The sequence below is a fragment of the Streptomyces kronopolitis genome (genome assembly GCF_014646275.1).
GTDB lineage: Bacteria > Actinomycetota > Actinomycetes > Streptomycetales > Streptomycetaceae > Streptomyces > Streptomyces kronopolitis.
Window position 1 is genome coordinate 57,231 of sequence record NZ_BMND01000024.1, and the last position, 56,606, is coordinate 113,836.

Here is a 56,606-nt window from a genome sequence, read left to right on the forward strand (position 1 = left end):
TCGCGCACCCTGCTGATGAACCTGCACGGCCTGCGCTGGGACGAGAAGATCCTCGCCTCGATGGACATCCCGGCCGCCGTGCTGCCGGAGATCAAGTCCTCCGCCGAGGTCTACGGCCACACCGTCGGCGGCGTGCTGGCCGGCGTCCCGGTCGCCTCGGCGCTCGGCGACCAGCAGGCCGCGCTGTTCGGCCAGACCTGCTTCGAGCAGGGCGAGGCCAAGTCCACGTACGGCACCGGCACCTTCATGCTGATGAACACCGGCCACGAGCCGGTCAACTCCTACAACGGGCTGCTGACCACCGTCGGCTACCGCATCGGCGACCAGCAGCCGGTCTACGCCCTGGAAGGCTCCATCGCCGTCACCGGCTCGCTCGTCCAGTGGATGCGCGACCAGATGGGCCTGATCAACAGCGCGGCCGAGATCGAGACCCTGGCCAGCACGGTCGAGGACAACGGCGGCGCGTACTTCGTGCCGGCCTTCTCCGGCCTGTTCGCCCCCTACTGGCGCTCGGACGCGCGCGGCGTCATCGCGGGCCTGACCCGCTACGTCACCAAGGCGCACATCGCGCGCGCCGTGCTCGAGGCCACCGCCTGGCAGACCCGCGAGATCACCGATGCCATGACCAAGGACTCCGGCGTCGAGCTGACCGCGCTCAAGGTCGACGGCGGCATGACCTCCAACAACCTGCTGATGCAGACCATCTCGGACTTCCTGGACGCGCCCGTGGTGCGCCCGATGGTCGCCGAGACGACCTGCCTCGGCGCCGCCTACGCGGCCGGACTGGCCGTCGGCTTCTGGTCCAGCACCGACGAACTGCGCGCCAACTGGCGCCGGGCCGCCGAGTGGACCCCCCGCATGGATGCGGCCACCCGTGACCGCGAGTACAAGAGCTGGCTCAAGGCTGTGGAACGGTCCATGGGCTGGCTCGATGACAGCACTGTCGAGGAGTAAAAATGAGCACCCTGCAGAGCGCCCCGGCACTCGGGACGCACCCGGCCACCGGTTCGCACGCGAGCCGCGCCGAGACTCGGGAGCAGCTTTCCAAGGCGACGTACGACCTCCTGGTGATCGGCGGCGGCATCCTGGGCATCTCCACCGCCTGGCACGCCGCTCAGGCCGGACTGCGGGTTGCCCTGGTGGACGCCGGTGACTTCGCCGGCGCCACCTCCTCCGCCTCCTCCAAGCTGCTCCACGGCGGTCTGCGCTACCTGCAGACCGGCGCGGTCAAGCTGGTGGCGGAGAACCACTTCGAGCGTCGTGCGGTGTCCCGCCAGGTGGCACCGCACCTCGCCAACCCCCTGACCTTCTACCTGCCCGTCTACAAGGGCGGCCCGCACGGCGCGGCCAAGCTGGGCGCGGGCGTCTTCGCCTACTCGGCGCTGTCCGCGTTCGGCGACGGCGTCGGCCACGTCATATCCCCGGCCAAGGCGCAGCGCGACGTGCCCGAGCTGCGGACGGACAACCTCAAGGCCGTGGCCGTGTACGGCGACGACCAGATGAACGACTCCCGGATGGCCCTGATGACCGTCCGCGCGGCGGTCGCGGCCGGCGCCACGGTCCTCAACCACGCCGAGGTCACCGGGCTGCGCTTCACCCAGGGCCGGGTCACCGGCGCGGAGCTCAAGGACCGCATGGAGGGCGAGGAGTTCGGCGTCAACGCCCGCCTGGTCCTCAACGCCACCGGCCCGTGGGTGGACCACCTGCGCAAGATGGAGGACGCGAACGCGGCCCCCTCCATCCGGCTGTCGAAGGGCGCGCACCTGGTCCTCAAGCGCACCGCCCCCTGGAAGGCCGCGCTGGCCACCCCGATCGACAAGTACCGCATCACCTTCGCCCTCCCCTGGGAGGACATGCTGCTGCTGGGCACCACGGACGAGGAGTTCGAGGGCGACCCGGCGGATGTCGCGGTCACCGAGAAGGACACCGCCCAGATCCTGGACGAGGCGGCCTTCTCCGTCCGCGACCAGCAGCTGTCGCGCGATCTGATCACGTACTCGTTCGCGGGTCTGCGGGTGCTGCCCGGCGGCCCCGGCGACACCTCCAAGGCCAAGCGCGAGACGGTCGTGACCGAGGGCAGCGGCGGCATGCTGTCGGTGGCCGGCGGCAAGTGGACGACCTTCCGGCACATCGGCCGCACGGTCATGAACAAGCTCGCGGCGCTGCCCGGCCACCCGCTGGCCGAGGACATGGAGCCGATCGCGCACCTGCCGAAGAAGCTCCCGCTGCCCGGTATCGCCAACCCGAACGCGGTGGCGCACCGGCTGCTCATCGACGGCGGCACGCCCGGCCCGCGGATGGCCCCGGAGACCGCCCGGCACCTCGCCACCCACTACGGTTCGCTGTCCTTCGACATCGCCCGGCTGGCGAACGAGAACCCGGCGCTGGCCGAGCGCATCCACCCCGACGCGCCGGAGATCTGGGCGCAGGTCGCCTACGCCCGCGACCACGAGTGGGCCGAGACGGTCGACGACGTGCTGCGCCGCCGCACCACCCTGACGATCCGCGGCCTGGACACGGAGGACGTCCGGACCAAGGTCAAGGACATGCTGGAAGGCTGAGCCCGGGCGCCGGCGGTGCCGGCAGCCGACGGTGCGTCACGGTGACGCACGGCCTCTGACGAGGGGGCGGTCCACAGGGCCGCCCCCTCGTCATTTCCCGTGTCCGCCCCTAGGGGTCTCCCGGCCGCACCGGCCATACTGGGCTCAGACATCGGAGGTCTGAGCCGGGCGTCCGGAGGGCGAGATCCGGACCGGATCCGGGCGGGGAGGTCGGCATGGCGGTCACCGACGAGGCCATCGAGAAGATCAAGGGCATGATCGTCTCCGGCGCGCTGCGGCCGGGCGACCGGCTGCCGAAGGAGAGCGAGCTGGCGGCCGAGCTGGGCCTGTCCCGCAACTCCCTGCGGGAGGCGGTGCGCGCGCTCTCCCTGATCCGCGTCCTGGACGTGCGCCAGGGCGACGGCACGTACGTCACCAGCCTGGACCCCACGCTTCTGCTGGAGGCCATGAGCTTCGTGGTGGACTTCCACCGCGACGACACGGTGCTGGAGTTCCTCGCCGTCCGCCGGATCCTGGAACCGGCCGCCACGGCCATGGCGGCGGGACGGATCCGGGAGGAGGAACTGGACGCCCTGGAGACGCAGTTGAACGCGCTGGGCGCGTCGCCCTCCGTCGAGGACCTGGTCGCCGGCGATCTGGAGTTCCACCGCGGGATCGTCGCGGCCACCGGCAACTCCGTGCTCTGCTCCCTGCTGGAGGGGCTGTCCGGGCCGACCACCCGGGCCCGGGTCTGGCGGGGGCTGGCGCAGAAGGACGCCGTGGCGCGCATCCTCGCCGAGCACCGGGCGATCCTCGGTGCGCTGCGCGACCGGGACGCGGAGGCGGCGCGGGCCTGGGCCACGGTGCACATCGCCAGTGTGGAGCAGTGGCTGCGCTCCTCGCTGTGAGGTCCCGCGCTCCCGCCGCCCGGGCGCTATGACGCCCCGACGCCGTACACCCGCCCGGCCGTGCCGCCGAAGACGGCCGCCCGCTCCGCCCCGGTGAGCTGGCCGGTGGCCGACTCCGCGAGCGCGACCACATCCTCGTAGCCGGCGGCCAGCGTGCACACCGGCCAGTCGGAGCCGAACATCACCCGGCCGGGGCCGAAGGCGTCCAGCACATGCCGGGCGTAGGGCAGGATCTGCTGCGGCCGCCAGGCCTCCCAGTCGGCCTCGGTGACCAGGCCGGAGAGCTTGCAGCTGACGTTCGGCAGGGCGGCCAGCGCGGTGATCGCGGCCGCCCACGGCTGCCAGTCGCCCCTCGCCACGGCCGGTTTCGCGGCGTGGTCCAGGACGAAGGACAGCTGCGGCAGGGCGCGGACGGCGGCGTGCGCGGCGGGCAGTTCCCGCGGGGTGACCAGCAGGTCGTAGACGAGTCCGGCCTCGGCCAGGGTGCCCAGGCCGCGCAGGACGCCGGGGCGGGTGAGCCAGTCGGGGTCCGGTTCGTCCCGCACCTGGTGGCGGACGCCCACGAGACCGGCGGGCAGCGCCGCGAGGACCTCGTCGAGCGCCGGGTCGCACAGGTCCGCCCAGCCGACGACGCCGGCGACCGGCCCCTCCCCCGCGGCTAGGGCGAGCAGTTCGGCGGTCTCCTCGGAGGAGGCCGTGGACTGGACCACGATTGTGGCGTCGATGCGGTGCCCGGTCAGATGCGGGGTGAGGTCGGACAGCGGGTAGCTGCGGCGGATCGGATCGGCCCAGGGCCCGTCCCTCCACGGCTGACCGCGCCGGCTCAGGTCCCACAGGTGGTGATGGGCGTCGATACGCATCAGGGGTGCGCTCCGGGGCGGGCTCGGTCGTGCAGGGGCAGCGGCAGATCGGGGTCGAGCAGGCCGCGGGCGACGAGCGTATGCCACAGCGCGTCCGGGATCCGACGGGCGCACAGCGCGGCGTTCTCGGCATCTCGCCGGCCGTGGCCGCGCCGACGACCGCCGGGGCGACGGCGGGGTGCCCGAACGGGAAGCGCAGCGCCGCCGCCTTGAACGGGACGTCGAACTCCGCGCGAGTCGCGGCCAGTTGTCGGGCACGGTGCAGCAATAGGGCGGGTGCCGAGGCGTAGTTGCAGGGCGTGCCCGGTGACGGATCGGCCAGCAGGCCGGAGTTGCCGAAGCCGATCGCCCGCACCCTCCCCTGCGCGCGCAGCTCGGCCAGGGCCGGGAAGCCGGTCTCATACACCTCGCGCAGAGGTCCTCTACACCTCCCGCATAGGGTCCTCGACGTCGTGCAGGAGGACGATGCCGACCGCGTCCACCCCGAGCCGCTCCAGGGGCGCCTCCAGCGTGGCGCGGATGCCCGGCGGGCGGCCGGTGAGGTGGGGCGCGAGCGACCGGATCGCGGCGGTCATGACCTCGTTGCCGCGTCCTATGGTGAAGCGGAGGCCGTGTCCCTGCGGGCCGCCGGTGGTGCGGAGCACGACGTGGGCGGCGGAGTGGTCGGGGTCCGGGTGCATGGCGTCCGAGCCGTCGGGCCGGTCCGAGGCGGGGAAGCGGATGTCGTGGCATTCGAGGGCGGTGAGGGTATCGGAACCGGCCATGCGCATGCCCCCTGGGAGGGTGGGGAAGAACATCGGACCTTTCCGGGTCCTCCGATGTATTGCCCTCCGCGCGAGGCGAAGTCCCGCCCGCGTACGGGAGTTGGGCGGGAAGAAGCCCGGACAGGTCGGATGAATCACCACCGCTTCCCGGAAAGGGGCTGCAGAGGGGCACCACAGAAGCCGTAGTGTTGGGATCGCACGCAATGGAACTGCTGCCGGCGGCCGCCCCAGGCGGCCGGACCGGTCGGAAGGAGGCGCTGGGTGATCGAGCTCGAGGGGGTGCCCGAGCTGATCGACCCGGTCATGGTGGCCGCGTTCGAAGGCTGGAACGACGCCGGCGACGCCGCCTCCGCCGCGGTCGCGCATCTGGACCGGGAGTGGAAGGGCGAGGTCTTCGCCGCGCTCGACGCGGAGGACTACTACGACTTCCAGGTGAACCGCCCCACCGTCTTCCTGGACGGCGGCGTACGCAAGATCACGTGGCCCACGACCCGGCTCTCCGTCGTCCGTATCGGCGACGCGGACGGCAAGGGGCGCAAGCGGGACCTCGTCCTGGTCCGCGGGATCGAGCCCAGCATGCGCTGGCGCTCGTTCTGCAACGAGATCCTCGGTTTCGCCCATGAGTTGGGGGTGGAGATGCTGGTGGTGCTGGGCTCGCTGCTCGGCGACACCCCGCACACCCGCCCGGTCCCGGTCAGCGGCGTCACCTCCGACGCGGAACTCGCCGGCCGGCTGGATCTGGAGGAGTCGCGCTACGAGGGCCCGACGGGCATCGTCGGCATCCTCCAGGAGGCGTGCACCCATGCCGGCGTCCCGGCGGTGAGCCTGTGGGCCGCGGTGCCGCACTATGTGTCGCAGCCGCCCAACCCGAAGGCCAGCCTCGCCCTGCTCAACCGCCTGGAGGACCTCCTCGACGTGCGGATCCCGCTCGGCGAGCTGAGCGAGGACGCCCGGGCCTGGCAGCTGGGCGTGGACCAGCTGGCCGCCGAGGACAGCGAGGTCGCCGAGTACGTCCAGTCCCTGGAGGAGGCGCGGGACACCGCGGACCTCCCGGAGGCGTCCGGCGAGGCCATCGCCCGCGAGTTCGAGCGGTATCTGCGCCGCCGGGACCCGCAGACCGGCCCCGGCGTGGCGACCGAGGGCGGGCTCACCGACAGCTCCTTCCACCGCGACCCCGCGGCCGGCCGCACCCGCCCGCCCCGTCCGGCGCCCAAGGAGCCCCGCGAGCACCGCCCCGGCGACGACACCGGCACCCAGGACGCGGGCCCCGAGAAGGGCGCCGCGGACTCCGACGGCGCGGCCCCGGCCGGCGGCGCGGACGCCGCCGACTCCGGGAGGCCGGAGGACGGCCCCGAGGACAGCGGGAACTGACCCCGCACGCCGGGGCGCCGGACCGGCCGCCATGCCGGTCCGGCGCCCCGCGTACGTGGCGCGGCGCGCTCAGCGCGCGCAGTGGAAGCGCGCCCCCGCCCAGTCGCCGTGATCGCCGGACTTCTTGCCGTCGGTGTCGGTCACCTTCAGCCGCACGTGCCGGGCCCCGCCGAGCGGCACGTCCACCGCGACCGGCGCCGAGGCCCCGGTCAGCTTCGGTGAGGTCCACCGCACCGCGCCGTCCGCCTCCACCGAGAACGCGACCTCGCCGTAGTCGGCGATCTCGTCGTCGATGCCCACCTCCGCGGTGAGCGAGGTGCAGCGCCCGCCGGTGAAGAACTCCAGGTCGGAGTCGGCGTGCGCCCCGATGCCCTTGGCGTAGGTCTTCCCGGCGAGGGTGAGCGCGGCGCCGTCCGCCGCGCCCGACTCCCCGTTGCTGCGGTCGCGTTCGGCCGGACCGTATCCGTTGGTGGCGCTCAGCCATTCCAGGTCGCTCGCCCAGGTGTCCCCGGCGGGCGCCCGCGGCACGGCCCGCACCTCGAACCGGTGGACCGCCGTCCGCCACGCCCCGGCCGCGCGGTAGCGGACGGTCGCGGTGACGGTGACCGGATCCGCGCCGGCGGCGTCCCGCGGCGCGGTGAGCGTCTGCGTCTCCCGCCGGGTGGTGCCGGCCGCGATCCGCCGCCGGTGCACGGGCGCCGAGGCGCTCCAGCCCGCGGGGGCGGACAGCGTCACCGAGACATCCCGCGCGTCCCGGGTGCCGGCGGTCACGGCCGTCCGCACGGCCGTCGGCGCGCCCTTGGTCACCTCCTGCCCGCCGGGGGTGTCGACGACGGCCGCGGCGCCCGGCGTCCTGCCGCCCACGGCGCTCGCGCCCTTCAGCGCCAGGGCGAAGGCACGGCCGGTGGTGCGGGTGGCGGTCTTGATCTGTACGACGCCCGCGCGGTCCGCGGGGTCGTAGCGCCACCCCTCGGCGGCCGCCCGGAACGCCCGCGCGGAGCGCAGCTGCCGCAGCGGCCGGCCGCCGAGTTCGACGGCACGGGGCGCGTCGCCGGTGTGCACGGTGAAGCGGTAGGGCCGGGCCGTCTGCTTGCCGTGGTAGGCGCCGCGCAGGGCGCCCACCTCGATCCGGACGTCGCCGCCGCCGGAGCGCGGCGCCGCCACCCGCACCCGCTGGGTGGCGCTGTGGCCCCGCCGGTGCGCGCGGGTGACGCCGTCGTCCTCGTAGAGCGTGAAGGAGGAGCGGCCCTGCGGATAGATGTCCCAGGCGAGCGGGGAGTGCGCCGTGCGGTCCCGGTAGGAGCGGATGCCCGGCCACATGGGGACGGCGGCACCGGCCCGGACGAACAGCGGCAGGGTGTGCAGCGGGGCGCTGTAGCCGTTGACGGTCGTCGGCCCCTGGTAGGTGCGGCCGGACCAGTAGTCGGTCCAGGTGCCCTTGGGCAGATAGATCCCGTCGCGGGTGTCGGTGTCCCGGTAGACGGGCGCGACGAGGAAGTCCCGCCCGGAGAGGAACTCGTACTTCGCTGCGTCGGTGCCGGCTTTCGGGTCACCGGGGTATTCGAGCCACAGCGGACGCACCGGGCCGACGCCGGTGCGGGTCGCCCGGGCCGCGTGGGAATACATGTAGGGCAGCAGCGACTCCTTGAGCTTCAGGTACCTCCGGTTGATGGAGGTGTAGGGCTCGCCCTGGCGGTAGGGCTGCTTGTCGGCGGGCGCCCAGCCGTCCATCGTCATCATCGCCGGGAGGAAGGACTTCCACTGCAGGTCGCGGGCATACGTCTTGGGGCTGCCGCCGAAGATGCCGTCCACGTCGCCGGTCGTGTAGGCCAGTCCGGACATGGTGGCGCCGGCGTAGGTGGGGATCTGCCAGCGGATGTAGTCCCAGCTGCCGCTCTGGTCGCCGGACCACTGGACGCCGCAGCGCTGGGCGCCCGACCAGCTCTCCGGGGCCCAGGTGAAGCCCCGCGCGTCGCTGTTGTCCTCGATGCCGCGGTAGGCGTCCTTGCAGCCGTCCAGGGCGAACTTGTAGCCGTCGCCGACCCAGGCGACATCGAGTTTCGCGATCCGCTGGCCCGCCTTCACCTGGTCGGCGAGTTTGGCGATGCCGTCCTCGGTCCACAGCCCGAGTGTCATCTTCCGCGCGCCGAGGCCCTGTGCGGTCTCGGCGAGGTGCTCATAGCCGCAGCCGTAGCCGTCGTTGACCAGCATCCAGCCGTTGGGCAGGTCGTTGTCCCTATAGCCGTCGGCGACCTTCAGGGCGTCCAGGGTGTGCCGCTCACCGCGGTTCGCGTTGTGCAGATAGCAGTCCGAGTCCCCCATCTCCAGGCCGTACAGCGGCGGCAGGAAGGGCTTTCCGGTCAGCGAGGTGTACTGGCCGATGACGTCCTTGGCGCTCGGCCCGGCGAAGTAGTAGGCGTCGAAGCGCCGTTCGCGCGCGCTCGTCGTCACCGGGTCGTCGAAGGCGTAGGTGTTGGGCGCGTAGGTGTTGCGGAAGACGCCGTACCCGGCGGAGGAGAGGTAGAAGGGGACGGAGTTGGGGTGTCCCCCGTCGTCCCAGTGGTAGTCCACCCCGACCTCGGTGGTGTGGCCGCGGTGGGAGGTGTTGCCGCGGCCGTTCTGCATGCCGGCGCCGTAGAACTGCTCGTCGGCGCCGCGCGCGAGGGTCTGGGTGGTGGTCTTGTCGTCCCAGCTCAGCCCCTTCGTCTCGGACCAGACCAGCGAGCCGTCGGCGCGCCGCAGCTCGAAGCGCAGCGGCGCCTTGAAGGCCCGCAGGGTGACCTGGGAGGTGCTGAGTTCGTAGGCGTCGCCGGCGTCCCGCCAGTGGGTGGCGGGCGGCGCGCCCTGGGGCAGCACGATGTCCTTGCCGGTGGGGTCGGAGAAGGTGCCGTCGGGGGCGAGTTCGAGGCGGAAGGTGCGCGGGGTGACGAAGCTGACGCGCGCCTCGGCGCGGCCCGCGTGCAGCCGGTAGACGGGCCCGTCCGCCGCGAAACCGGTGATGTCGCCGACGGTCCGTTCGGGCGCCCGGCCGTCGGCCCGTACGCTGCCCGCCGGCCCCGCGGCCGCCAGCGCGAGTCCGAGCAGCGCGGCAACGACCGCCGCCCGCAGTCTGGTTGGTGTCCTCATGACCGCAAGCTCTAGCCCGCCCGCGGGGCCCGCCACCATGGACTCTTGCGGCGGACTGCTGGATTTCCGCTCCCGCCGCACACGCACGGGGGCGCCTCCACCGGCCGGTGAAGGCGCCCCCGGGAGCTGAGAACGCAGGTGTTACAGGGCCACGCCGAGGAGCGCGTCGACCGCGCGGGAGGCGAGCCCGGGGGCGCCCTCGTCGGTGCCGCCGCCGTCCTGCTGGGCCGCGGCCCAGCGGTCCACGGCCGCCAGCGCCGCCGGGGAGTCCAGGTCGTCGGCGAGCGCCGTACGGATCTCCTCGACCAGGGCGTCGGCGGACGGGCCGTCGGGACGGGAGACCGCGGCACGCCAGCGCGCCAGCCGCTCCACGGCCTGCTCCAGCACGGCGTCGGTCCACTCCCAGTCGGCCCGGTAGTGGTGGGCGAGCAGCGCCAGCCGGATCGCGGCGGGGTCGGTGCCCTCGCGCCGCACCGTCGAGACGAAGACGAGGTTGCCCTTGGACTTGGACATCTTCTCGCCGTTCAGGCCCACCATCCCGGCGTGCACATACGCCTTGGCGAACGGGTGCTCACCGGTGAGCGCCTGGGCGTGCGAGGCGCCCATCTCGTGGTGCGGGAAGGCGAGATCGGAGCCGCCGCCCTGGACGTCGAAGCCCATGCCGAGGTGGTCCAGCGCGATGGCGACGCACTCGATGTGCCAGCCGGGCCGGCCGCGGCCCAGCGAGCCGCCGTCCCAGCTCGGCTCGCCGTCCCGGGCCGCCATCCACAGCATCGGGTCGAGCGGGTTCTTCTTGCCCTCGCGCTCCGGGTCGCCGCCGCGCTCGGCGGACAGCAGCCGCATCGCCTCGGCGTCCAGCCGGGAGACCTCGCCGAAGTGCGGGTCGGAGGCGACGGAGAAGTAGATGTCGCCGTCCAGCTCGTAGGCGGCGCCGGCCTCCCGCAGCCGTTCCACCAGCGGAACGATGCCGGGTATCGCCTCGACCGCGCCGATGTAGTGGCGGGGCGGCAGCATCCGCAGGGCCGTCATGTCCTCGCGGAAGAGGGCGGTCTCGCGCTCGGCGAGTGCCGTCCAGTCGTCGCCGGTGGCCACGGCCCGCTCCAGCAGCGGGTCGTCGACATCGGTGACGTTCTGCACGTAGTGCACCTGGCGCTTCGTGTCGAGCCACACGCGCTGAACCAGGTCGAACGCGTTGTAGGTCGCCGCGTGCCCCATGTGGGTGGCGTCGTACGGCGTGATGCCGCAGACATAGATACGGGCGACGGGACCGGGGGCGAGGGTCACCCGTCCGCCGGTCGCGGTGTCGTGGATCCTCAGGTCGCGGCCCTGGCCGGGCAGGGCGGGGACCTCAGAAGCGGGCCATGCATGCATGACATGAGCCTAACCGGACGGATGTTCCGCATACGAACCGGACCGGGACTCTGACCGGAAAGGCGGTCTTGTGTTCGACGGACGGGCGTGCCATACGGGGGCCCGGCTCCCCCGCGCGGCGCCCGCCCCGTGCCCGTGCCCGTGCGGTCAGACGGGCGGCCAGGGGATGGCGGGCCATTCGCCGCTCGGCTCCGGGTGGCGGCCGCTCTCCAGCAGCCGGTCCACCCGCGCCCGCAGCGCCTCGGTCTCGTGGTCCGTGATCAGTTCGGCCAGTCGGGCGGCGAGCGGCCCGCCGTCCTCCAGCGAGGTGCGCAGGTCCCGCAGGACCGCGAGCGCCTCCTCGGTCAGCGGCTCCCCCGCCCACCCCCACAGCAGCGTGCGCAGCTTGTCCTCGGCGTGGAAGGTCACGCCGTGGTCGATGGCGAAGAACGCCCCGTCGGCGCCGGGCAGCAGATGGCCGCCCTTGCGGTCACCGTTGTTGATCACCGCGTCGAGGACCGCGAGCCGCCGCAGCCGCGGGTCGTCGGCGTGCACCAGCAGCGCCGTGCCGCCCTCGCCGGTCTGCGCGAGGCCGACCGCCTTCCAGCCCGGGCCCGGCTCCTCGCCCTCGACGAGAGCCAGCAGCTCGGGCACCGCCTCGCCGCTCTCCGGCGGCTCGATCCACTCCTGGACCATGCCGGTGCCGTACGGCCCGTCCCGCAGCACCGTCGGGGGGATCAGGTCCCAGCCGCAGGCCCGGGAGACCTCGTACGCGGCCACCTCGCGCTGGGCGAGGGTGCCGTCGGGGAAGTCCCACAGCGGGCGCTCGCCGGCGACCGGCTTGTAGACACAGGTGCCGCCGGTGCCGTCGTACGCGACCGTGCAGTAGAGCACCGCGTTGGACGCCTCCGGGACGCGGCCGCGCACGGTCAGCTCCCCTTCGGCGAGGAGGACGACGCGCGGATCCGGGGCGGGCGAGGGCGTGGCCGGCGGCGGGTCCTGCGGATCGGCGGGACCGGGCAGCGGCGCGGCCGGGCGGGCGGCGGGCTCCATGGCGCTCAGGCGTCCCGCCGGTATCCGTTCTGGCGCGGGCATACGTGTCCCTCCGGGTCGAGCGGCAGGCTGCACAGCGGGCACGGCGGGCGGCCGGCGTTGACGACCTCCAGCGCCCGCTTGGCGAAGGCCCTGGCCATGGTGCCGGTGAGGCGCACCCGCAGCATCGGCGGGCCGTTCTCGTCGTCCTGGAGCAGCCGCTCCTCGGCGTCGGCCAGCTCCTCGTCGTCGTCCGCGTCCAGCTCGACCAGGGCCTGCGCCTCGACGATCATCCGCTCGTCCTCGCCGTCCCAGGCCAGCGCCATCGTGCCGACCCGGAATTCCTCCTCGACCGGGCTCTCCAGCGGGGCGGCGTCGGCCAGCTCGGCGGGCGAGACCGCGGGCACCGGAGCGTTGCCGCCGCTGCGCCGTACGACCTCGTCCAGCAGCTCGTCGATCCGCTCGGCGAGGGCCGCGACCTGGGTCTTCTCCAGGGCGACGCTGGTGGTGCGGCCGGCCGCGGTGGCCTGGAGGTAGAAGCTACGGCGGCCAGGCAGCCCGACCGTACCGGCCACGAAGCGGTCCGGCGCGTCGTAGAAGAACACCTGACGGGACAACGTCCTGCTCCGATTGCTCGACTGCGGGGTCACTGCGGTCGCTGCACGTCCTGCGGTCACTGCGCGGATCGCAGGGGCGTGGCGGGCAGCGCCGTCGCACCACCCTACTGCGCCGACTGATCACGCTGCTCCCGCACCACCACCGACGGCCGCGTCCCGGTCGGCCGCCGCGCCGCCCCCGTCCTCCCGGGGCGCGAGCGAGCCGAAGTCACCGGTGTCCCCGAGCCGTACGAGATAGGGGCGCAGCCGCGTGAAGCGGATCGCGGTGACCGAGCAGGGCTCGACGGAGATCCGCTGGAACAGGTCGAGGTGCATGCCCAGGGCGTCGGCGACCAGCGCCTTGATGATGTCGCCGTGCGCGCACATGGCGTAGGTGGCCTCGGGGCCGTGCGCCTCCTCGATCCGGGCGTTCCAGTCGCGCACCGCGTCCACCGCCCGCGCCTGCATGGCCCGCATCGACTCACCGCCGGGGAAGGCGGCCGCGGAGGGGTGCCGCTGGACGATCTCCATCAGCGGCTCGTCGCCCAGTTCGGCGAGTTTGCGGCCCGACCAGTCGCCGTAGTCGCATTCGTTGATCCGGTCCTCGATGTGCAGGGTCAGCGACGGCCGGGCGTCCAGCAGCGGCTGCACGGTCTCCCGGCAGCGCTGCAGCGGGCTGGAGACGACGGCGGTCAGCGGCACCTGGGCCAGGCGGGCGGGCAGCGCGGCGGACTGGGCGGCGCCGCGCTCGTCGAGGGCGACTCCGGGCGCCCGCCCGGCGAGCACCCCGGCGGTGTTGGCGGTGGAGCGGCCGTGCCGCACCAGGATCAGCGTGGGCATGGCCGCCAGCCTACGTTCCGCGGGCGCCTTTCTGGCAGGTGGCCGGACGAGGGGCGAGAATGCCAGGTGTGATCGTGGACTGCGCCATCTACCGGGAGGGCCGTCGCAACGAGTGCGCGACGGACTTCTCCGATGCCCTGCACGCGGCGCGGGCCGAGGGGCACTCCTTCCTGTGGCTGGGGATGTACGAGCCGACCGAGGAGGAGTTCGCGCGCGTCAGGTCCGAGTTCGCCCTGCACCCGCTGGCGATCGAGGACGCCCTCAAGGCGCACCAACGGCCCAAGCTGGAGGTCTACGACGATTCCCTGTTCATGGTGCTGAAGCCGGTCACCTACGACGACCGGGCGGACACGGTGACGTCGTCGGAGCTGATGGTCTTCGTGGGCGACTCGTTCGTGGTGACCGTCCGCCACGGGGAGGCCAGCCCGCTGGCCGCGGTGCGCCACCGGCTGGAGGAGCACCCGGAGATCCTGCGGCACGGCCCGGGCGCGGTGCTCTACGCGGTCAGCGACGCGGTGGTGGACCACTACATCGACGTGGCGGCCGAACTCCAGGTGGATCTGGAGGAGTTGGAGGCGGAGGTGTTCGCGCCGGTGCGCGGCCGCGACACCCGGAACACCGCGGCCGAGATCTACGCGTTCAAGCGCCAGGTGCTCGAATTCCGGCGGGCGACCGGCCCGTTGGCGGAGCCGATGGCCCGCCTGCAGAACCCGGGGGTGCCGTTCGTGCACGATCACGCGCGCCCGTTCTTCCGCGATGTCGAGGACCATCTCACCCGCGCCAACGAGTCGGTGGAGGGCCTGGACCGGCTGCTCTCGGACATCCTCGCCGCCCATCTCGCGCAGATGGGCGTCCGGCAGAACGACGACATGCGCAAGATCTCGGCCTGGGCGGCGCTGGCGGCCGTTCCCACGCTGATCGCCGGCATCTACGGCATGAACTTCCACGACATGCCGGAGCTGTCGTGGCACCTGGGGTATCCGGCGATCCTGGGGCTGATGGTGGTCATCGAGGTGTCGCTGTACCGGCTGTTCAAGCGCCGCGGCTGGCTGTGACGCCGGCGCCGCGGGCCCGCCCGGGCACCGGGCTCAGGCGAACTCGGGGGCCGAGGTGGCCGGGCCGCCCAGCGCGTCGCGCCGCTCGGGCATCCGGAGGCTGACCATCCGCCGCCAGCCGCCCAGCCGCTCGTAGCCGTACACCGCCCGGATCCCGGTGGCGAGTGCGGCCGATTTCGTCCTCGGCCAGGCCAGGATGCGGCCCATGTGGTCCATCACGGCCAGGCTGACGTCCCGGTAGACGACGATCTCGGCACGGGCGCACTCGTGCAGGATCCGCTGGATGGTCCGGCCGTGCCCGGCGCCGGCCAGCCGCAGCAGCTCCTCGTGGCAGTAGGCGAGGTGGTTCTCCTCGTCATGGGAGATCATCCGGATCGCCCTGCCCACCTCGGGGTGGTCGGCGAAGTGCCGGGTGAGCATGTCCATCTGGTCGGCGGCGCGCTGTTCGGTGACCCGGCTGTGGGCGAGGTAGGTGATGATGTCCAGCTCGGTGAGCGGTTCGTTGCGGCGCAGCTTGTCGTGCGCCAGACCGATGCCGTGCCGCTCCAGCAGGGCGGTGTAGTCGGTCTCGCCGGGTACGGGGGTGGGCGTCAGGCCACGCTTGCGCATCAGGGCGTGGAAGATCCGGCCGTGCTTGTCCTCGTCGGCGCCGTGCCGGGTGACCTTGGGTGCCAGGGCGCGCATGGAAGCGGGGATCAGTGCGGCGATCCGGCCGTTCTCCCAGCCGCCCTGGGCCTCGCCGCTGGCCGCGATGGAGCAGAACAGTCGGTAGGAGTCGTCGTTGTCGACGATCTCCTGGAACAGGCTTCGGGCCGAGAACATCTGCGCCACCTCCGAACGGACACACCCGCGAAGACCGAGTCAAGTGGGGTGTCCGACGGGCGGCAACCGCAGTCGCGGTCCCTTGGGCCGTTCGGGCAAGGACTGCCCCCGCGGCGGGCGTAACCGGCGTGCCCGTCACGGCGTTGTGCAGCGCGACGGCCGTGGCGGGGAGGACCCCCGAGCCCCCACCACGGCCGCGACGGGACGGGGCCACCGCGACGGGACGGGCCCGACGGCGCCCGGCGCCCCTGACGACTCTGTACTCCCCTACGCCAGTCCCGCGCGCTCCAGGGCCTCGGTGCCCGCCCGCAGCGACGCCAGCCGGTCCTCCAGGGCGAAGCCCGCCGGCGCCAGCGTCAGGGTCGTCACGCCCGCCGCCGCGTAGGCCTGCATCCGCTCGGCGATCCGCTCGACGGAGCCGAGCAGCGTGGTCTGGTCGATCAGCCGCTCCGGGATCGCGGCGGCCGCGCCCTCCTTGTCGCCGGCCAGGTACTTGTCCTGGATCTCGACGGCTTCCTTCTCGTATCCCATCCGCCGGGCCAGCTGGTTGTAGAAGTTCTGCTTCCGGCTCCCCATGCCGCCGACGTACAGGGCGGTGTACGGGCGGAACATGTCGGCCAGCGCGCTGACGTCCTTGTCCGCGCCGAGGGCCAGCGGCAGCGTCGGGCAGATGTCGAAGCCCTCCAGCGTCTTGCCCGCCTTCTCGCGGCCGGCGCGGAGGTGGGTGACCGCGGTCTCCTCCAGATGCTCGGCGGCGGGGAAGATCAGCAGCGCGCCGTCGGCGATCTCGCCGGTCTGGGTCAGGTTCTTCGGGCCGATCGCGGCGATGTAGAGCGGGATGTGCTCGCGCTGCGGGTGCACGGTCAGCTTCAGCGGCTTGCCGGGGCCGCCGGGCAGCGGCAGGGTCCAGTGCTCGCCCTCGTAGGACAGCCGCTCGCGGGTCATGGCCTTGCGGACGATGTCCACGTATTCGCGGGTGCGGGCCAGCGGCTTGTCGAACTTGACGCCGTACCAGCCCTCGGAGACCTGCGGGCCCGAGACGCCCAGGCCGAGCCGGAAGCGGCCGCCGGAGAGGGAGTCCAGGGTCGCGGCCGTCATCGCGGTCATCGCGGGCGTCCGCGCCGGGATCTGGAAGATCGCCGAACCGATGTCGATGCGCTCGGTCTGCGCGGCGACCCAGGAGAGCACCGTGGCGGCGTCGGAGCCATACGCCTCGGCGGCCCAGCAGACGTCGTATCCGAGGCGGTCGGCCTCCTGCGCCACCGCGAGATTGTCGGAGTCCATCCCGGCGCCCCAGTAGCCGAGGTTGATGCCAAGCCTCATGCCGCTCCCCTTACCGATCGGTAACGTCGCTGTTGCGGGGACTGTAGCGCGCACCCGCGCCGACCGTCATCGGCGGGTTGTCCACAGGTCCCCTGATCCTCGCTCCCGGCCAGTAATCTCAAGGCTCATGGAGCAAAGGCACCTCGGCCGAACGGGCCTGCGCGTGACCCGCCTCGGGCTCGGCACCCTGAACTGGGCCCGCGACACGGACGAGCAGGAAGCCGCCGACCAGCTCAAGGCGTTCTGGGAGGCCGGCGGCACCCTCGTGGACACCGCGGACATCTACGCCGACGGCGGTGCCGAATACCTCCTGGGCCGCCTGACCGAGGTCCTGGTGCCGCGCGCCGACCTGGTGATCGCGACGAAGGCCGGCAGCGTCCTGGAGGCGGACCGCCGGGTCGACTGCTCCCGGCGCCATCTCCTCGCCGCCCTGGACGCGTCCCTGGAGCGGCTGGGCACGGACTACGTCGACCTCTGGCAGCTGCACGCGTTCGATGCGCACACCCCGTTGGAGGAGACCCTGGCGGCCCTCGACCTCGCCGTCAGCAGCGGACGGGCGCGCTATGTGGGGGTGTCGGACTTCTCCGGCTGGCAGCTCGCCAAGGCGGGCACCTGGCAGCTCGCGGCGCCCGGGGTGCGCAACCGCCTGGCCAGCACGCAGATGGAGTACTCCCTGCTCCAGCGCGGCGTGGAGCGGGAGGTGCTGCCCGCGGCGCTCGATCTCGGCATCGGTCTGCTGCCGTCGTCGCCGCTGGGCCGCGGGGTGCTGACGGCCAAGTACCGCCACGGTACCCCGGCCGATTCGCGGGGCGGCTCCGAGCACATGGCGCCGTTCGTCGCGCCGTATCTCGACGAGACGGCGGGCCGGGTCGTGGACGCGGTCGCCACCGCCGCCGACGGACTGGCCGTCACCCCCCTCCAGGTCGCGCTCTCCTGGGTCCGCGACCGCCCCGGAGTGACCGCGCCGATCCTCGGCGCCCGCACGGCACAGCAGCTCGGCGCGGCGTTGTCAGTGGAGGCCCTTAGTCTTCCTGACGAGATCCGCCGGGCGCTGGACGATGTGTCCGCTCCGGTGCACCACTACCCCGATCAGGACTGGAGCACGCTGTGAGTACCGACCGCCTCGCCGGCGACACCGCGCCCGAGCAGGAGGCCGCGCCCGGGACCGCGGATGCCCAGGCACCCGGCCCCGCGACGGCGCCGGGCGGGACCACCGACGGCCCGGCAGACGCGGCGGCCCCCAGCTCTTCCGGGGTGGCCACGGCGTCCGACGACGGCACGACGGCTCCGGAGGACAGCCCCCGGCAAGGCGCTGCGGGAGACGGCACCGGGGAATACGCCGCGGGGGACGGCGCTCCGGCAGGTGCTGCCGGGGACGGCGGCGGCCCGGCCGGGGCCGCGGACGACGGCGGGACGGCGCAGGCTCCGGGAGACGGCCCGGCGGCGGATGGCGTGCCGCCCGCGCGGGACGCCGCCGGGGCGGGCGAGGACGCGGCGGCGGGCGGTGCGCAGGCCGCGGGCACGGGGTCTCCCGCCGCTCCGAGCGGTGCGGCCCGGGGCACCGGGGCGTCCGGATCGGCCAAGGCGACCGCGGAGGCGCTGGCGGCGGCGGTGCGGGCCGTGGAGACCGGCGAGCGCTCGGCCGCCTCCTTCTTCGCCGACACCCCGCGCCCCGCCAAACCGGCCGCGGCCGCCCGGCAGCAGCCCGCCGCGGGGTCCCCGTCCTCCGCAGGCCCCGCACCGCAGCAGCACCCGGCGGGCCCGGCCCCGGAACCGTCCCGGCAGCACCCCGCCTCCGGGGCCGACGGACCGGCCCGTCCCCCCGTGGACGGCGGCGCCATGGGACCGTCCGCCGGGGCGACCGCCCCCACCGGCCCCGCGGCGGCCCACGGCCCGGCCGCGTACGCCCCCGGGGCCGACGGCGTACGGCAGGTCCTCGCGGCCGGCGGCGCCCCCGAGGCGCTGGCGGACCGGGCCGCCGAGGTGCTCGGGGAGCAGGCCGCCGAGACGCTGCACGAGGACCCCTGGCAGCTGCTCGCCGTGCCCGGGGTGCGCCCCGAGCAGGCCGACGGCTTCGCCCGCGCGCTGCTCGGCCCCGCCTGCGGGCCGGACGACGAGCGGCGCGCGCAGGCGCTGGTCGGCTGGCTGCTGGAACAGGCCGCCGTCGCCGGGCACTCCGCCCTGGAGGCCTCCACGCTGCGTGCGGCGCTCGCCCAGCGCGCGGTGCCCGACCCCGACGAGGCCCTGCAGACCGCCATCGCGGACGGTGCCGTGCTGGTCTTCCAGGACGCGATCGAGGAGCCGGGCAAGGCCCGCCCCGCCCCGGGTGGGGACGAGGAGGAGGCACAGCCGGTCCGGATCCTGCTGGGCCTGGACCGGTTCGCGATGGCCGAGGAGAGCGTCGCCGACGGCCTGGCACGGCTGCTGAACACCTTCGAAGCGGTCGCCGGACCGGAGGCGGAGACGGCCGACGCCCCGTCCTCGGCCGACGTCCGAGCCCCGGCCGACGCCCAAGCCCCGGCCGAGGACACCACGACCGCGGCGGAACCGGCAGCCGACGAGGACCGCACGACCACCGGGGACGAGACCGCCCCGGCACCCGACACCGACGCCGACGCCGAGGCCGAGGCGGGGACCGGCCCCGAGGCGCCCCGCGCGTCCGGCCCTGCATCCGCCCCGCCGTCCGGCCCCACTGACGACGTCATCCCCACCGACGACTTCACCCCCGCCCGCCCCGTGCGGCCCTCCGCCGCCGCGTGGGAGGCCGCCTCGGCCGCCGCACCGTCGCCCTCGGCCGCGGAGCTCCTGCGCGCCGCCGCCCACAGCGGCGTGGTGGCGCACACGGGCGCCGAGGCGGCCCGCGCCGAACCGGCCGAGCTGCTCGCCGCGGCCCGCGCGCTGGGCCTGCTGGCCTTCGGCGCCACCCACACCGAGAACGGCCGCCGCCGCCTGGCCGCCGACCTCGCCGCCTGCGCGCCCGGCACCGCGGCCCCCGGCACCGCCCCCGGCCCTGCCCTCGACAGCGCCGCCGTGACCGTCTCCGGACTGCTGTCCGGGCAGCAGGGCCCCGGCCGGGACACCGACGGCGCCCTCGCCCTCGATCTGCTGGTGGTGCTGGACGCCCCGCAGCTGGATCTGGAGACCGCCGCGCTCCTCGTCGAGTCGCTGCCCGACGGGACCCGGCTGGTGCTCAGCGGCGACCCGGGCGTCCTGTGGTCGGCCGGTCCCGGACGGCTGTTCGCCGATCTGCTCGCGGCCCGCTTCTGCCCCCAGGTCGCCTCCCGCACCCCGGACTTCGGGCCGATCGGCGAGCTGGTGTCCGGCATCGGCATCGGCGAGCTGAGCCAGGTAGAGGCGCCCGGCAAGGAGGTGGTGATCGTCCCGGCGCGCGATGCCGGTGAGGCGGTGCACCGCACCGTCCAGCTGGTCGCCGACTCCGTGCCCCGGGCGCTGGGGGTCCCCGCGGACCGGACGCAGGTGATCACGGTCGGCCACGGCGGCGCGGCCGGCACCCGCGCGCTGAACACCGCCCTGAAGGAGCGGCTCAACCCCGGCCCCGGCCGGTTCGGCGGCTTCGACCCCGGCGACCGGGTGGCCTACGCCCCCGCCCCCGGCCGTACGGTGCCCGGCACGGTCACCGGCGCGGACGCGTCCGGGCTGCGGCTCGACTGCGACGGCGCGGCGGTCGTAGTGCCGCGCGAGCAGGTCGGCGCGGGAGCCGTGCGCCACGGTTGGGCGCTGACCGCGCACCAGGCCGCCGGGATGCGCTGGCCCGCCGCGGTGGTCGTGCTCCCCGGGGATGCTGCCGGCGGTCTGACCCGCGCCTGGGTCTACACCGCCTTCAGCCGCGGCGAGCGCCATCTCTCGGTGGTCCAGGGCGTCGACCAGGCGCTGCCCCGGGCGGTCGCCGAGGTGCCCGTCAAGGAACGCACCACCCGGCTGCGCACCCTCCTCCAGCAGAGCGCGCAGACCACTCAGGAGCCCTCGGCGGACGGCTGAGCCCCGCCGGGCCCGTACGGCCGCCGCCCCGGACCGTCAGCAGGATCCCTGCCGACGGTCCGGGGCGGCGTCGTCTCCGGAAGCGGGTGCGCCGGCGCGGCGGCGCACCCGCCCCCGCTCACCGCTCGTGGTCGAGCGGCTCCATCAGGTCGTCGTCGCCGAGTTCCTCGTCGAAGACCGCGCTGACGTCGAAGCGGCACACCACCCGCTGGGGATCGGCCTGGTCGAACGGCGCGGACAGCCACTCCCCCGGCTCGGCCGGATCGTCGGCGGCCGCCACCCACAGGGTGGAGTCGCCCTCCTCCAGGCCGAACTCCTTGTGCCGGGAGGCGATCTCGTCCGGTTCGAACTCGCCGAACAGCAACCCCCAGCGCGGCATGCACGCTGGTCCCGACGACCGCGGCGGCGTCGGCGCTCCCGGCCGCGGCGTCGTCGGCCGCGTCCGGATCGAGGTCGGCCACGCGCTGCGCCTGGTGCAGCAGCCGCTGCGGTTCGGCGACGGTGTAGTCGCGCCGGATCAGCACGCTCAGCGCGCTCGGCTCCTCCGGGCCCGCGTAGGCGGGCAGCGCGTCGTTCCCGGGGATCTCGAAGGGGGTGACCTCGTCGTAGGTGTCGTAGAGCAGCTCGTCATAGACCTCAGCGGCCGCGGCGAGCTCGTCGAACGCGGCGTAGACGGCCGGATCGTCCTCCCCCGAGCGGCGTTCGACCGCGTCGAGGTGACGGTCCAGCGCGGCTTTGACCGCCTCGGCGGCGGCACGTACCTCGGCAGCGGAAGGCTGCGCAGCATCAGACATAGTGCAGACGCTATCCGTACCGGGGCCGGTCCCGCACAATAGATGCGATGCCGGAATACGAATTCTGTGATGTGTATGTGCCCCGGGGCGTGTCCCGGAAGGCTGCCACGCGCCTGCTGACCGACCATGCCGAGTACGGGCACTGGGAGTTGGACCGGCTGCGTCTGAATCCCGACGGGAGCCGCAAGGTGCGCCTGCGCCGCCGGATCATCCGGCAGCTGCGCGCCACGTGGTGACCGCCGCCGGCGGCTGAGCACAGCAGAGCGGGCCCCGCCGAGGCGGGGCCCGCTCCGTCGTGCGCCTGGTGCGCTATCCGCGGACGGTCACCGGCGTGCGGCGCGCGCCCTGCGGTAGAGCACGGCGCCCCCGAGCAGCAGCCCGGCGCTGGCCGGCACCGCGTACCCGATCGAGCCCGCGCCGGTGTGCGCAAGCTGCCCCACGGGCTTGGCCGGCGTCACGTGCGGGGTGTGCCCACCGGTCTGCTGGTGGGTGACCGGCGTGTGGTGGCTCGGCGTGCCCGGGTGGTGCGGCGTCACCGGACGCTCCGGCGTGCCCGGGTGGTGGGGCTTGCCGGGGTGGTGCGGCGTGACCGGGTGGTGCGGCCTGCCGGGGTGCTGCGGTACACCCGGACGGGTCGGCGTCTCGTTGGCGCAGTGGTTGCCGAACGCGGGGTTCAGCAGTCCGCCACCCGAGACCTGGTTGCCGCAGGCGTTCACCGGAACGTCGACCGGCGCCTGGACGTTGTTGCCCGACACGATGCCGGGCGAGTTCGACGCCTGGCCGGCCGCGCCCGCGCCGCCACCGGTGTGGTGACGGCCGCCCTGCGCTGCGCCACCGCCGCCGTTGGCGCAGTGGTTGCCGAACGCGGGGTTGAGCAGCCCGACGACATTGACGGTGTTACCGCAGGCGTTCACCGGTACGTGGACCGGAACCTGGACGTTGTTGCCGGATCCCACGCCGGGCGAGTTGGCCGCGCCTCCGGCGGCTCCCGCGTCGGCGTGTGCATAGCCGGCGGCCAGGGCGAGTACGCCACTGGCGGCCGCCGCGGTGATCAGGCCCTTTCGTGCGACCTGTCTCATAGGTAGTTCCCCTGCCTAGTGCCTTACAGGAATGCGGACGGGTGACGATCCCCGAAGGGACCCACCCGTCCGCCTAAATATCCTCAGCGGCTCCGGAATGCAGAATTCGCTTTCCACAGCTGCGCCGAGTCGGACCCTTACGGGTGCAGGTACAACGCCAAAGGACGTCAGAAAGTCACTTGTTGACGCAGTACTCGCCGAAGGAGGGGTTCAGCAGGCCGACCACGGAGATCGTGTTGCCGCAGGCGTTCACCGGAACGTGCACCGGAACCTGGATCACGTTGCCGGACACCACACCGGGGGAGTTCAGCGACGCACCCTGGGCACCCGAGTCCGCAACGGCCAGGCCAGCACCGGCGAGCACGACACCACCGGCCAGCGCCGCAGCAGCGGCGACCTTCTTGATCATTATTCCTCCTTGTAGGCAATGACGATCCCAGCCGCGGACCGCACTCACTGCAACGAAGAAAAGGCCGTTGAAGCTACGAACACATCGGCGTGTTCACCCGATTCAGCGAACTCGGCGCCGGAGGCAGGAGATTCACACCGTATTCAGCTCTGCTCGATGAACCGGTCGAGCACCCGCACCCCGAACTTCAGTCCGTCCACCGGCACCCGCTCGTCCACGCCGTGGAACATTCCTGCGAAGTCCAGCTCCGGCGGGAGTTTCAGCGGGGCGAAGCCGAACCCGCGGATACCGAGATCGTCGAAGGACTTGGCGTCCGTGCCGGCGGAGAGCATGTACGGCACGGCCCGGGCGATCGGGTCCTCGGCCTGCAGCGCCGACTGCATCGCCTCGACCAGCGCGCCGTCGAAGGTGGTCTCCAGCGCCTTGTCGGCGTGCACGTCCTCGCGCTTGACCCGGGGGCCCAGGAGCCGGTCCAGGTCGGCCAGGAACTCCTCCTCGTGGCCCGGCAGGAACCGGCCGTCAACGTGCGCGGTGGCCTGGCCGGGGATGACGTTGACCTTGTAGCCGGCGCCCAGCTGGGTCGGGTTGGCGGTGTTCTTGAGCGAGGCGCCGATCAGCTTGGCGATCCCGCCGAGCTTGGCCAGCGTGGCGTCCATGTCCTCGGGGTCGAGCTCGGTGCCCAGCGCGTCCCCGAGCTGGTCGAGGAAGGACCGCAGCGTCTTGGTCACCCGGACCGGGAACTCGTGGCGGCCCAACCGGCCGACCGCCTCGGACAGTTCGGTGATCGCGTTGTCCTTGTGGATCATCGAACCGTGCCCGGCGTTGCCGTCCACGGTCAGCTTCATCCAGTGCATGCCCTTCTGGGCCGTCTCGATGAGGTAGAGCCGCACCTTCTCGTTCACGGTGAAGGAGAAGCCGCCGACCTCGCTGATCGCCTCCGTGACGCCCTCGAAGAGGTGCGGGTGGTGATCGACGAGATAGCGCGCGCCGTAGGTGCCGCCCGCCTCCTCGTCGGCGAGGAACGCCAGCACGATGTCGCGCGGGGGCTTGCGCCCGGTGCGCAGCCGGTCGCGGACGACGGCCAGCGTCATCGCGTCCATGTCCTTCATGTCGACCGCACCGCGGCCCCAGATGCACCCGTCGGCGATCTCGCCCGAGAAGGGGTGGTGGGTCCAGTCCTCGGCGTTGGCCGGGACGACGTCGGTGTGCCCGTGGATGAGCAGCCCGGGCCGCGAGCGGTCCTCGCCCTCGATGCGGGCGACGGTCGAGGCGCGGCCCTTGTGGGACTCGAAGAACTGCGGCTCCAGGCCGACCTCGGCGAGCTTCTCCGCGACGTACTCGGCGGCGGCCCGCTCCCCCGGGCCCGAGTGGTCGCCGTAGTTGCTGGTGTCGATCCTGATCAGGTCCCGGCACAGGTCGACGACCTCGTCCTCGCCGGTGACCGTGCGGCCCGTCTGCGACTCGCTCATGCCGAAACCTCGCTTCGCCCGGCCTCGCGTGCGCGGGGCTCGCACCCTTCCACGGTTCGCTCGCGGTGCTCGCTCACACTGCCTCCTCTGGGTTCACGGCCGCGTCTCGCACCCCCGGGGAGCACGGCCCGCGGCGGGGTCCACCGCCATCCTCCACCCGCCACCGCCTGTGCCCAAGGGCGCCATACTCCCGACATGCCCTGGTCACAGCCGCTTGGGGGGCACCTGGTGCGGGTGATCGACCACCCGCGAAGGTTTGCTATTGTTTTCCACGTCGGAACGGCCCAGGCCGCACCGGCAGACACCTTGTCCGGGTGGCGGAATGGCAGACGCGCTAGCTTGAGGTGCTAGTGCCCTTTATCGGGCGTGGGGGTTCAAGTCCCCCCTCGGACACAGAGAAGTACACAGTTCGGCGGGCAGTGACCGTACGGTCACTGCCCGCCGAACTGTTTCCGCGTGTCTCCGCGGTTACCGTTCGGCCTCCTCGGCGGGGGACGGCTCTCTGGGGCTGGCCATGTCGAGCAGGAGGAGGGCGTCGTGGTCGGGGGTGCCGGGGGGTGCCTGGTAGGTGACGAGGCGCTGGCCGTTCGTGCGGAGGATCTCCATGACCTCGAAGCTGAGGCGCATGGAGCCCACCTCCGGGTGCCGGAAGTGCTTGTGGCCGCCGCCGCGGGCCCGTACGTCGTAGCGCTCCCACAGCCGGGCGAACTCCGGGCTCTTCAGCACGAGTTCGCCGACCAGCCGGTCCAGCTCCGGCATGTCAGGGTCGGCTCCCGCGATGGCCCGCAGGTGGGCCGCGCTGTGCGCCGCCATCTCCTCCCAGTCGCGGTAGAGGCTGCGGCCCATGGGGTGCAGGAACAGGTAGCGGGTGAGGTTGCGGCGCTCCGGCGGCCAGTCCGTGATGCCGGGGAGGAGGCGCAGGCCGGGGCGGTTGGCGGCCAGCAGGTCGTTGGCGCTGCTGACGACGTAGGCCGGTGCGGGACGCAGCGTCTCCAGCAGGGTGCGCACCGACTCCCGTACCGCGCGGGACGGGCCCGGGGACGGCGCCGGGGCCTGGCCCGCGGCGAGCGCCACCAGCTCGTGGAGCCGCCGCAGGGCGTCGGGGGTGAGGCGGAGCACCTCGCCGAGCGCGGCGACGACGGCGGGCGAGGGCCGGGTCTCACGGCCGCGCTCCAGCCGCGTGTAGTAGTCGACGCTGACCCCGGCCAGCGTCGCCAGCTCCTCGCGGCGCAGCCCCGGAGTGCGGCGGATGCCCGTACCGGCGGGCAGGCCGACCTCCCGCGGCCCGATCTGCCCGCGGCGGGCGCGGAGGAAGCGGCCCAGTTCCGTGCCTTCGCTCATCCGACAAGTGTCGCAAAAGGTCAGGTGTTCAGGGGGGCCGTGTCAGGGCCTGGAACGCCGCGCCCCGGTACGGCTCGGTCTACCGGGGTGCGCGGACGCCGAGCAGGCTGCCTTCCGTCTCCGCATCCGGCGGGGACGGGACAGGGAGGGGCGGCAGACGATGCACGGCACGCGATCCGTGGCGGACGCGGGAGGGGAAGCGGAGTCCGGGGTTCAGGGTCAGAAGGGCCGGGGTGCGGCGGGGCTGCCAAGTTCGGCCGGTGCGGCCCTGACCGCGGCCGTCCTCGGGTTCTTCGTGATCACGCTGGATGTCTCCGGCGTCAATGTCGCGCTGCCCGCCATCGGGCACGCGTTCGGCGGCTCCCTGGCGGGGCTCCAGTGGGTCGCCGACAGCTACACGCTGATGTTCGCGGCGCTGATGCTCTCCGCCGGCGCGCTCTCGGACGCGGTCGGGGCGCGGCGCGCGTACGCCTGGGGGCTGGGCGTCTTCACCCTCGCCTCGCTGGCCTGCGGCGCGGCGCCGACGCTCGGGGCGCTGACGGCGGCACGGGTGGTGCAGGGCAGCGCGGCGGCGGTGATGGTGCCCGCCTCGCTGGCGCTGATCCGGCAGGCGTTCCCCGAGCCGGCGGCCCGGGCGCGGGGCGTCGCGCTGTGGACCGTCGGCGGCGCGGTGGCCATCGCCGCCGGGCCGGTCCTGGGCGGGCTGCTCACCACAGCGTGGACCTGGCGCGCCGTGTTCTGCCTGAACGTGCCGGCCGGGACCGCCGCGCTCGCGCTCCTGCTGCGGGCGGCGCGCTCCCCGCGCCACCGTGCCGCGTTCGACCTGCCGGGGCAGCTGACGGCGGTCCTCGCGCTGGCCGCGCTGACCTTCGCCGTGATCGAGGGCGGGCACGGCGGGCTCACCGGCACGGTGGCCGTCGCCGCCGGGGTCGCGGTGCTGTCCGGGGCCGGGTTCGTGGCCGCGGAGGCGCGGGGGCGGGCGCCGATGCTGCCGCTGGAGCTGTTCCGGCAGCGCGGGGTCGTGGTGCCGGTCCTCGCCGGCTTCGCCGTCAACACCGCTTTCTACGGCGGGGTGTTCGTGCTGGGTCTGTTCTTCCAGGAGCAGCGGGGGCAGTCGGCGCTGTCGGCCGGGCTGATGTTCGTGCCGGTGGCGGTGGTCACCACGCCCTTCAACTACTTCTCGCCGCGGGCGGTCTCCCGCTTCGGCGCGCGGGCGGTGGTCGTCTCGGGCCTGCTGATCTGCGCGCTGGGCTGCGCTGAGCTGCTCGCCGTCGGGACCGGTACGCCCGGGTGGGCGGTCGCGCTGCTGATGATCCCGCTGGGCGTCGGCGGCTCGCTCGCCATGCCGGCGCTGACGTCCCTGATGCTCAACAGCCTGGCCCCGGAGCGGGCCGGCACGGCGGCGGCGCTGCTCAACACCGCCCGCCAGACGGGCGGCGCGCTCGCCATCGCCGTCTTCGGCGCGCTCCTCGCGGGGGGCTTCATGGCGGGGATGCGGGAGAGCCTGGCGCTCGCCGGCGCGCTGGTGGTGGCCGTGGCGGTGGGGGCGGCGGCGCTGCTGCCGCGGCGGTGAGACGGCCGCGGTGGCGGGAGGCGCGGCGCGGGCCGTGCGGGAGTGGGTCGTTCACCCCGCCCCGCCGCCCGCGCCACCGGCCGCGACTTGAGTCGACCGGCCGCCCGGTGTTCTCTTGCCACGTGAGACGCAGATCCCCCGTTCCCCCTTCCCCGCTTCCGCAGCGCGACGGCATCGACCCCGTGCGGGTGCGGCTGCCCGCCGATCCGGAGGGGCGGTGGGGGACGGTGCGGGAGCATCTCGTCGAGCGGTTCGCGGGGGCGATCGGGGCCGGGCGGGTGGACGCGATGCTGGCGGCGGGCCGGTTCTTCGGCGCGGACGGGGTGCTCCGGGGCGACGAGCCGTATGTGCCGGGGGGCCATGTGTGGTTCCACCGGGACTTCGAACCGGAGGTACCGGTGCCGTTCGAGATCGGGATCGTCCACCGGGACGACCGGATCGTGGTCGCCGACAAGCCGCACTTTCTGGCCACGACGCCGCGCGGGCGGCACATCACCGAGACCGCGCTGGCCCGGCTGCGCCGTGAGCTGGGGCTGCCCGCGTTGCAGCCCGCGCACCGGCTCGACCGGCTGACGGCGGGGCTGGCGCTGTTCGTCGTGCGGCCCGAGGACCGGGGCGCGTACCAGGGGCTGTTCGGCGAGCGGCGGGTGCGCAAGGAGTACGAGGCGGTGGCGCCGTACGACGGGCGGGTGGCGCTGCCGGTGACCGTGCGCAGCCGGATCGTGAAGGAGCGCGGGGTGATCGCCGCACGCGAGGAGGCCGGGGCGCCCAACGCGGAGAGCCGGATCGAGCTGGTCGAGCGGCGCGGCGGGCTCGGGCGCTACCGGCTGCTGCCCACCACCGGCCGTACCCACCAGCTGCGGGTGCACATGAACGCTCTCGGACTGCCGATCCTGCACGATCCGGTCTATCCGGTGGTCCTGGATCCGGCCCCGGACGATTTCTCCGCGCCGCTACAACTGCTGGCCCGGGTGCTGGAGTTCACCGATCCGGTCGACGGGCGGGTGCGGCGGTTCGAGAGCGGGCTGCGGCTGGCGGAGTGGGCGGACGGCGCGCCGCAGGCGTGAGGTCCGGGCGGGGCCCGTCGGGCGGCCTCGGGTGGAGCCCGTCCGCGGCGAATTCCCGGTGCGGGCCGGCCGGGTGCGTGCGTAGGGTGCGCGGGTCGGTGACATGGGGAAAGGGCGGGCCGCGGATGCTGATCTTCGATGCGGATGACACGTTGTGGGAGAACAACGTGATCTATGAGCGGGTCATCGACGAGTTCCTGGAGTGGATGACCGCTCCCGGGCTCGACCCGGCCGGGGTGCGCGCCGTGCTCGACGGGATCGAGGCGGCGAACGCGGTGACCCTCGGCTACGGCAGCAAGGTCTTCCTGCACAGCCTCGGCGAGTGTGTGGCCCGGCTGCGGGGGCGGGCCGCGACGGCCGCGGAGTCGGCGCGGATCGCCGGGTGGGCGGCGGCCTTCGCCGGGGACCGGGTGGAGCTGATGCCCGAGGTCGCCGGGACGCTGGCCGAGCTGGCGCGCCGGCACGAACTGCTGCTGCTGACCAAGGGCGACACCGAGGAGCAGCGGCGGAAGGTGGCGGCGTCCGGGCTGACCGGGCACTTCCGGGGCGTGCACATCGTGGCGGAGAAGAACACCGCGACGTACGAGGAGCTGATCCGCGCCTACGATCTGGTGCCGGCCGCCACCTGGATGATCGGGAACTCCCCGAAGTCGGACATCCTGCCGGCCCGTTCGGCCGGCCTGAACGCGGTGTTCATCCCCCACCGGCACACCTGGGTGCTGGAGCACGGTGAGCTGGATCCGGCCGACAAGAAGGTGCTGCGGCTGTCGGCGTTCGGTGAGCTGCTGCGGCACTTCTGAGGCGGAGAGGGAGGCGAGGGGACGTGGCGGCGGTGGGAAGCGCGGGGGCCCAAGAGCCCAGGGTGTCCTGTGTGTTCGTGTGCCATGACGGCGGTGGGCGGGTTCTGCTGGCCCGGCGCGGTGCGGGGGCCCGGGACGAGCCGGGGACCTGGGACTGCGGCGCGGGGGCGCTGGAGTTCGGTGAGTCCTTCGAGACGGCCGTGGCCCGGGAGGTGCACGAGGAGTACGGCGTGCGGCCGCTCGGCATCGAGCAGGTCGGGGTGCGCAATGTGCTGCGCGGTGACCCGGTCGGCTCGCACTGGGTCGCGGTGGTCTTCGCCGTACGGGTGGAGCCGGACGCGGTGCGGATCGGCGAGCCGCACAAGTCCGACACGCTCGCGTGGTTCACCCCCGAGACCCTGCCGGTGCCGCTGCATTCGCAGTGCGGGGCGACGCTGGAGCTGTTCGGCGCGGCCGCCCGGGAGCGGTGGGGCGGTCGCCGGCAGGGCTGAACACCGTGGCGGACGGACCGGTGCGGGCACCGGGCCCGCACCGGTACAGGGGCCCGCACCGGTCCGGGGGACTACATCGGTACCGTGCCGGTCAGTTCACCGTCCTCCAGTGTCAGCCATCGGGTGATGCCGATCTCCTCCAGGAACACCGGGTCGTGGCTGACGACGACCAGGGCGCCCTCGTAGGACTCCAGGGCCGTGACGAGCCGGCGGACCGAGGCGAGGTCGAGGTTGTTGGTCGGCTCGTCGAGCAGCAGCAGCTGCGGGGACGGCTCGGCGAGCAGCAGCGCGGCGAGCGAGGCGCGGAAGCGTTCGCCGCCGGAGAGCGTGCCGGCCCGCTGGTCGGCCCGGGAGCCCTTGAACAGGAAGCGGGCGAGCCGGGCCCGGATGTGGTTGTTGCTCGCGTCCGGGGCGAAGCGGGCGACGTTCTCGGCGACGGTCAGCGCGTCGTCGAGGACGTCGAGGCGCTGCGGCAGGAAGCGGTGCGGGACGTCGACCCGGGCCGTGCCGGCCGCGGGCGGGATCTCGCCGGCGACGGTGCGCAGCAGGGTGGTCTTGCCGGAGCCGTTGCGGCCGGTCAGCGCGATCCGCTCGGGGCCGCGCACCTCCAGGTCGGCGGGGGCGCCATAGCGGGTGCGCAGGGCGTCGAGGCGGAGCACGGTCCGGCCGGGGGGTACGGCGGTGTGCGGCAGGTCGATACGGATCTCCTCGTCGTCCCGGACGGCCTCGGCGGCCTCGTCGAGGCGGTCCCTGGCCTCCTTGAGGCGTTCGGTGTGCAGGGTGCGGTGCTTGCCGGCGGAGACCTGGGCCGCCCTCTTGCGCTCGTTCATGACGATCTTCGGCTCGCGCTTGTTGGCGGCCATCTTGTTGCCGTAGCGGACCCGGCGGGCCAACTTGACCTGCGCTTCGGACAGTTCGCGCTTCTGCCGCTGGACGTCGGCCTCGGCGACGCGCAGCATCCGCTCGGCCGCCTCCTGCTCGACGGCCAGGGCCTCTTCGTAGGCTGCATAGTTGCCGGCGTACCAGTGGACCTCGCCGTCGCGCAGGTCGGCGATCCGGTCGACCAGCTGGAGGAGTTCGCGGTCATGGCTGACCACGACGAGCACCTTGGACCAGCCGTCGACCGCGGTGTACAGCCGCTCGCGGGCCGCCCGGTCGAGGTTGTTGGTGGGCTCGTCGAGCAGCAGCACGTCCGGCCGGCGCAGCAGCAGGGCCGCCAGCCGCAGCAGGACGCACTCGCCGCCGGACACCTCGCCGATGGTGCGGTCGAGGTCGAGACCGGGCAGCCCGAGCTGGTCGAGGGTGGCGCGGGCGCGCTCCTCGACGTCCCAGTCGTCACCGAGGGCGGTGAAGTGCTCCTCGCGGGCGTCGCCGCCCTCGATGGCGTGCAGGGCGGCGCGGGCCCCGGCGATGCCGAGGACCTCGTCGACCCGCAGGAGGGTGTCGAGCGGGGCGTGCTGCGGGAGGTAGCCGACCTCGCCGGCGACCTTGATGCTGCCGGCGGCCGGGGTCAGCTCGCCCGCGATCAGCTTCAACAGGGTGGATTTTCCCGCCCCGTTGAGGCCGATCAGGCCCGTGCGGCCGGGGCCGACGGTCAGCGGGAAGTCCGCCAGGACGGGGGTGCCGTCGGGCCAGGCGAAGTCGAGGCCGGTGCAGACGATGGAGGCGGAGGCGGGGGGCATGGACATACGGGTCTCCTGGGCGCGAGGGAAGAAAGGGACTGCGCGGGGAGACACCGCGTCATACACGCGGGGTGCGCCGGGGTACGCGGTTGCGGTACGCCGAGGTCACGGACAGGCTGCGCCGGGCAGGAATCCACCGCTCCGGAAATACGGGAGCACAGGGGCGGATTCGCCTCTTACGGGCGCGGTGTCTCAGGACCTCAGACGAGCAACGGCCTTCTCCGATCGGCGGCAATGGGACGAGCACGACAGTACGGGGGACGGCGAAGAAACGCAAACGCATTTATTGTTGCATTTAGATTGACCCGGGGCCGGGTCGGTATCCCGTCCGTCCTGGGGGGCGGGCCACGCCGCACCACGGCGGGTGACCGGCCGGAGCCGCCGATGCCTCGCGTCGCCGCGCCGTACCCCGCTCCGTGCCCCGGTGCCGTGCCCCGGATCCCCGTGCCGTGCGCCGGGGCGGCCCCCGTAGCATGAGCCGGATGATCGACAAGCGTGCCGGCCGGGCGGCCACCGCCGCCCCGTGCCGGGTCACCGTGTGCCGCGGCTGCTGCTGCGGCGACGCGGCCAAGATTCCGGGAGTCGACCACGCCGGGCAGATACCGCGGTTGCGCGCGGCGCTCGACGGCGCGGCGCCGGTGCGGGCCTCGGAGTGCCTGGACGTCTGCGACCAGGCGAACGTGATCGTGGTCCAGCCGTCGGCCGCGGGGCGGGCGGCCGGCGGGCGGCCGGTGTGGCTGGGACTGGTCAACGACGACGACGCGCTGGCCGACATCGCCGCCTGGATACGCGCCGGCGGCCCCGGCCTCGCGGAGCCGCCGGGCGTCCTCGACCTGTACGCGATCACGGTGTCGCGGCGGGTACGGGAGGGGCTGGAGGGCTGAGCCGCCGGGGCCGCCCGGCCGCCGGAGCCGCCGGAGCCGCCGCGTCCGCTTCCCCCTCCAGGACTCCCGGACTCCCGGTAACGGGGAACCGGTGACCGAAGTCTTACGGATGCCGCCCCGACCGCCCGCCGCCGCCCGCGCTGGTGTTGGCTGGGGCCATGACCCGCCTCCCGGGAAAGACGGGCTGACCCCGTGCCCCCCGCCACCCCGCCCGCCGCACCGCCGCCCGCCCCCGCCGCCGGGCCGCCGCGCCGCGTCCTGGTCGTCGAGGACGATCCGACCGTCGCCGAGGTCGTCACCGGCTACCTCTCCCGCGCCGGCTACACCACCGAGCACGCCGCCGACGGCTTCGCCGCCCTCGACCGGGCCGCGGACTTCCGCCCGCATCTCGTCGTGCTCGATCTGATGCTGCCGGGCCTGGACGGCCTGGAGGTGTGCCGCCGGCTGCGCCGCTCCGCCGACGGCCCCGCGGTGCCGGTGGTGATGCTGACCGCCCGCGGCGAGGAGGCGGACCGCATCCTGGGCCTGGAGCTGGGCGCGGACGACTATGTGACCAAGCCGTTCAGCCCGCGCGAGCTGGTGCTGCGGATCGGCTCGGTGCTGCGCCGCGCGGAGTCCGCGCCGCCGGCCGCGGCGGCCGCCGCCGTGCTGCGGGCCGGGGACCTCAGCGCGGACCCGGCCGGCCGGCGGGCCGCCCGCGGAGGACGTGAACTCTCCCTCACCACCCGCGAGTTCGACCTGCTCGTCTTCCTGATGCGGCATCCCGGGCAGGTCTTCGCGCGGGAGGAACTGCTGCAGCGGGTCTGGGGCTGGGAGTTCGGCGACCTGTCCACGGTGACCGTGCATGTGCGGCGGCTGCGCGAGAAGATCGAGGCGGACCCGGCCGCGCCCCGGCTGGTGACGACGGTCTGGGGCGCCGGCTACCGCTTCGACCCGGCGCGCGAGGAGCCGCCGGAGCAGGACGGCCCGCTGCTCGGAGGCGATCTGCTGCCATGACGGACTTCCTGGTGATCGTGGCCCTGGCGGCGCTCGGCGCGACGGTGGCCGGGCTGGTCGCCGCGCCCGCGGTGCGGGTCCTGCGGCGGCGCTCGGTGGCGCTGTCGCTGTTCGCGGTGGCGGCGCTGGCGGTGGCCGCGATGGCGGCGGGCACGGTGGCGGTCGCCCAGGCGATGTTCCTGTCGGGGCACGACCTGGGCGTGGTGATGGCCGTGGTGGCCGTCTCCGGAGTGGTGTCGCTGGCGGCCGCGCTGCTCTTCGGGCGGCGGATCGCGGCGGGCAGCCGGGAGCTGGCGCGCTCGGCCCGTACGGTCGGCAGCGAGGGCGGCTTCGTGGCGCCCGCCGAGCCGCCCACCGCCGAACTCGCCGCGCTGTCCGGCGCGTTGGAGGAGACCAGCGCCCGGCTGGCCGAGGCGCGGGAGCGCGAGCGGGCGCTGGAGGCCTCCCGGCGGGAGCTGATCGCCGGGATCTCGCACGATCTGCGCACCCCGCTCGCCGGGCTGCGGGCGATGGCCGAGGCGCTGGAGGACGGGGTCGCCGAGGACACCGCCCGCTACCACGCACGGATGCGGGTCGAGGTGGACCGGCTGGCCGCCATGGTCGACGACCTCTTCGAACTCTCCCGGATCCAGGCCGGGGCGCTGGCCCTGACGCTGTCGCGGGTGTCGGTCTACGACCTGGTGGACGAGGCCCTCGCGGGCGCCGGGCCGCTGGCGCGCAAGAGCGGGGTGCGGCTGGTGGACGGCGGGGTGGTGCCGCTGCCGGTGCACGTGGACGCCCAGCAGATCACCCGCGTCCTGGGCAATCTGCTGGTCAACGCGATCCGCGCGACCCCGGCCGACGGGACGGTCGCGGTCAGCGCACGGCATGAGCAGGGCCGGGTGGTGCTGGCGGTGGAGGACGGCTGCGGCGGCATCCCGGCGGAGGATCTGGGGCGGGTCTTCGACACCGGCTGGCGCGGCGGTGCGGCGCGTACGCCCCGTGCGGACGGCGGGAGCGGCGCCGGGCTGGGGCTGGCGATCGTGCGCGGCATCGTGGAGGCGCACCAGGGCCGGACGACGGTGCGCAACGCCGGGGCTGGCTGCCGCTTCGAGGTCGAACTGCCCGCCGCCGGGCCGCCGGCCGCGGAGGCGCCGGCCCCGCAGCCGGTCGGGTGAGGGGCCGCCCGGCACGGTCCCTCGCGCCGCGACGGGCCCCCGGGCAGGGGCGTCAGGCCCCCGGCAGCGGTGCGGCCTCCGCCCGTCCCTCCGGCTCCGGCCCGCCCCCGTCCGCGCCCGGCCGCTCGCCCGCCGCGGGACGTACCGGCAGGTCGCGCACCCTGCCGATCGGGGAGAAGAGCAGGATCAGCCCGGCCAGCGGCACCCCGGCGGTCATGATCCACATGGCCGGGCGGACGCCGAGCGCCGAGCCGAGCGTCCCGCCGAGCAGCGCCCCCAGCGGCAGCGTCCCGTAGTTGAGGAAGGCGCTGCTGGCGATCAGCCGGCCGAGCAGGGCGGGCGGGCAGTACCGCTGCTGGAAGCTCACCTTGAGGACGTTGCCGGCGACCACCCCCGCGCTGACGCCGAAGCTGCCCGCGACGTAGAGCAGCGCCCCGGCGCCGTGGACCGCCGACGGCATGCACAACGCGGTGCAGGACAGGCCGAGTTCGCACAGCAGCAGGGCGCGGGCGGTGCCGAACCGGGCGGCGGCCCGGCGCGCCAGGAAGGCACCCGCGATGCCGCCCGAGGCGCCCAGCGCCAGCAGCCCGCCGACCGCCCCGGGGGCCAGGCCCACCTCGCGGACCAGGAAGACCGCCGCGATCGACTGGTAGCCCATGAGCGCGAGGTTGGAGGCGGCGCCGAACAGCGTCAGCGTACGGAACCAGACATCGCCGGCGACCAGCCGCAGGCCCTCGGCGACCTCCGCGGCCAGGGTCCGGATACCGCGGTCCCGGGCGGCCGGGCGCGGCTCGCGGTGCCGGATGCCGCGCAGGCACAGCAGCGCGAGCAGGAAGGTGGCGGCGTTGACGGACAACGCGTGGACGGCGCCGGCGAGTTGGGCGAGGAGGCCACCGGTGCCCTGCCCGGCGAGCTGCGCGGCCGAGGCGCTGCCGTGCAGCGTGGCGTTGCCCTCGGCGCGGTCGGCGGGCGCGAGCAAGGTGGGCAGATAGGCGCTGTAGGCGGTCTGGAAGACCACCGCCGAGGTGCCGGCCAGCAGGGCCACGGCGAGCAGCAGCCCGAGCGAGAGCCCGCCGTACCGGGCGAGGAGCGGGACGGCGGCGAACAGCACCAGCGACAGACCGGCGGCGCCGAGCATCAGCGGACGGCGCCGCAGCCGGTCCACCCACGCGCCGACCGGCAGGCCGATGAGCAGCCAGGGCAGCCAGCCGCAGGCACCGAGCAGCCCGACCGCGAAGGGGGAGGCGTGCAGGGTGGTCACCGCCACCAGCGGCAGCGCGACATTGGTGACCGCCGCCCCGAATTTGCCCGCCGTCTCCCCGCACCACAGCAGCCGGAAGTCCCGGTGCCGGCGCAGCAGTCCGCTCACCGGGCGCCACGCTCCTTGCGCGGGAAGGACTGCAACTGGACCAGGACCGGCTGCCCGTCCGGCGCCCCGTCCCCGGGCGCGCTCCGCGCCGCCGCCCGGTACCGCGCGACGACCTCGGCCAGCTCCGCGTTCATCGCCGCCAACTGCGCGGGCGTGAGCCGCAGATCGTGCCACTGGGCGAGGGTGCCGGCGTCACGCCACTCGGCGTCCCAGTCCTCGGTGAGGTAGTCGGCGACGCGGTGGAAGTGCTGCTGGACCAGTTCGTGCACATAGACGGACAGCGCGCCGCGGGTGTCCGGATCCTCGCGGAACCCGGCGGTGTCGAGGTGGGTGGCGACCCGGACCGCCCGCCACCAGCGTTCGCGGCGGGTGCCGCGGTCGGTCTCCTCCTCGATGAAGCCATGGGCGGCGAGGTGCCGCAGATGCCAGCTGACCGTGCCGGTGTTCTCGCCGAGGCGGCCGCCGAGCCCGGTGGCGGTGTCCGGGCCGTCGAGCCGCAGCAGTTCCAGGATGCGCATGCGCAGGGGGTGGGCGAGGCCGCGCAGGCTGCGCGCGTCCATCTGCCGGATGGGCGGCGCGGCGGGTACGGCCGGTCGTGGGGGTATCTCCGGGGTGTCGGTCACGGTCGTCAGCGTAGGGGCGCAGAGAACCCTCTGCACAGGGTTCTCTGCGAACAATCCTCTGCAACTGGCCGCGTCAGGAACGGGGTTGGTGCCGCTGCGCGTCCCGCCCCTCTCCGTTTCCGCGCCGTTCCCCGTCCTCGTGGCGCCACAGCGGGTGCTCGCGCCGGGCCCACCGCGCGTCGACCGAGCCCGTCCGCATCCCGCGGCGCGACTCGGGATCGCCGTACGCCTTCCCGACATGGCCGGCGATCACGAGGATCACGGCGAGCGCGAGCCAGTCGTGGACGAAGGTGGCACCGGTGCGCCACACCAGGGGCACCGGGGTCCCCGCCCGGACGAGGCCGAGGGCCTGCGGGAGGGTGGACCACATCAGCAGTCCGGTGCCGAGCATCACCAGCACGGCGCCGGCGATCCAGGCGGCGTAGAGCTTCTGGCCCGCGTTGAACTTCCCGGCCGGGCGGCCGCCGCGGCGGCGCAGGGCGGAGCGCAGCCACCGGCGGTCGTGCGGGCCGTAGCGGTTGAGCCGGGTGAGGTCGGCGCGCAGGGCACGGGAGAAGGGGCCCAGCAGCACGGGCACCGGCAGCAGGATGCCGGACCACTCGTGGACGGTGACCATCAGGGCCCGGCGGCCGACGAGTTCGGCGAGGAAGGGGAGGTAGAGGCAGCCCGCGGTGAGCACGCAGACCGCCATCAGGGCGGCGGTGGCCTGATGGACCCGGTGTTCGGCGGGGGTGAACCGCGGCACCCGGGGGCGCGCGGCGGGTGCGGACGGCGCGTCAGGTGGTGGGGGCATCGTCGCGTCCGTTCGACCGTCCGACCCAGGCGTCGACGTCATATCCGAGGTTCTCCCAGTATCCGGGCGCGACATGGTCGGTGACGGTGATCCCGGAGAGCCACTTCGCCGACTTGTAGAAGTACATGGGCGCGACGTAGAGGCGGACCGGGCCGCCGTGCGCGTGGGCCAGCGGCTTGTCCTGCATCCGCAGGGCGACCAGGACGTCGTCCCGGCGGGCCTGGGCGAGGGTGAGGGACTCGCTGTAGGTGCCGTCGAAGCAGGTGAAGCGGACCGCTTTGGCCTCGGGGCGGACACCGGCGGCGTCCAGGAGCGCCGAGAGCCGGACGCCCTCGAAGGGGGTGCCGGGCACCCGCCAGCCGGTGACGCACTGGACGTCCCGCACGAGCCGGGTCTGCGGCATGCGGCGCAGGTCGTCGAGGTGGTAGCGGGCGCGGTGGCGGACCAGGCCGTCGACCGTCAGGCGGTAGCTGCCGGCGTCCTTCTCGGGTACCGAGCCGGTCACCGAGTAGTAGCGGAAGCCGCCGCCGGCCGGGAGCAGACCGGACAGCCCGGTGGGGTCCTTCTGGGCGGCGGCGCCGAGCGTCTCGTCGTAGGCGCGCTGCAGGAAGGGGGCCGCGGCGACGCCGGCGGCACCGGCGGCGAGCATGCCCAGCACGACGCGGCGGCCCACCGGGGAGCCACGCCCGTCCCCGCCGCCGTCCGCCGCGCCGGCCGGATTCGCGTCCTTGGTCATGCCCCGATTCGAACACCGCGCGGCCTCCGTGGCCAGCGTCCGGGCCCCGGCGTCAGACTTTCGTCATCAGCCGCCGCGGTTCAGTGCGCCGCGGTGTCCCGGGCGCTGCGCAGGGCGGTGGCGCGGGCGGCCCGGAACGCGGCCTCGGCGTCGCGGCCGGTGTACGACCACGGGGCGCGGGTGGGGTGCGGGCCGATGCGCGGGAAGAGCGCGGCGGCCTCGGCCATCCGCCCCTCGTGGAACAGCGCGTGGGCCAGGAAGTTGAGGTCGATGGTGCGGCGCGGATGGTCCTCGCCCTCCCACTCCAGCCACCAGTCGAAGGCGGCCCGCAGTACCTGGTGGGCGTGCGGGGTGGACCAGTGGCCGGAGTCGGCGGGGTCGGGCGGGGCCAGGCCGGCGGCGGCCAGTGCGCGGTAGCGCTCGGCGTGCGCCACGACGGGCAGCAGGGCCAGCGGGGAGTCGGCGGGGGCGCGCTCCGCGGCGCGGGCGGCGAAGGTGTGCGCCGGGTGCCGCGGGCTGTCGCCGCCGTCCGGCCGGCGTTCGGCCAGCGCGGCGGTCATCAGGTGGTGGGCGTGGTGGTGGTCGCGGTGGCGGGCGCGGATCTGCCGGAAGGCGTGCTCCTGGCCGTCCGGGGTGCCGCAGCGGCGGGCGAGGATCAGCGCGCCGAGCCAGGGGGTGGGGTCGTCGGGCAGCATCCCGGCGGCGGTGGCACAGGCCCGGGCGGCGGCCGCGGTGCTGCTCGCGCCGCGCAGCGCGAGCCGGACGGTGGCGAGCGCCAGGAGGGTGGCGGCGTCACCGCTGTCCGGTTCGGCGAGCAGCCAGTCGGCGGCCCAGGCGGCGCTGCCGGGAGAGGTGGCCAGGACGGTTAATCGGTGGCCGCGCAGGTCCCAGTCGGTGCCGGTGCCGGTGAGCAGGGTGCGCACCCGGGCCCACTGGCCGAGCGCCAGCGCGTCGGCGGTGATGGCCAGTTCGGCATCGCCCAGGGCCGGGGCCAGGGCCCGGAGGTCCGGGCAGGGGCCGGGCGCCGGGGGCGACGACGGGGACGGGGGGACAGGGGTAATCGAGATCACGGGTCAGCGGGCTCCATGGCGCGCCGCACCGGCCGCTCGCCGCGCCGAGCCGTCCTCGGCGGGGTGGGACCGGATCCGCACGCGCCTCTACAGAGGGTGATGACGTGGTCCGCACCAGTCATCACGGACAGCAAAGCGGTACGCAGAGCCGCGCGTCAAGACGGGAAGGGGAATGGCTGGATCCGCCAACCCCCCTTACGTATCACGGTATTGGGCGCGCGAGCCACCCGGACCCGCTGCCGCCCGCCGCTCTCGCCCCGCCCCTCCGCCGGGCCCCCGCTCCCCCGGTCCGCCCCGCTCGGGGAACCGCCCCGGTCAGGACACCGCCCGGGCCGCCGCCCGCCCCGCCGTGCGCCCGGAGAAGAGGCAGCCGCCGAGGAACGTGCCCTCCAGGGAGCGGTAGCCGTGCACCCCTCCTCCGCCGAAACCGGCCGCCTCGCCGGCCGCGTACACGCCCGGCAGCGCGGTGCCGTCCTCGGTGCGCACCCGCGAGGAGAGGTCGGTCTCCAGGCCGCCGAGCGTCTTGCGGGTGAGGATGTGCAGCCGTACCGCGATCAGCGGGCCGGCCTTCGGGTCGAGCAGCCGGTGCGGCGCGGCGGTGCGGATCAGCCGGTCGCCGAGGTACTTGCGGGCCCCGCGCACCGCGGTGACCTGGAGGTCCTTGCTGAAGGCGTGGGCGATCTCCCGGTCGCGCGCCACGATCTCGCCGCGCACCGCCTCCTCCGTGAGCAGCGGCTCCACGGTCAGTGCGTTCATCCGCCGCACCAGGTCCGTCAGCGACCGCTCGACGAGGAAGTCCGCGCCCCGGTCCATGAACGCCTGGACCGGTCCGGGCGCGCCGGCCCCGGCCCGGCCCAGCACCCCGCGGACGCTCTTTCCGGTCAGATCCGGGTTCTGCTCGGAGCCGGAGAGGGTGAACTCCTTCTCGATGATCTTCTGGGTGAGCACGAACCAGGTGTGGTCGTGGCCGGTCGACAGGATGTGTTCGAGGGTGCCGAGGGTGTCGAAGCCGGGGAACAGCGGCACCGGCAGCCGCCGGCCGCGGGCGTCCAGCCACAGCGGGGACGGCCCGGACAGGATCCGGATGCCGTGCTGCGGCCAGATGGAGTTCCAGTTCTCGATGCCCTCGGTGTAGTGCCACATCCGGTCGCGGTTGACGAGCCGGCCGCCGGCCGCCTCGGCGATGCCCAGCATCCTGCCGTCCACGTGCGCCGGCACCCCGGAGAGCATCCGGCGCGGGGGCTTGCCGAGCCGCTCGGGCCAGTTGGCGCGCACCAGTCCGTGGTTGCCGCCGATACCGCCCGAGGTGACGATCACGGCCTGGGCCCGCAGCTCGAAGGCGCCGGCCACCTCACGGCTGCTGGGGCGGCCGCGGGCGACGTCCGAGGCCTCCAGGACCTCGCCGCTGACGGTGTCCACCGCCCCGGCGCTGCGCGACAGTCCGGTCACCCGGTGGCGGAAGCGCAGCTCGACCAGCCCGCGGGCGGCCCCGGCCCGCACCCGCCGCAGGAACGGGGCGAGCAGCCCCGGCCCGGTGCCCCAGGTGATGTGGAAGCGCGGGACGGAGTTGCCGTGCCCGATCGCGCCGTAGCCGCCGCGCTCGGCCCAGCCGACGACGGGGAAGAACCGCACGCCCTGCCGGTGCAGCCAGGCGCGCTTCTCCCCGGCCGCGAAGTCGACGTAGGCCTCGGCCCACTTGCGCGGCCAGTGGTCCTCGGGCCGGTCGAAGCCGGCGGTGCCCAGCCAGTCCTGCCAGGCCAGCTCCTGGCTGTCGCGGATCCGCAGCCGCCGCTGCTCGGGGGAGTCCACCAGGAAGAGCCCGCCGAAGGACCAGTGCGCCTGCCCGCCGAGGGACTGCTCGGGCTCCTGGTCGAGCAGGATCACCTTGCGCCCGGCATCCACCAGTTCCGCGGTCGCCGCCAGCCCCGCGAGCCCCGCTCCGATCACGATCACATCAGCGTCGTACGCCATCTGCTACTCCTCAACGGGGCACGCCCGGCGCCCCGGCCGCCGTGGTGCAACGATCCTCAGCGCACCCGACTGCCGCGTCAACCACGGGTTACTGCGCGGTACACCGCGACGCGCGGGAGAATGGTGGGTGACGAGGGCCACCCCACGCCCGACGCCGGATGACTATCCTCAGGCGCAATCCCCCACCCCGCGCGATACGAGGTGCGACGTGACGGTGATACTGCTCGCCCTAGGGGCGGCCTGCTGTCTGGGACTCGGCTTCGTGTTCCAGCAGGCCGCGGCGCAGCACGCCCCGATGAAGGACTTCCTGTCGGTGCGGCTGCTGCTCGACCTGGTGCGGATGCCGCTGTGGGTGGCCGGTATCGGGCTGATGGTGGTCGGGATGGCGCTCGGCGCGATGGCGCTGGGGATGGGCGACATCACGCTCGTCGAGCCGCTGCTCGCGACCAATCTGCTCTTCGCCATGGCGCTGTCCCGGCGGCTGACCCGCCAGCGGCTGGGGCGCAGCGGCTGGGCGGGGCTGTGGCTGCTGGCGGGCGGGGTGACGGCGTTCATCGTGGCCGGCCGTCCGCAGGGCGGGCGCAGCAGCGCCGACCAGACCTGGCAGTGGCTGATCATGGGCGTGGTGCTGGGCTCCGCCCTGCTGCTGGCCGCGGTCGCCAAGCGGGAGCGGGTGCATGTGAGCCTGGAGGCCGCCCTGCTGGGCATCGCCGCCGGGCTGATCTACGGCCTCCAGGACGCACTGACCCGGATCAGCGGGGAGCGCTTCGGGCACGGCGGCTGGGGCGCCCTGCTGACCAGCTGGCAGCCGTACGCCATCGTCGTCCTCGGGGTGCTGGCGCTGGTGCTGGTGCAGAGCGCCTTCGAGTCGGCGCCGCTGCGGCTCTCGCTGCCCGCGCTGACCGCCGCCCAGCCGCTCGCCGGGATCGCCTGCGGGGTCGGCTTCCTCGGCGACCGGCTCCAGGTGACGGCCGGGGCGCTGGCCTGGGAGGTGGCCGGGATCGTGGCCGTCGTCGCGGGCATCGTGCTGATCGGCAGCCATCCGGCGATGCCGCCGGGGGCCGGCCGGCGGACCGACGAGCGGGAGCTGGAGCCGCGCTGAGGCCGGACGGCGCGGCGGGCGCCCCGCCGGGTGCGGCCCCCTCCCCCGGTGGTTGCATGGCTCCATGACCGATCAGCAACCGCTCAACGCGGACGAGATCCTCGACGTCGTGGACGAGAACGATCAGGTCGTGGGCCAGGCCCCACGCGGTGCGGCCTACGCCCGCCGGATGCGCACCCGCTGCGCCTTCGTCCTGGCCCGGGACGCCGAGGACCGGATCTTCGTGCACCGCCGCACCCCGCAGAAGCTGGTCTTCCCCTCGCACTACGACATGTTCGTGGGCGGGGTGGTCGGCACCGGCGAGAGCTATGACGAGGCGGCGCTGCGCGAGGCGGAGGAGGAGCTGGGTGTGCGCGGGCTGCCGCGGCCCGAGCCCCTGTTCAAGTTCCTCTACGAGACGCCCGAGCACACCTGGTGGTCGGCCGTCTACCAGGTGCGCTGCACCCTTCCGGTCGCCCCGCAGGAAGCGGAGATCGACTGGTACGCGTTCCTGACCGAGGAGGAGCTCACCCGGGAGCTGGGGGTGCGGCCGTGGACGCCGGACGGGCTGGCCGCCTACCGGGAGCTGCTCGCCCGGCGGGAGGCGGGGGACCTCTGAGGCGACCGGGGCGCGGGCGGATGCGGCCGCTAGGGTTTCGGCCATGATCCTCATTGAAGGGCTGCGGTCGGCCGGCCGGACCGTGCGGCTGTGGTGGGCGCCGGCGCGGATCCGCGAGGAGGGCACCACCCCCGACTACCGCTTCTCGCTGGCCAACGAGCGCACCTTCCTGGCCTGGCTGCGCACCGGGCTGGCGCTGATCGGCGGCGGGTTCGCGGTGGATCAGTTCCTGCCCCGGCTGCATCCGTGGCTGCGGCTGGCGTGCACCGTGGTGCTGCTGGTGGGCGGGGCGCTGTGCGCGCTGCGGGCGGTCAACCACTGGGTGCGCTGCGAGCGGGCGATGCGGCGCGGCGAGGACCTGCCGGTCAGCCGCTTCCCCACCGCGCTGGCGCTGGCCGTCGGCGCGCTGGCGGCGGCGCTGGTCGTGCTGGTGCTGCTCGGCCGGACCGACTGACCGGTGGCGGACACGGCGCGGCCCGAGGAGCCGGACGAGGGAGCACCGCGGGCGGCCACCGACCGGGATCCCGGACTCCAGCCGGAGCGGACCCGGCTGGCGTGGCGGCGCACCACGCTGTCGGCCACCGCGACGGCGGTGCTGGCCGGCCGCCAGCTGCTGGGCAGCCGGGCACCGGGAGCGGTGGAGGTGGTCCTGGTGGTGGTGATCGGGCTGCTGTGGCTGGCGTTCGTGACGCTGGCGCACGGCCGGATGCGGGCGATGGCCGGCGGCCGCCCGCCGGCCCTGCCGCCGCGGACCGCCCTGCTGCTGGTCGGCTGCACCCTCGCGCCGGCGCTGTGCGGCGGGGTGCTCCTGGCGCGGCCCGGGTGGTGACGCCGGGGGCGCGGCGCCGCCGCGGCGGCCGGTGGCGATACCGTGACGCGACCCCCGCGGCCACGGGGTGGACCCGCACCCCGGCCGGGCCACGGGGGCTGACGGGTCATCGGACGAGGGGACACACCCGCATGGGCGACAACACGGCAGGGACCACACCGGCGCGGCACTCCGCTGAGCCGGACCCGGCCCGGACCACCGGCCCGCAGGGGCCGCCCGCCGCCGGGGCCGACCTCCCCGAGCCGTATCTCACGGAACTGGCCGCCGGGGTCCATGCGTTCATCCAGCCGGACGGCGGCTGGTGCCTGAACAACGCGGGCTTCGTCACCGACGGGGACGCCACCCTGGTCGTGGACACCGCCGCCACCGAGCGCCGGGCCCGCCTGCTGCGCGAGCGGATCGCCGCGAGCGGCGCGCCGGCGCCCCGCGTGCTGGTCAACACCCATCACCACGGCGACCACACCTACGGCAACGCCGTCTTCGCCCCGGAGGCGACCGTCGTCGGGCACGCCTCCTGCCGCCGGGAGTTGCTGGCCGCCGGGCACCAACTGCACGCGGTGTGGCCGGAAGTGGAGTACGGCGACATCCGGCTGACGCCGCCGGAGGTCACCTACACCGACGAACTGACCCTGCACGCCGGCGACATCGAGGTGCGGCTGATCCACCCGGGGGTGGCCCACACCACGGGCGACACCGTGGTCTGGCTGCCCCGGCAGCGCATCGTCTTCGCCGGCGACCTGGTCTTCCACGGCGGCACCCCGTTCGTCCTGATGGGGTCGCTGACCGGATCGCTGCGCGCGGTGGAGGTGCTGCGCTCCCTGGACGCGGTCACCGTCGTCCCCGGGCACGGCCCGGTGACCGGCCCCGAGGTGTACGACGGCATCGAGCGCTACCTGCGGTTCGTCGGGGAGCTGGCGCAGGAGGGGCGGGCGGCCGGGCGGACGCCGCTGGAGGTGGCGCGCGAGACGGATCTCGGGCCGTTCGCCGAGCTGGCCGAGAGCGAGCGGCTGGTGGCCAATCTGCACCGGGCGTACGCGGAGCTGGCGGGCGGGGCGCCGGGGGCGCCGCTCGATCCGATCGCCGCCTTCGGCGACATGACGGCGATGAACGGCGGGGTGCCGATGGCCTGCCACGCCTGATCCGGCCCTTCCGGCGGCGCCCCCGGGCACCGGCGGTGGCGGGAAATCCCCTGCGTGACGGACGCCCCACGCCGGGCCACTGGACTCCATACCGACTAGTCGGCATGATCGTGGCCAGTGACCGATGGACCGTCCACTCCGCATGGAGGAGCACGATGAGCAAGGGCACCCCTCCCCCGCCGGATTCCGGCCGGGAGCAGCCTCCCGGCCTCGACCTGGAACGATTGCGCGCGCATCTGGACCGGGAGCGGCCGGGGCTGGCCGCCGGGCCGCTGCGGGCGCGGCTGATCGAGGGCGGGCGGTCCAACCTCACCTACCGGGTCACCGACGGCACCGGCTCCTGGGTGGTGCGCCGCCCGCCGCTGGGCCACGTCTTGGCGACCGCGCACGACATGCGGCGCGAGCACCGGGTCATCAGCGCGCTGCACGAGACGCCGGTTCCGGTGCCCGAGACGCTGCTGCTGTGCGAGGACGAGTCGGTGATCGGGGCGCCCTTCTATGTGATGGAGCTGGTCGAGGGCACCCCGTACCGCACCGCCGCGCAGCTCGCACCGCTCGGCCCCGAGCGCACCCGCGCGGTGGTGCTCTCCCTGGTCGACACGCTCGTGGAGCTGCACGCGGTGGACCCCGAGGCGGCCGGGCTCGGCGACTTCGGCCGGCCGGACGGTTTCCTGGAGCGCCAGCTGCGGCGCTGGGGAAAGCAGTTGGCCGCCTCGAAGAATCGGGCGCTGCCGGGCATCGAGGAGCTGCACGCGGCGCTCGGCCGGGCGCTGCCCGCCTCCCCCGCGCCCACCGTCGTGCACGGCGACTACCGCCTGGACAACGTCCTGGTCGGCGCCGGGGACGGCATCGAGGCCGTCCTGGACTGGGAGATGTCCACGCTCGGCGACCCGCTGACCGACCTCGGGCTGCTGGCGATGTACAGCTCCGACCTGGGCCTGCCGCAGTCCCCGGTGAGCACCACCAGCGGCGCCCCGGGCCACCCCTCGCCGGTCGAGCTGATCGAGCGGTACGCGGCCCGCTCCGGCCGCGATGTCTCCGCCCTCGCCTGGTACACCGCCTTCGCCTGGTTCAAGCTCGCGGTGATCCTCGAAGGCATCCACTACCGCTTCACGCTCGGCCAGACCGTCGGCGCCGGCTTCGACCGGATCGGCGAGCTGGTCCCGGTCTTCATCGAGCACGGACTCACCACCCTCAAGGAAGGCTGAGGCACCCATGGACTTCGCATTCGACGCCCGGACCGAGGAGTTGCGCGAAAAGCTCCTGACGTTCATGGACGCGCACGTGTACCCGGCCGAGCAGACCGCCCATGAGCAGCGGGCCGCGCTCGCCTCGCCGTGGGACACCCCGGCGATCGTCGAGGAGCTGAAGGCCGAGGCCCGCCGGCAAGGGTTGTGGAACCTGTTCCTCCCCGACCCGGAGCACGGCGCCGGGCTGACCAACCTCCAGTACGCGCCGCTCGCCGAGATCACCGGCCGCAGCCCCCAGTTGGCGCCCACCGCGCTGAACTGCGCGGCGCCGGACACCGGCAACATGGAGGTGCTGGCGCAGTTCGGCGACGAGGCGCAGCAGAAGCAGTGGCTGGCGCCGCTGCTGGCCGGGGAGATCCGCTCGGCGTTCGCGATGACCGAGCCGGAGGTCGCCTCGTCGGACGCCACCAACATCGAGACGCGTATCGCACGCGACGGCGACAGTTATGTCCTCAACGGCCGCAAGTGGTACATCTCCGGGGCGATGAACCCGCTGTGCCAGATCTTCATCGTGATGGGCAAGACCGACCCGGACGGCGCGGACCCCCGCCGCCAGCAGTCGATGATCCTGGTGCCGCGCGACACCCCCGGCGTGGAGGTCAGGCGCGCCATGCAGGTCTACGGCTACGAGGACCACTACCACGGCGGCCATGCCGAGGTGGTCTTCCACGACGTACGGGTGCCGGCGGGCAACCTGATCGGCGAGGAGGGCGGCGGCTTCGCCATCGCCCAGGCCCGGCTCGGCCCCGGCCGGATCCACCACTGCATGCGGCTGATCGGCATGGCCGAGCGCGCCATCGAGCTGATGTGCCGCCGCGCGGTGGCCCGTACGGCGTTCGGCAAGCCGCTGGCGCAGCAGGGCGTGGTCCAGGAGTGGATCGCGGATGCCCGGGTGGCGGTGGAGCAGCTGCGGCTGCTGGTGCTGAAGACGGCCTGGCTGATGGACACCGTCGGCAACAAGGGCGCGCACACCGAGATCCAGGCCATCAAGATCGCCACCCCGCGCACGGTGGTGGACATCCTCGACAAGGCGGTGCAGCTGCACGGCGCCGGCGGGGTCAGCCAGGACTTCCCGCTGGCGGAGCTGTGGGCCGGGGCCCGGACCCTCCAGCTGGCGGACGGTCCGGACGAGGTGCACCAGCGGTCGCTGGCGCGCCGGGAGCTGAAGCGGTACCTCTAGCCGGCAGCCGGCACGGCGAGGGCCCGCGACCGCCGGTGGTCGCGGGCCCCCGCCGTGCGCGCTCAGGGCCGCAGCGCCCGCAGCAGCAGCTCCGCGAGGTGGTCGGCGACCTGCTGCGGGCTGAGCGGTCCGTCCTCGCGGTACCACGTGCCCAGGTGGTGCACGGAGCCGAAGTGGTAGTCCACGACCAGGTCGGCGGGGATGTCGGCGGCGAACACGCCGGTGCGCTGGCCCTCCTCGACCAGGGCCCGGAACCGTTCGTGGTAGCGCCGCCGTTCGGCGCGCACCTGCTTGTCCTTCTCCGGGCCGAGCTGGTGCATCGAGCGGAAGAAGATCTTGGTGTCGTCGAGGTTCTCGATGGTGGTGACGACGACATCGGCGGCGGCGTCCCGCAGCCGCTGCTCGACCGGCGCGTCGGCGTCGGCGAAGTGGTCCAGCCGCTCCTGCTGGAGCCGCAGCACCCGGCCGTAGACCTCGTGCAGCAGATCGTCCTTGGAGCCGAAGTAGTGGTAGAGGGCGCCCTTGGTGACGCCCGCCGCATCGACGATCTCCTGGACGGAGGTGCGGTCGTAGCCCTGCTCCGCGAAGAGCCGGGTGGCGGTGGCCAGCAGCCGCTGGGCCACCGGCTTCACCTCGCCGCCGCCGTTGCCGTCCTTCGTGCCGGCCATCGCCCTCACCTGCTCCTTCGTGCTCTCGTTCATGCGCGGTGGCGCAGCTCCCGTCGGAGGATCTTGCCACTGGTGGTCTTCGGAAGCTCGGCCAGGATCTCCACCTCCCGGGGATATTTGTACGCCGCGAGCCGCTCCTTGCAGTACGCGGCCAGCTCGGCGGGTTCCGGGGCGCTCCCCGGCCGCAGGCTGACGTACGCCTTGACCGACTCGCCGCGGTAGGCGTCGGGCACCCCGACGACGGCCGCCTCGCGCACCGCCGGGTGGCTGTAGAGCACGTCCTCGACCTCCCGCGGCCACACCTTGAAGCCGGACGCGTTGATCATGTCCTTCTTGCGGTCGACGACATAGAGCCAGCCCTCGGCGTCCATGAAGCCGATGTCGCCGGTGCGCAGCTCGCCGTCCGGCATGCCCTGGGCGGTGGCGTCCGGGCGGCGCCAGTAGCCGGGGACGACCTGGGGGCCGCGCACCGCGATCTCCCCCGGCTCGCCGAACGGCAGGTCGCGGCCCTGCTCGTCGATGATCCGGACGACGGTGTCGGGGCCGGGGACGCCGACGGCGAGGGTGCCCGAGACCTTGTCGACCGGCGCCCGCCGGCCGGGCGGCACGCTGGCGCAGGGGGCGGTGCACTCGGTCAGGCCGTAGCCGTTGTGGAGGTAGGGGCCGAAACCGGTGCGGAAGGACTCGACGAGGGCGGGCGGCAGCGGTGCGCCGCCGGAGGACAGGGTCGTGAAGGACGCGAAGTGCTCGCGGGTCACCTCGGGGTGGGCCATCAGCGCCATGTAGGCGGTGGAGGGGCCGACCGTGTAGGCGGGCCGGTGCTCCAGGAAGGCGTCCAGGACGACGCCGGCCTCGAAGCGGTAGGCCAGCGCGAGGGTGCCGGCGTTGGCGAGGCAGGCGGCGAGTTCGCAGACCAGGCCGGTGATGTGGAAGAGCGGGGCGAGCGCGAAGTAGGTGGCGCCGTCGGGCAGGCCCAGGCCGGTGCGCTGGCGTTCGGCGTTGTAGGTGATGTTTCCGTGGGTGTTGGTCGCACCCTTGGGGGTGCCGCTGGTGCCGGAGGTGTAGCTGATCAGCGCGAGGTCGTCGGCGGTCAGCCGCGGGTCGGCCGGTACCGCGCGGATCGGTCCGGTGGTGCGGGCGACGGTCAGCAGGTCGTCGGCGCCCTCCTGCGGCCCGAGCCGCTCGCCGCCCAGCACCCGCCGGTCGTCGCGGGTCTGCAGGTCCCGCTCCCAGGCGGTGAGCGCGATCCGCACGGACGGCGCCCCGTCGGCGAGCAGCCGCAGAAAGCCGTCCCAGATGCGGTCGGCGCAGATGACGGCGGTGACCTCGGCGTCGTCCAGGATGTGCCGCATCTCGGCGGACTTGTACATGGGGTTGACCGGGACCACCACCCCGCCGGCCTTCCAGACGCCGAGCACGGCGAGCACGAAGTGCGGGGTGTTCTGGAGCATGACCGCGGCCCGGTCGCCGCGCCGGAAGCCGCGTCCGGCGAGATGGGCGGCGATGCCGTCGGAGAGCGCGTCGGTCTCGGCGTAGGACAGCCGCCCGTCGAAGTAGGCGAGCGCCGTGCGGTCGGGGACGCGGCCCACCGCGGCCCGGAAGGCGTGCAGCGCCGAGGGGGGCGGCTGGACGGGGGCGCGCTGGGCGTCGGTGAGCTGTGCCAGCCACGGCTTGTCCTGGTAGGAGGTCATCGGGTGCGGCCCTTTCTTCCTGATCGCCTGATCATCCCTGCGGGGGGACACCTGGGGTGTGGCGGGGTGGCGCACCGGGCCCGGCCGGCGTGCCGCCCCGTCCGTGCGGCGGATTCCGCCTCCGGGGCGCTGCCCGGTCAGGCGCGGCCCTCGGTCTGCTCCAACTTCTGCTGGAGGTGGTTCATCCCGGCGAGCCAGCGGTCCGGCTCGGCGGCCCGGGTCGCGTAGTAGCCGCCGACCTCCGGGTGCGGCAGGACCAGGAAGCGGCCCTCGGCCATGGCCGCGAAGAGCGCCTCGGCGACGTCCTCGGGCTCCACGGCCGTGGGGGTGAGCACCAGGTCGCCGGCGGCGCCGGTGGCGGCCAGCATGTCGGTGCGGACGCCCTGCGGGCAGATGGCGTGCACGTCGATGCCGCGGTGACGGTAGGTCAGCGAGAGCCACTCGGCGAAGGCGTAGGCGCCGTGCTTGGTGACGCTGTAGGGGGCCGCGGCCACCATGGTCAGCAGGCCGGCGGCGGACACCGTGGAGACGAAGCGCCCGCTGCCGCGCTCCAGCCACTCGGGCAGCAGCGCGCGGGCGGCCCGGACATGGGCCATGACGTTGACGTCCCAGGCCAGCGTCCAGTCCTCCTCGGACGCCTCGGGCCCGCCGCCGGTGCCGACCCCGGCGTTGGCGCAGAAGATGTCGATGGCACCGCCGAGCGCCTCCCGCGCGGCCGGGACGATCCCGGAGGCGTCCCCGGCGACCGCGAACGCCCCGATCTCCGTGGCGGTCCGCTCCGCCTTGGCCTTGTCGAGGTCGTTGACCACGACCCGGGCGCCCTCGGCGGCGAACCGGCGGGCCAGCGCGGCGCCGATCCCCCCGCCCGCCCCGGTGACGACAACGGCCTTGTCCCGTACGGCTTCCACTGCGGTGTCTCCCTCGGTCGCGCCGAATCGGCTCGCAGGCAGACTAACCAGTCGGTATGTCTCGGCGAAAGGGGCCGTTCCCGTCACGGCCGGGTCCGCGCGCCACGGCGCGTCCGCGGTCTCGCACCACGGGACGGAGGTGCGCACGGCCGGGCGCGTTCCGCATCGCCCCCCCGCGCGTTAGCGTGCACACGACACGGATCCGGTGGGTGCGACGGCTGATCACGGAGGTGTGCGGATGGCTCTGTCGAGACGCGTTCTGCTCGGGCGGCTGGCGGCGGGAGCGGCCGGGGCGGCGCTGACCGCGGGGACGGGCGGACCGGCCGCCGCCCGGCCCGCACCCGGCACCCGGCGGCGGGTGCGCACCGGCTTCGACCGTCTCGCCGCCGACGGCTACCGCCTCCTGGACGGCCACCGGGTCGGCGTCGTCACCAACCCCACCGGGGTCACCGGGGACCTGCGGCACCTCGTCGATGTGATGCACGCCGACGAGCGGGTGCGGCTGACCGCCGTCTTCGGCCCCGAGCACGGCTTCCGGGGCACCGCCCAGGCCGGCGGCTCCGAGGGGCGCTACGACGATCCGGCCACCGGGCTGCCGGTCTACGACACCTACAACAAGACCGGCGAGGCACTCGCCGCCGTCTTCACCGCCTCCGGTGTGGACACCGTCGTCTTCGACATCCAGGACGTCGGCGCCCGCTTCTACACCTACATCTGGACGCTCTACGACTGCATGGTGGCGGCGGTCCTCGCCGGCAAGCGCTTCGTGGTGCTCGACCGGCCGAACCCGGTCACCGGCCGCGCGGCCACCGGCCCGGTGCTCGACCGGGCCTACGCCTCGTTCATCGGCCGGGAGCCGATCTCCCAGGCGCACGGCATGACGGTGGCCGAGCTGGCGCTGCTGTTCAACGGCGAGTTCGTGCCCCGGGCCACCGGGCGCCCGGTGGAGCTGGAGACCGTGCCGATGACCGGCTGGCGGCGCGGCGACTTCTTCGCGGCGACCGGCCTGCCCTGGGTGCCGCCGAGCCCCAACATGCCCACCCCCGACACCGCCCTCGTCTACGCCGGCACCTGCCTCTTCGAGGGCACCAACCTCTCCGAGGGACGCGGCACCACCCGCCCGTTCGAGCTGCTGGGCGCGGACGGCATCGACCGGCGGTGGGCCGCGGCCGCCACGGAACTGGGCCTGCCCGGCGTCCACTTCCGGGAGGCCTACTTCGCCCCCACCTTCTCCAAGTTCCAGGGCACCACGATCGGCGGCGTCCAGCTGCACGTCCACGATCCCGAGGCGTTCGACCCGGTACGCACCGGCATCGGCCTCCTGGTGACCGCGAAGCGGGTCTGGAAGGGCTTCGCCTGGCGGCCGGATCACGGCATCGACCGGCTGACCGGCTCCTCGGCCGTGCGGACGATGACCGACGCGGGCGCGGAGCCGGACGAGATCGTGGCGGCCTGGCAGGAGGGGCTGCGGCGCTTCCGGACGGTGCGGACGCGCTATCTGCGCTACCGCTGAGAGCGCGCCGGGGCCGTGCGGCGGACGCCCGGGGCGCGGTGGACGGTGCCGTCGGGGTCCAGGCCGCGGCAGGCGAGCAGCACCACCACGAATCCGCCGCAGCAGATCGACACGTCGGCGAGGTTGAGGACGGCGAAGTGGGCGGGGGCGATGAAGTCGACCACCCCGCCCTGGAATCCGCCGGGCGTGCGGAAGAGCCGGTCGGTGAGGTTGCCCAGCGCCCCGCCCAGCAGCAGGCCGAGCGCGAGGGCCCACGGCACGCTGTAGAGCTTGCGGGCCAGGCGCACCATCAGGGTGATCACGACCGCGGCGATGACGGTGAAGACCATGGTCATCGCCTCGCCGAAGCCGAAGGCGGCGCCGCGGTTGCGGATGACCCGCAGCTGAAGGAGGGTGCCGGCGACCTGGACCGCGTCGTGGTGCTCCAGCTTCGCCACCACCAGCAGTTTGCTGCCCAGGTCGAGGAGATAGGCCAGCGCGGCGACCGCGCACAGCACGGGGATGAGCCGCTTGCGCCGCACCGGGCCGGGCGCGTCGGCGGTGGCCGCCAGGGGTGCCCCGGTGGTCTGCTGAGTTTCCGTCACGGGAGTCCCCCCGGTGTTGTCCCGCCCCAGGCGCCTCTGGTCGGGAACGAGCGTACGGCACCCCGGTCCGCCACCGGGCGGGCGCCACGACCGGTTTCTGACGGCACGTCGGATCGGCGGAACACGACGCCCCGTCAGGAACGGAACCACCACCGGCCGCTCTCCCACGACAGCGCCTCCCACAGGAGGTTCAGCGGGTGGCCGGCGGCGTAGGAGCCGCGCTCGCCCCGTCGGGTGAACACCCCGACCAGCACCTCGGTCCGGGGGCCCACGTCCCCGACGAGTTCCAGGGTGCGCAGCCCGCCGGCCTCCGGCAGCCGGCCGTCCGCGGCCGCCTCCCCGATGCCCCGGGTGACCAGCATCGCCCCGTTCACCACCCCGGACCGCAGCAGCTCGAAGCCGTAGTGGGCGGCCTCGATCTCGGCCGCGATGGTCAGCTTCTGCCGGTATTCCGGGCCGTACCAGGAGCTCAGGAAGCGGTCGATCAGGCCGCGCGCCGAGACGACCAGGGGCAGCCCGGGCAGGTCGCGGGCTCCGAAGGAGGTGCCGGGGAGCGCCTCCGGCGGCAGGTTCGTCAGCAGGGAGAGCCCGCTGCGGCGCCATTCCATGACCTCGTACGGACCAAACAATTCCGCTTCTCTGCCCTCGGTGACGACCACGCTGCCGCAGACCAGGTCCAGCTCCTTGGCCCGCAATTTGGCGAAGAGGTCACCGGTGCGGACATGCGTCACTTTCAGATCGACGTCGTCGCGCTCGAAATCCTCGCTGACGCGTTCCACCGCGTCCAGCAGAAAGCCGAGCGTATAGCGGGTGGTGCCGACGGACAGCGTCCGGCCCAGCCGGCGGCGGGCGTCGCGCACCCCGTCCGACCACTCCCCCAGGGTGCGCCGCGCCAGCTCCACCAGCGCCTCGCCGGTCGCGGTGAACAGGGCGTTCTGCCCGCGTCCCTGCTTGAGCACCAACTCCTCGCCGCACAGCCCGGAGAAGGTGCGGTTCATGGTGTCCAGCTGCTTCTGCACGCTGGACTGCTCCCGGCCCAGCCGGCGCGCGGCGCCCAGCGCGGTGCCCGCCTCGTGGACGACGAGCAGCGTGCGCAGCTGGTCCATGGTGGTGTCCAGCAACTCCGGCGGGTACTGCTGCGGACCTAACAAAGCCATGCGCCCCTACTCGCTTTCCCGTCCCTGGAATGCAGAACGGTGCAGCATAACCCCAGGGAAAATCCGCCCTGCCACCGCCGGGATTACTGGGGGTTTCTTCCGGAAAATACGGGATGCGTTCTCGTGGCTGTGGAATGGTCAAATAAATCCCGGCTTTTCCGTACCGGCCGTACCGGCCGTCCCCTCCGGCGTACGGGCCGCGGGCGCGCAGCGACCCGTACGCCGATGAGCTGCTGGGGAGTTACCGGTGTGCGGGGAATTCCACGACCTGCTGATAGGTCGGCCGGTTCTGCCAGCTGATGGTGTCGTGGGTCAGACCGCCCACCGCGCGCTGGATGATCGCGTCCGCACACCACTGGTCGCCGGCCTTGCAGCTGTCGTCGCCCGGGTAGACCTGCTCGGCGGTCTTCCCGGCCGCCTGCTGAAGGGTGGTCAGCAGGGTGTCGCGGCAGGCGGACAGGTCGCCGCCGCCGCAGTACGGCTCCGCGAGCGGGCCCTGCACCGGGTCGCCGAGCACCGCGCGCAGATCCTTGTCGACATAGCTCCACCAGCCGTACTGGAAGGCCGAGCCGGCGTGCCCGCCGGTCGGTCCGTGGCCGGCGGACGGCGATTCGTCGACGGCGAGGTTGGCGCGCAGCGCGTCGTAGAGGTCGCCGCCCAGCCGGGGCTTGAAAACCGCCTCGGCCATCAGCGGCCACCAGGCGTCCATCAGGCGGACCGCCTCGGGGTGGGTGTAGGTGTGCGAACCGGCGGCGGTCTCCTTCCGCTGGGCGCCGTCCTTGCGCCAGGCCTCCAGCTGCTGGACCGCGGTCCGCAGCGCCGGGTCGGTGACGGGCTTGCTGTTCAGCACCCGCAGCAGCTCGGGCAGCACGTCCTCACCGCGCAGATCGGTGACGGCGGCCTCCCCCATGGCGCGGGTCAGCGCCGCCCGGGTCACCCCGCCGCTCTTGGTCAGCGCGCGCACCCGGTCGTCCAGCAGATTGCCGCGGTGCACCGAGCCGTTGCCGAAGCCCGCCGAGTCGTAGTCCGTGGCCTGCTTGTTGTTCCAGGAGATGTAGTAGTCCTGGTCGACGGACTGCGGGTGCTGGGCGGGCGGGGTGTAGTCGGTGGTGTTGGTGGCGGGGTCGTAGCCCTTCCACTCGTAGGCGTCGTCCGCCGTGACCGGCAGCGACGGATCGACGTCCGGGTCGCGGACCGGGTTGAGGCCGCTGTTGTAGTACGCGATGTCCCGGGAGTCGGCGTAGAACCAGTTGAAGGCGTAGCCGATGTGCGAGGCGGCCTTCTGGAAGGACGCGGCGTCGGTGACGTAGGACGGGTCGTTGAACATCTGGAAGCCGATGATCGAATCGGCCTCGTGGCGGTAGGTGGAGCGCTGCGCGGTGTAGGCGACGGGTTTGCCGTTGACGGTGGCGCGGTGGGTGACGATGCCGTACTTCGTCCGGAAGACCTGCATCCGGTAGGAGCCGGCCGCGGTCGGGTCGGCGACGGTGGGCTTCCAGGAGTTGGTCCGCTCCAGCTTCTCCATGGGCACGCAGGCGCCGCGGTAGCGGTAGGAGGTGGAGTCCTTGGTGGGCGCGGAGCCGTCCGCGTTGCACAGCTCGGCGGCGTAGGTGTCGGTGATGTCCTGGCCGGCGGAGGTGGCGCTCCAGGCGTAGTCCTGGCCGCGGCCGAGCTGGACGTACATGCCCACCCCCGCGAAGGACGCGCCGCGGGCGCTGATGCCGGGTCCCTGGATCTCCTGGAGCATCAGCAGCTGGGGCGCGAAGTAGCCGGTCTGCGGGCCGAAGACGGCGACGGGGTGGCCGCTGGCGGTGTGCTTGCCGGACACCAGCAGGGCGTTGGACATCCCGCGGTGCTGGGTGGGGTCGAAGCTGCCCTTCGGCAGCACCCCGTCCTTGAAGAGGCCTTCCAGCTTCTTGTACTTCTTGGGGGCCTTGACCGGGTCGCGCGGCGGCGTGCCGCTCTTGACGGTGGCCGCGCCGGTGCGGTCGAAGACCAGCGGTTCGGCGGTGACCGAGCCGCGGTCGGGCAGCGCGGTGCCCTTGGCCTTGGCCGGCTTGACCGCGTACGGGAAGCTGCTGCCGTCGTGCAGGGTCTTGGCGGCCTCGGGGTCGTTGCGCTCGCGGAAGGACTCCCAGACCGCGGTGCCCTTCTCCACGCCGTACTTCTGCTGGGCGGAGAGCAGCGCGAGGGCCGAGGGGACCTCGCCGCCCCCGCCGTTGCCGAAGAGCCCGCCGACGACGGAGGCGAGGGCTATCAGGTCGGTGAGCTTGAAGGGCTGGATCTCACCGGCGTTGGTGATCGCGTCGACATGGCCGGTGAGGACGTACTCGCCGGGGAAGTAGCGGCCGTTCTTGGACTGCTCGCGGTAGGCGTTGATGCCGTCGACGTAGGCCTGGGCGTCCGCCATGGCCTGCTTGCCGCGCTCGCCGTTGTGGTCCCTGATGAAGTCGACCTGCTGTTGCAGGTCCTCCTCGGTGTACGGCGCCTGCGGCCAGAACTGCTGCTCCAGGCCCTGGTTGGCGAGTGCGCCGCCGGCGAAGGAGGTCAGCTCGCCGCGGCCGATGTGGCGGAAGAGGTCCATCAGCCAGAGCCGGTCCTGGCCCGCGGCGTAGCCGGCGCCGTATTCGGTGCCGTAGCGGGTGGTGCCCTTGATGTGCGGGACCCCGGTCTTCTTGTCCCGGGTGATGGTCACGTCGTCGCGGGGCGTGGTGACCTTGCCGACCTGGTCCTGGGGGACGCCGAAGGAGGCGTCGTTGAAGAACCGGGTGAGGGTGTCGTCGGTGAGCGACTGGTAGCCGCTCGACATCGCACTGTAGGGGCCGAGCTGGTCGGTGGAGTGCTCGGGGTGGGTGCCGAACAGCTTGTTGCCGAGGATCTCGACCAGGGTGGCGTTGCCGGTGGCGCCGGGCGGCAGGATGTCGTTGCACTGGCCCTGGCAGTAGTCGTGGGCGTCCTGGGGTGCGGCGGCCGAGGCCGCGGTGGGGGGCGGTGCCAAGACCATGGCACCCAAGGCGAACAGGGCCGCCGCCGCGGCGGTCCTGAGCCTTCCGGTACGTCGTCGCATACCTGCTCCTCGGTGGGGGTCCCCCCTGCT

The 56,606-nt window shown here is 73.9% G+C and carries 48 protein-coding genes, 1 tRNA gene and 2 pseudogenes (1 of these 51 only partly in view); 24 read left to right on the plus strand and 27 right to left on the minus strand.

Annotated features, from left to right (window positions below; genetic code table 11):
* The 3 genes from glpK to IEY78_RS23690 form a co-directional block, all read left to right on the plus strand.
* Positions 1-954 carry the 3' portion of a glycerol kinase GlpK gene (gene glpK, locus IEY78_RS23680; RefSeq protein ID WP_189101421.1) on the plus strand. It extends 618 nt beyond the left edge of the window, so 954 of the gene's 1,572 nt are visible here — the last part of the coding sequence; the start codon falls outside the window, past its left edge; it ends in the stop codon at positions 952-954.
* 2 nt (positions 955-956) lie between these two features.
* On the plus strand, positions 957-2,561 hold the full coding sequence (locus tag IEY78_RS23685; RefSeq protein ID WP_189101423.1) for a glycerol-3-phosphate dehydrogenase/oxidase: 1,605 nt from the start codon (positions 957-959) through the stop codon (positions 2,559-2,561).
* A gap of 215 nt (positions 2,562-2,776) precedes the next feature.
* A complete protein-coding gene (locus IEY78_RS23690) occupies positions 2,777-3,448 on the plus strand; it encodes a FadR/GntR family transcriptional regulator (protein WP_189101425.1) in 672 nt (223 codons plus the stop codon).
* A gap of 26 nt (positions 3,449-3,474) precedes the next feature.
* On the opposite strand, the gene IEY78_RS23695 is transcribed toward IEY78_RS23690, so the two are convergent.
* Complete coding sequence (locus tag IEY78_RS23695; protein WP_189101427.1) at positions 3,475-4,308, minus strand: amidohydrolase family protein; 834 nt, start codon at positions 4,306-4,308, stop codon at positions 3,475-3,477.
* Between the two features lie 527 nt (positions 4,309-4,835).
* Positions 4,836-5,072, minus strand: a pseudogene (locus IEY78_RS23705) (fuconate dehydratase); the annotation flags it as partial.
* Between the two features lie 261 nt (positions 5,073-5,333).
* Between IEY78_RS23705 and IEY78_RS23710 the strand changes: the two are divergent.
* The gene (locus tag IEY78_RS23710) at positions 5,334-6,443 is read left to right on the plus strand and encodes a PAC2 family protein (protein WP_189101429.1); all 1,110 of its coding nucleotides are present in this window, start codon (positions 5,334-5,336) and stop codon (positions 6,441-6,443) included.
* A 69-nt stretch (positions 6,444-6,512) separates the two neighbouring features.
* Here IEY78_RS23710 and IEY78_RS23715 read toward each other — a convergent pair whose 3' ends face one another.
* From IEY78_RS23715 to IEY78_RS23735, 5 genes are all read right to left on the minus strand, one after another.
* Positions 6,513-9,569 carry an NPCBM/NEW2 domain-containing protein gene (locus IEY78_RS23715; protein ID WP_189101431.1) on the minus strand — a complete coding sequence of 1,019 codons (3,057 nt, stop codon included), beginning with the start codon at positions 9,567-9,569 and terminating at the stop codon, positions 6,513-6,515.
* Between the two features lie 141 nt (positions 9,570-9,710).
* Entirely contained in the window at positions 9,711-10,940 is a 1,230-nt protein-coding gene (mshC, locus tag IEY78_RS23720; protein WP_189101433.1) for a cysteine--1-D-myo-inosityl 2-amino-2-deoxy-alpha-D-glucopyranoside ligase, read from the minus strand.
* 147 nt (positions 10,941-11,087) lie between these two features.
* A complete protein-coding gene (locus tag IEY78_RS23725) occupies positions 11,088-12,014 on the minus strand; it encodes an SCO1664 family protein (protein WP_189101435.1) in 927 nt (308 codons plus the stop codon).
* Positions 11,978-12,568 carry a DUF3090 domain-containing protein gene (locus IEY78_RS23730; RefSeq protein WP_189101436.1) on the minus strand — a complete coding sequence of 197 codons (591 nt, stop codon included), beginning with the start codon at positions 12,566-12,568 and terminating at the stop codon, positions 11,978-11,980. Before IEY78_RS23730 ends, IEY78_RS23725 begins: the two co-directional genes overlap by 37 nt.
* Positions 12,569-12,688: 120 nt before the next feature.
* Positions 12,689-13,387 carry a histidine phosphatase family protein gene (locus IEY78_RS23735; RefSeq protein WP_189101437.1) on the minus strand — a complete coding sequence of 233 codons (699 nt, stop codon included), beginning with the start codon at positions 13,385-13,387 and terminating at the stop codon, positions 12,689-12,691.
* Positions 13,388-13,446: 59 nt separating this feature from the next.
* Here IEY78_RS23735 and corA point away from each other — a divergent pair, with 59 nt between their 5' ends.
* Positions 13,447-14,442: a magnesium/cobalt transporter CorA gene (corA, locus tag IEY78_RS23740; RefSeq protein WP_189101438.1), complete on the plus strand. Its 996-nt coding sequence runs from the start codon at positions 13,447-13,449 to the stop codon at positions 14,440-14,442.
* Positions 14,443-14,475: 33 nt separating this feature from the next.
* Here corA and IEY78_RS23745 read toward each other — a convergent pair whose 3' ends face one another.
* Positions 14,476-15,264 carry a ferritin-like domain-containing protein gene (locus IEY78_RS23745; RefSeq protein WP_189101439.1) on the minus strand — a complete coding sequence of 263 codons (789 nt, stop codon included), beginning with the start codon at positions 15,262-15,264 and terminating at the stop codon, positions 14,476-14,478.
* 267 nt (positions 15,265-15,531) lie between these two features.
* The gene (locus tag IEY78_RS23750; RefSeq protein WP_189101440.1) at positions 15,532-16,587 is read right to left on the minus strand and encodes an LLM class F420-dependent oxidoreductase; all 1,056 of its coding nucleotides are present in this window, start codon (positions 16,585-16,587) and stop codon (positions 15,532-15,534) included.
* A 127-nt stretch (positions 16,588-16,714) separates the two neighbouring features.
* Here IEY78_RS23750 and IEY78_RS23755 point away from each other — a divergent pair, with 127 nt between their 5' ends.
* Together IEY78_RS23755 and IEY78_RS23760 are read left to right on the plus strand one after the other, a co-directional pair.
* A complete protein-coding gene (locus IEY78_RS23755; protein WP_189101441.1) occupies positions 16,715-17,698 on the plus strand; it encodes an aldo/keto reductase in 984 nt (327 codons plus the stop codon).
* Positions 17,695-20,586 carry a helix-hairpin-helix domain-containing protein gene (locus tag IEY78_RS23760; RefSeq protein WP_189101443.1) on the plus strand — a complete coding sequence of 964 codons (2,892 nt, stop codon included), beginning with the start codon at positions 17,695-17,697 and terminating at the stop codon, positions 20,584-20,586. The genes IEY78_RS23755 and IEY78_RS23760 overlap by 4 nt, the downstream gene beginning before the upstream one ends.
* Before the next feature lie 118 nt (positions 20,587-20,704).
* On the opposite strand, the pseudogene IEY78_RS23765 reads toward IEY78_RS23760, so the two are convergent.
* Positions 20,705-21,380 (minus strand): annotated as a pseudogene (locus tag IEY78_RS23765) (hypothetical protein).
* Between the two features lie 47 nt (positions 21,381-21,427).
* On the opposite strand from IEY78_RS23765, the gene IEY78_RS23770 reads away from it, so the two are divergent.
* On the plus strand, positions 21,428-21,616 hold the full coding sequence (locus IEY78_RS23770; protein ID WP_006607658.1) for a DUF5703 family protein: 189 nt from the start codon (positions 21,428-21,430) through the stop codon (positions 21,614-21,616).
* 87 nt (positions 21,617-21,703) lie between these two features.
* On the opposite strand, the gene IEY78_RS35035 is transcribed toward IEY78_RS23770, so the two are convergent.
* The 3 genes from IEY78_RS35035 to IEY78_RS23785 all read right to left on the minus strand — a co-directional run bounded on the left by IEY78_RS35035 (position 21,704) and on the right by IEY78_RS23785 (position 24,337).
* Entirely contained in the window at positions 21,704-22,459 is a 756-nt protein-coding gene (locus IEY78_RS35035; protein WP_189101445.1) for a chaplin, read from the minus strand.
* 175 nt (positions 22,460-22,634) lie between these two features.
* Positions 22,635-22,868, minus strand: a complete 234-nt coding sequence (locus tag IEY78_RS23780; RefSeq protein WP_189101447.1) for a chaplin — start codon at positions 22,866-22,868, stop codon at positions 22,635-22,637.
* A gap of 143 nt (positions 22,869-23,011) precedes the next feature.
* Positions 23,012-24,337, minus strand: a complete 1,326-nt coding sequence (locus IEY78_RS23785; protein ID WP_189101450.1) for a M20/M25/M40 family metallo-hydrolase — start codon at positions 24,335-24,337, stop codon at positions 23,012-23,014.
* Between the two features lie 308 nt (positions 24,338-24,645).
* Here IEY78_RS23785 and IEY78_RS23790 point away from each other — a divergent pair.
* A tRNA-Leu gene (locus tag IEY78_RS23790) sits at positions 24,646-24,730 on the plus strand.
* Positions 24,731-24,805: 75 nt separating this feature from the next.
* Here the strand turns inward: IEY78_RS23790 and IEY78_RS23795 are convergent.
* Positions 24,806-25,678, minus strand: coding sequence for a helix-turn-helix transcriptional regulator (locus IEY78_RS23795; protein WP_189101452.1), 873 nt, complete (start codon positions 25,676-25,678; stop codon positions 24,806-24,808).
* A gap of 160 nt (positions 25,679-25,838) precedes the next feature.
* On the opposite strand from IEY78_RS23795, the gene IEY78_RS23800 reads away from it, so the two are divergent.
* From IEY78_RS23800 to IEY78_RS23815, 4 genes are all read left to right on the plus strand, one after another.
* Positions 25,839-27,251: an MFS transporter gene (locus IEY78_RS23800; RefSeq protein WP_229700135.1), complete on the plus strand. Its 1,413-nt coding sequence runs from the start codon at positions 25,839-25,841 to the stop codon at positions 27,249-27,251.
* 122 nt (positions 27,252-27,373) lie between these two features.
* Complete coding sequence (locus IEY78_RS23805; protein WP_189101454.1) at positions 27,374-28,318, plus strand: RluA family pseudouridine synthase; 945 nt, start codon at positions 27,374-27,376, stop codon at positions 28,316-28,318.
* 125 nt (positions 28,319-28,443) lie between these two features.
* Complete coding sequence (locus IEY78_RS23810; RefSeq protein ID WP_189101456.1) at positions 28,444-29,118, plus strand: HAD family hydrolase; 675 nt, start codon at positions 28,444-28,446, stop codon at positions 29,116-29,118.
* 71 nt (positions 29,119-29,189) lie between these two features.
* Positions 29,190-29,609, plus strand: a complete 420-nt coding sequence (locus IEY78_RS23815; protein WP_229700136.1) for an NUDIX hydrolase — start codon at positions 29,190-29,192, stop codon at positions 29,607-29,609.
* 71 nt (positions 29,610-29,680) lie between these two features.
* Here the strand turns inward: IEY78_RS23815 and IEY78_RS23820 are convergent, their stop codons facing one another.
* Positions 29,681-31,297 (minus strand): ABC-F family ATP-binding cassette domain-containing protein, encoded by a 1,617-nt coding sequence (locus IEY78_RS23820; RefSeq protein WP_189101460.1) that lies wholly within the window; start codon positions 31,295-31,297, stop codon positions 29,681-29,683.
* A gap of 476 nt (positions 31,298-31,773) precedes the next feature.
* Here IEY78_RS23820 and IEY78_RS23825 point away from each other — a divergent pair, with 476 nt between their 5' ends.
* The 3 genes from IEY78_RS23825 (at position 31,774) to IEY78_RS23835 (ending at position 34,328) form a co-directional block, all read left to right on the plus strand.
* On the plus strand, positions 31,774-32,175 hold the full coding sequence (locus tag IEY78_RS23825; protein ID WP_189101462.1) for a (2Fe-2S) ferredoxin domain-containing protein: 402 nt from the start codon (positions 31,774-31,776) through the stop codon (positions 32,173-32,175).
* 192 nt (positions 32,176-32,367) lie between these two features.
* Positions 32,368-33,171 carry a response regulator transcription factor gene (locus tag IEY78_RS23830; RefSeq protein ID WP_189101463.1) on the plus strand — a complete coding sequence of 268 codons (804 nt, stop codon included), beginning with the start codon at positions 32,368-32,370 and terminating at the stop codon, positions 33,169-33,171.
* Complete coding sequence (locus IEY78_RS23835) at positions 33,168-34,328, plus strand: sensor histidine kinase (RefSeq protein ID WP_189101465.1); 1,161 nt, start codon at positions 33,168-33,170, stop codon at positions 34,326-34,328. Before IEY78_RS23830 ends, IEY78_RS23835 begins: the two co-directional genes overlap by 4 nt.
* A gap of 52 nt (positions 34,329-34,380) precedes the next feature.
* On the opposite strand, the gene IEY78_RS23840 is transcribed toward IEY78_RS23835, so the two are convergent.
* The 6 genes from IEY78_RS23840 to IEY78_RS23865 all read right to left on the minus strand — a co-directional run bounded on the left by IEY78_RS23840 (position 34,381) and on the right by IEY78_RS23865 (position 40,890).
* The gene (locus IEY78_RS23840) at positions 34,381-35,697 is read right to left on the minus strand and encodes an MFS transporter (protein WP_189101466.1); all 1,317 of its coding nucleotides are present in this window, start codon (positions 35,695-35,697) and stop codon (positions 34,381-34,383) included.
* Positions 35,694-36,320, minus strand: a complete 627-nt coding sequence (locus IEY78_RS23845; protein ID WP_373294228.1) for a helix-turn-helix domain-containing protein — start codon at positions 36,318-36,320, stop codon at positions 35,694-35,696. The genes IEY78_RS23840 and IEY78_RS23845 overlap by 4 nt, the downstream gene beginning before the upstream one ends.
* 73 nt (positions 36,321-36,393) lie before the next feature.
* Positions 36,394-37,113, minus strand: coding sequence for a cytochrome b/b6 domain-containing protein (locus IEY78_RS23850; RefSeq protein ID WP_189101467.1), 720 nt, complete (start codon positions 37,111-37,113; stop codon positions 36,394-36,396).
* Positions 37,097-37,849 (minus strand): molybdopterin-dependent oxidoreductase, encoded by a 753-nt coding sequence (locus tag IEY78_RS23855; protein ID WP_189101468.1) that lies wholly within the window; start codon positions 37,847-37,849, stop codon positions 37,097-37,099. The genes IEY78_RS23850 and IEY78_RS23855 overlap by 17 nt, the downstream gene beginning before the upstream one ends.
* Before the next feature lie 80 nt (positions 37,850-37,929).
* Positions 37,930-38,910: a hypothetical protein gene (locus IEY78_RS23860; protein ID WP_373294229.1), complete on the minus strand. Its 981-nt coding sequence runs from the start codon at positions 38,908-38,910 to the stop codon at positions 37,930-37,932.
* Between the two features lie 324 nt (positions 38,911-39,234).
* Complete coding sequence (locus tag IEY78_RS23865) at positions 39,235-40,890, minus strand: FAD-binding dehydrogenase (RefSeq protein ID WP_189101469.1); 1,656 nt, start codon at positions 40,888-40,890, stop codon at positions 39,235-39,237.
* 208 nt (positions 40,891-41,098) lie between these two features.
* On the opposite strand from IEY78_RS23865, the gene IEY78_RS23870 reads away from it, so the two are divergent.
* From IEY78_RS23870 to IEY78_RS23900, 7 genes are all read left to right on the plus strand, one after another.
* On the plus strand, positions 41,099-41,992 hold the full coding sequence (locus IEY78_RS23870) for a DMT family transporter (RefSeq protein ID WP_189101470.1): 894 nt from the start codon (positions 41,099-41,101) through the stop codon (positions 41,990-41,992).
* 64 nt (positions 41,993-42,056) lie between these two features.
* Complete coding sequence (locus IEY78_RS23875) at positions 42,057-42,590, plus strand: NUDIX domain-containing protein (protein WP_189101471.1); 534 nt, start codon at positions 42,057-42,059, stop codon at positions 42,588-42,590.
* A gap of 43 nt (positions 42,591-42,633) precedes the next feature.
* The gene (locus IEY78_RS23880; protein ID WP_189101472.1) at positions 42,634-43,044 is read left to right on the plus strand and encodes a YidH family protein; all 411 of its coding nucleotides are present in this window, start codon (positions 42,634-42,636) and stop codon (positions 43,042-43,044) included.
* 3 nt (positions 43,045-43,047) lie between these two features.
* The gene (locus IEY78_RS23885; RefSeq protein ID WP_189101473.1) at positions 43,048-43,419 is read left to right on the plus strand and encodes a DUF202 domain-containing protein; all 372 of its coding nucleotides are present in this window, start codon (positions 43,048-43,050) and stop codon (positions 43,417-43,419) included.
* A 131-nt stretch (positions 43,420-43,550) separates the two neighbouring features.
* Positions 43,551-44,558: an MBL fold metallo-hydrolase gene (locus IEY78_RS23890; protein WP_189101475.1), complete on the plus strand. Its 1,008-nt coding sequence runs from the start codon at positions 43,551-43,553 to the stop codon at positions 44,556-44,558.
* 155 nt (positions 44,559-44,713) lie between these two features.
* On the plus strand, positions 44,714-45,766 hold the full coding sequence (locus IEY78_RS23895) for a phosphotransferase family protein (protein WP_189101477.1): 1,053 nt from the start codon (positions 44,714-44,716) through the stop codon (positions 45,764-45,766).
* Positions 45,767-45,773: 7 nt separating this feature from the next.
* Positions 45,774-46,988 (plus strand): acyl-CoA dehydrogenase family protein, encoded by a 1,215-nt coding sequence (locus tag IEY78_RS23900; RefSeq protein WP_189101479.1) that lies wholly within the window; start codon positions 45,774-45,776, stop codon positions 46,986-46,988.
* A gap of 62 nt (positions 46,989-47,050) precedes the next feature.
* On the opposite strand, the gene IEY78_RS23905 is transcribed toward IEY78_RS23900, so the two are convergent.
* The 3 genes from IEY78_RS23905 to IEY78_RS23915 all read right to left on the minus strand — a co-directional run bounded on the left by IEY78_RS23905 (position 47,051) and on the right by IEY78_RS23915 (position 50,255).
* Entirely contained in the window at positions 47,051-47,656 is a 606-nt protein-coding gene (locus tag IEY78_RS23905) for a TetR/AcrR family transcriptional regulator (protein WP_189101514.1), read from the minus strand.
* Between the two features lie 29 nt (positions 47,657-47,685).
* The gene (locus tag IEY78_RS23910; protein WP_189101481.1) at positions 47,686-49,347 is read right to left on the minus strand and encodes an AMP-binding protein; all 1,662 of its coding nucleotides are present in this window, start codon (positions 49,345-49,347) and stop codon (positions 47,686-47,688) included.
* A 137-nt stretch (positions 49,348-49,484) separates the two neighbouring features.
* Complete coding sequence (locus IEY78_RS23915) at positions 49,485-50,255, minus strand: SDR family oxidoreductase (protein WP_189101483.1); 771 nt, start codon at positions 50,253-50,255, stop codon at positions 49,485-49,487.
* A gap of 238 nt (positions 50,256-50,493) precedes the next feature.
* On the opposite strand from IEY78_RS23915, the gene IEY78_RS23920 reads away from it, so the two are divergent.
* Positions 50,494-51,768, plus strand: a complete 1,275-nt coding sequence (locus IEY78_RS23920; protein WP_189101484.1) for an exo-beta-N-acetylmuramidase NamZ family protein — start codon at positions 50,494-50,496, stop codon at positions 51,766-51,768.
* Here the strand turns inward: IEY78_RS23920 and lspA are convergent.
* The 3 genes from lspA to IEY78_RS23935 form a co-directional block, all read right to left on the minus strand.
* Complete coding sequence (gene lspA, locus IEY78_RS23925) at positions 51,759-52,352, minus strand: signal peptidase II (RefSeq protein WP_189101486.1); 594 nt, start codon at positions 52,350-52,352, stop codon at positions 51,759-51,761. The genes IEY78_RS23920 and lspA overlap by 10 nt on opposite strands.
* Positions 52,353-52,486: 134 nt before the next feature.
* Positions 52,487-53,509, minus strand: coding sequence for a LysR family transcriptional regulator (locus IEY78_RS23930; RefSeq protein ID WP_189101488.1), 1,023 nt, complete (start codon positions 53,507-53,509; stop codon positions 52,487-52,489).
* Positions 53,510-53,750: 241 nt separating this feature from the next.
* The gene (locus IEY78_RS23935) at positions 53,751-56,576 is read right to left on the minus strand and encodes a penicillin acylase family protein (RefSeq protein WP_189101490.1); all 2,826 of its coding nucleotides are present in this window, start codon (positions 56,574-56,576) and stop codon (positions 53,751-53,753) included.
* Between the last annotated feature and the right edge of the window lie 30 nt (positions 56,577-56,606).

Coding starts and splice junctions, on each gene's coding strand:
- IEY78_RS23820 (WP_189101460.1), bottom strand. CDS start 31,297: ATGTCCATGCCCCCCGCCTCCGCCTCCATCGTCTGCACCGGCCTCGAC.
- IEY78_RS23825 (WP_189101462.1), top strand. CDS start 31,774: ATGATCGACAAGCGTGCCGGCCGGGCGGCCACCGCCGCCCCGTGCCGG.
- IEY78_RS23735 (WP_189101437.1), bottom strand. CDS start 13,387: ATGCCCACGCTGATCCTGGTGCGGCACGGCCGCTCCACCGCCAACACC.
- IEY78_RS23855 (WP_189101468.1), bottom strand. CDS start 37,849: ATGACCAAGGACGCGAATCCGGCCGGCGCGGCGGACGGCGGCGGGGAC.
- IEY78_RS23910 (WP_189101481.1), bottom strand. CDS start 49,347: ATGACCTCCTACCAGGACAAGCCGTGGCTGGCACAGCTCACCGACGCC.
- IEY78_RS23745 (WP_189101439.1), bottom strand. CDS start 15,264: ATGTTCTCGGCCCGAAGCCTGTTCCAGGAGATCGTCGACAACGACGAC.
- IEY78_RS23850 (WP_189101467.1), bottom strand. CDS start 37,113: ATGCCCCCACCACCTGACGCGCCGTCCGCACCCGCCGCGCGCCCCCGG.
- IEY78_RS23750 (WP_189101440.1), bottom strand. CDS start 16,587: ATGAGGCTTGGCATCAACCTCGGCTACTGGGGCGCCGGGATGGACTCC.
- IEY78_RS23920 (WP_189101484.1), top strand. CDS start 50,494: ATGGCTCTGTCGAGACGCGTTCTGCTCGGGCGGCTGGCGGCGGGAGCG.
- IEY78_RS23880 (WP_189101472.1), top strand. CDS start 42,634: ATGATCCTCATTGAAGGGCTGCGGTCGGCCGGCCGGACCGTGCGGCTG.
- mshC (WP_189101433.1), bottom strand. CDS start 10,940: ATGCATGCATGGCCCGCTTCTGAGGTCCCCGCCCTGCCCGGCCAGGGC.
- IEY78_RS23715 (WP_189101431.1), bottom strand. CDS start 9,569: ATGAGGACACCAACCAGACTGCGGGCGGCGGTCGTTGCCGCGCTGCTC.
- IEY78_RS23685 (WP_189101423.1), top strand. CDS start 957: ATGAGCACCCTGCAGAGCGCCCCGGCACTCGGGACGCACCCGGCCACC.
- IEY78_RS23795 (WP_189101452.1), bottom strand. CDS start 25,678: ATGAGCGAAGGCACGGAACTGGGCCGCTTCCTCCGCGCCCGCCGCGGG.
- IEY78_RS35035 (WP_189101445.1), bottom strand. CDS start 22,459: ATGAGACAGGTCGCACGAAAGGGCCTGATCACCGCGGCGGCCGCCAGT.
- IEY78_RS23835 (WP_189101465.1), top strand. CDS start 33,168: ATGACGGACTTCCTGGTGATCGTGGCCCTGGCGGCGCTCGGCGCGACG.
- IEY78_RS23690 (WP_189101425.1), top strand. CDS start 2,777: ATGGCGGTCACCGACGAGGCCATCGAGAAGATCAAGGGCATGATCGTC.
- IEY78_RS23725 (WP_189101435.1), bottom strand. CDS start 12,014: ATGCCCGCGCCAGAACGGATACCGGCGGGACGCCTGAGCGCCATGGAG.
- IEY78_RS23810 (WP_189101456.1), top strand. CDS start 28,444: ATGCTGATCTTCGATGCGGATGACACGTTGTGGGAGAACAACGTGATC.
- IEY78_RS23865 (WP_189101469.1), bottom strand. CDS start 40,890: ATGGCGTACGACGCTGATGTGATCGTGATCGGAGCGGGGCTCGCGGGG.
- IEY78_RS23900 (WP_189101479.1), top strand. CDS start 45,774: ATGGACTTCGCATTCGACGCCCGGACCGAGGAGTTGCGCGAAAAGCTC.
- IEY78_RS23695 (WP_189101427.1), bottom strand. CDS start 4,308: ATGCGTATCGACGCCCATCACCACCTGTGGGACCTGAGCCGGCGCGGT.
- IEY78_RS23770 (WP_006607658.1), top strand. CDS start 21,428: ATGCCGGAATACGAATTCTGTGATGTGTATGTGCCCCGGGGCGTGTCC.
- IEY78_RS23755 (WP_189101441.1), top strand. CDS start 16,715: ATGGAGCAAAGGCACCTCGGCCGAACGGGCCTGCGCGTGACCCGCCTC.
- IEY78_RS23895 (WP_189101477.1), top strand. CDS start 44,714: ATGAGCAAGGGCACCCCTCCCCCGCCGGATTCCGGCCGGGAGCAGCCT.
- IEY78_RS23785 (WP_189101450.1), bottom strand. CDS start 24,337: ATGAGCGAGTCGCAGACGGGCCGCACGGTCACCGGCGAGGACGAGGTC.
- IEY78_RS23905 (WP_189101514.1), bottom strand. CDS start 47,656: ATGGCCGGCACGAAGGACGGCAACGGCGGCGGCGAGGTGAAGCCGGTG.
- IEY78_RS23890 (WP_189101475.1), top strand. CDS start 43,551: ATGGGCGACAACACGGCAGGGACCACACCGGCGCGGCACTCCGCTGAG.
- IEY78_RS23930 (WP_189101488.1), bottom strand. CDS start 53,509: ATGGCTTTGTTAGGTCCGCAGCAGTACCCGCCGGAGTTGCTGGACACC.
- corA (WP_189101438.1), top strand. CDS start 13,447: ATGCCAGGTGTGATCGTGGACTGCGCCATCTACCGGGAGGGCCGTCGC.
- IEY78_RS23780 (WP_189101447.1), bottom strand. CDS start 22,868: ATGATCAAGAAGGTCGCCGCTGCTGCGGCGCTGGCCGGTGGTGTCGTG.
- IEY78_RS23935 (WP_189101490.1), bottom strand. CDS start 56,576: ATGCGACGACGTACCGGAAGGCTCAGGACCGCCGCGGCGGCGGCCCTG.
- IEY78_RS23800 (WP_229700135.1), top strand. CDS start 25,839: ATGCACGGCACGCGATCCGTGGCGGACGCGGGAGGGGAAGCGGAGTCC.
- IEY78_RS23875 (WP_189101471.1), top strand. CDS start 42,057: ATGACCGATCAGCAACCGCTCAACGCGGACGAGATCCTCGACGTCGTG.